Below are 55,925 nucleotides of genomic sequence, written 5' to 3'. Positions count from 1 at the left end.
TGTGCTGTTGGCGTCGAGTCTGGCATGCGCTTTCTGAGCTGCGCAGTCCGGCGTGATGCCGACTTCTATGCAAACACATGTTTCTGTGGATTCATTCCCAGGCACGTGCAGCTCCCGCGCGAGGGCGAATGCGCCGCTCGGGCCGCTCGGGCCGGGCCGACGGGACTACTCTCCCTGGCCGACATCCCAGGAACGCTCCGGCAAGTCCTCGAGCCAGTTCCCGACCGAATCGTCGTTCGCCAGGGAGATGCTGCTCTCAGCGGGACACGCCAGCCCCGGCGGAACCGAGCACGACGCCTCGGAGATCAAATCCCGGCCGTCGACATCCTTCGGCGGTTGTGCACCCGCGTTCCCAAACATCGAACCCCCTCAGTCGGCTTTTCCGGTGCGGTCGCCGGGGTCCGGGGCAACAGTTTGAAGCTACGCTCGCGGAGGATTCGCCGTCAAGCACTTCGAGAAACGGATGCTGCCGCGATTCTGCCGCCGCCCCGTTCCGCCGTCTCCGCGCTGGCGCTGACCCGCGCCCCGGGAACCCGCCCGGAGGCCAACGGAGACCGCAGCCGGGCCAGGGCCCGCAGCTCGATCTGCCGCACCCGGTCGTAGGACACACCGAAGTGCGCTCCGATCTCCCGCCGGGGCTTCGGGATGTCGCCGCCGAGGCCGTACCGCATGCTCAGGACGCTGGCTTCGCGGTCGGGCAGGAGGGAGAGGTGGCAGGCGAGGCGCTCCAGCAGGAGGGTGCGGCCGGCGGCGTCGCACGGGTCGAGCGCCGCGACATCCGCAATGGTGTCGCCGAAGGGCACGTTCTCGAGGCCGCTGCCGAGGTCGGCCCAGACCGGGGCGTCGATCGACCGCGGCTGGCCGGTGCGGTTCCGCAGCGTCAGGATCTGTTGCGTGGTGAGCCCGCTGGCCTGGCCGAGTTCCGCGATGGTGCCGTCGCGGCCGAACTGCTGCCGCAGCCGGTGCTGCACCTGGTTGAGGGCAGTGAGCGCCTCGACCTGGTAGGCCGGGAGACGGTGGTTCGGGCCTGGTCGGCCAGCGCGCGTTGAATGCTCTGGCGGATCCACCAGGTGGCATAGGTCGAGAACTTGAAACCGCGGGTGTGGTCGAAACGCGGGGCCGCCCGGATCAGGCCGAGATTGCCTTCCTGGATCAGGTCGAGGAGGTCGAGCCCGCGGCCGGTAAAGTGCCGGGCCACGGACACCACCAGCCGGAGATTCGCGCAGATCAGGTGATTCATGGCCCGCCCGCCGTCGGCCGCGAGCCAGCGGAGCTCCTCCCCGAGGTCGGCGGCCCCCTCGCCGGAAGCACCCGGCCAAAGCCGTGAGAGTCTCTCCGCTGCGAGCAGCCCGACCTCGATGCGCTGGGCGAGCTCGATCTCATCCGTCTTGGTCAGGAGCGGCACACGGCCGATCTCGTGCAGGTAGGCGCCCACGGAATCGGCGGAGAAGCGGTGACGGGAATGGGAACGGCTCGCGGCGATGGTCATGCCGGTACCGTAGGCGCGGGCCGGGGTCGGGACCTCGGGGCCGACACAGCGTGTGCAGAATCACCGCACGGGTCCGGCTGTGCAGGAACCCCGTGCGCCGACCGACCTCGAACGGGGAGTTTCGCTCGGGGCCCGGATCGACGATGATGAGCGGGCAGAGCCGTATCGAGTGGAGGGACGCGACTATGAGTGATGCAGAGTCAAACGATTCCGGCGAGAACTTTCTGCCCGGCCGTGACGGCGACAGCGGCGGCGGCAGCGGTGACGACAGCGGTGATAGCGGCGGCGACAGCGGTGATAGCGGCGGCGACAGCGGCGGTGACAGCGGCGACAGCGGCGGCGTCAGCGAGAGCGAGGTCGACGGCTACGAGGTCTACCACCCGCCGGCGGACCGCTTCCTCACCGCCCAGATGTGGTGGATCGCGAGCGAACTGGTGCGGCGGCATCCGCATCTCCGCATCTCCGGGGTGGAGGTCGACGAGGCCGACCGCCTCCTGATCGTGCATGACGAGCAGGACGGCATGAGCGTGCAGTGGGACCTCGAGGGCGGCTGCAAATTCCTGGTCGACGGGGTGGTGCAGAAAATCAGCTGGATCCAGATGCTGGCCGCGCTCAACCCGCACACGATCGTCAAGCGTATCGAGGTGGCGAGCGGACTCGGCATCCCGAAGACCACACCGGCCACGTCCGCCCGGGCGCTGACCTACCGGGTGATCGCCAGCGCGCTGGCCACCGCGACCAACGACCGGTACGAGTGGTACGCGGTTCCGGCGCCCATGCTGCACGACGAAGATCCGGAAAACCCCGGATGCGAGTTCTTCCGCGACTTCCCCTCCACCGTTCGGGCGCGGGCCGAGTATGTCGCGATGACCCTCGATGAGTTCGAGGCGGGCGGTCGCAGCGTGTACTTCTACCAGCCGTTCTGGGCGCTGCTGCGCGACCTCGAGCCGATCGCGATCTTCGACTCTGCCGGGGTGGTGCACACGACTTCGGGCGCCACGGCACTGATGCCCCTGTATGAGCGGCTCGACCGCAAGCTCGCGCTCGTGACCGCGCGCGTGCTCGCCGACTACTTCCCCTGAATCGGGCGCGGGCACTCGGGCAGGCGAGCCGGCCCCCCGCTGCGGAGAGGGCGAGCGGGCCGGTTAGCGGATGCTGCCGAGCTGGGTCAACTTCGCGTGCAGAGTCGAATCGCTGGGCTCCACCACGTGGGTGCCGTCCGGGAACAGGATCACCGGGATCTGGGTGCGACCGCTGATCGCGTGGGCACGGTCGGCGCCGTCCCCCACGAGCAGGAGGTCGACGTAGTCGTAGTCGACGTTCAGCGTATCGAGCAGTTTCTTCGAGCGGCGGCAGTCGCCGCACCACTCCGCCCCGAACACGGTCAGGCGCTGGGCGTCGGAAACAGGGGGAGCGGCGAGGTCGGTCATGAACTCATCCTAGGTCGGCACCCTGAGTGCCCCGCGGGTCGGCGTGCGTGCGCCTCGTTTTGGGGCAGAGGGCCATCGTCGATGCCCTCGAGAACCGGGTTTTTGAGGCAGGCCGACTGCTAGGTTCAGTCTGAGCACGAACAGTTGGGGGACTGAACATGCATTCAGACCAGGATGCCGCACAAGACTCAGGGGGACAACCGGCCATCGACCTGCCACGACCAGCAGCGCCTCACGCAGCGCCGGCGCCAGAACAGGCGCCAGAACCAGCGCCAGAACCAGCGCCAGAACCAGCGCCAGAACCAGCGCCAGAATCCTCGATCGACGACCTCCTCGCCGACTGCGAGCGATCGAGCGCGAGCGGGAGCCATCTCGACGGTGTCGGGCAGGCCGAGGCGGTGCTGGCCCGGGCCGGCGCGACGCTGCTGCAGCAGGCGCAGGCCCGTGAACTGCTGGCGCTGCATCGGCTGCGACTGGGCGACTATGAGGCATCCGTTCAGCAGGGACTGTTGGCGCTGGAGTTCCTGGACGGCACCGGCGATCTGCTGCGGCAGTCCAAGGTGCACTGCACCCTGGTGCTGGCCTACAGCGACACGGGGCTCTACGAACCGGCGCTGCGCCACGTGCTCGCGGCAGTGGAGACGGCCCGCGGCAGTGGCAGCGCCCTGGCCGAATTCTGGGCGCTCAGCCGTTCGTCGATGGTGCACGAGGGCATGGGCGAGTCCGAAAGGGCGCTCGAACTGGGGCGGCAGGCGCTGGGCCTCACGCGCACGATCGACGACCCCGAGGCGCGGTTCGTGGGTCTCAACAACCTCGGTGACACCTGCCTGATCCAGGCTCAGAGGCAGAGCGCCCAGGGCATGAACGTGGAGATGGGCCTGAAGCAGGCCCTCCTGCTCGTGCGGGAGGCCGTGGCCGTGGCCCACGCCCAACGGCACAACTTCTACGAGAGCATCGCCCGCACCAACCTGGTCAGCATCCTGATCGAACTCGGCGAGCACGAAGAGGCCCGCGAGCAGGCCGGTTGGGCCCGCTGTCTGGCGAAGGCGCACGGGTTCCGCAGTCTCGAGGAGAACAACGACGCGCAGTTGGCCGAGGTGGCCAGGGCTGAGGGTGACCTCGATGGGGCAACCGCGATGATGAACGCCCAGCTGCGGGTCGCCGCCCTCGACGACGATCCGGCTCTGCACATCAAGCTGCAGCAGGCCTTGTTCGAGATGCACAAGGAGTCCGGCCGGTTCGAGCAGGCGCTCGGGCACTTCGAGAAGCTACACGCCCTGATCCTGAAACGCACGACCGAGACGGCCGGCATCCAGTCCCAGATGCTGATCAACACCCTGGGGATCGAGCAGGCCCGCCACGAGGCGGAGCGGTCGCAGCTCGATGCGGCACGGCTGCGCATCCGTGCCGACGATCTGGACCACCAGGCGAACACCGACCCGCTGACCCGACTGCCCAATCGCCGGGCGCTCGACCGCCAGCTGCCGCCCCTGATGGGCCGCTCCCGTGACACCCTGCAACCGATCTGCGTGGCCATGATCGACATGGACCACTTCAAGCGGGTCAACGACGAGCACGGGCACGCCACCGGCGACCAGGTGCTGAACGCCATGGCCACCCTGTTGCGCGCCGTCACCCGGGACAGTGATATGGCCGTGCGCGTGGGCGGCGAGGAGTTCTTGCTCGTTTTCGCGGACACCACCCTGGAGTGTGCCGAGCAGGCGTGCGAGCGTCTGCTGGCCTCCGTTCGCGGCTACCACTGGGGTGCCCTGGCGCCCGATCTGGCCTGCACTGTGAGCGTCGGCCTGGCCGAACTCTCCCCGGGCGAGACCGTGGCGGACTGGCTCGCGCGCGCCGACGCGGCCCTCTACCAGGCCAAGGATTCCGGCCGGGACCAGATGGTTACCGCCGTGGTGCTGTCGGCGGCGTAAAACCCGAGGAGCCCCCCATCCAGAGCGCCGTGCCCGGCCTTGAACCAATTCGACGGAGATTTTGCCGAAAGGGTCGGTTTGAGGCCGAAAACAGGGTTTATGGGCAAAATCTCCGTCGAATTCGTTAGGGGCGGAGGTGCTGCAGGGCCGTGGGCGGGGAAACGAACGACCCCCGATTCACGGCCGGCACTGACCCTCGAATGCGGCGGCGACGGATGCGGCGTTTCGCCCGTAGGCTCGACGTGGGGGTTTGTGCCTCGGGGGGCCCGGAAAACGGGCCAGCCGGAGCCCGACTTCATTGACTGCACGATCGCACGATTGCACGGGGGAAACGCTTGAAACTGACGTCCGCACAACTGGACCGCGCCGCCGGCGTTCTGCTGGGCATGGCCTGTGGCGACGCCCTCGGCGCCGGCTACGAGTTCGGCCCGCCGCTAGCGAGCGACGCCGTGGTCACGATGAGGGGCGGCGGCGGGTTCGACTGGGCTCCCGGAGAGTGGACCGACGACACCTCCATGGCCGTGCCGATCGTCAACGCGATCGCGGCCGGTCACGATCTCCGCGACGAGGCCGTGCTCGACGAGATCGTGGCGGCCTGGGTCGAGTGGGCCCGCACGGCACCGGACGTGGGCAACCAGCTGCGCGCGGTGCTCTCCCGAACCGAGCCCACGGCATCCGCGGTGCGCGTCGTCGCCCGTGCCCATCACGACCGGCACGGCCGCAGCGGCGGCAACGGTTCGCTCATGCGCACGGCGCCCGTGGCGCTCGCCTACCTCGACGACCCGGTGGCGCTCGCCGGCGTCGCCCGCACGATCAGCACGCTCACCCATTATGAAACGGATGCCGGCGACGCCTGCGTGCTCTGGTGCCTGGCCATTCGGCACGCGGTGCTCGAGGGCACCCTCGACGTTCGGGTGGGCCTTGACGCCCTGCCCGCCGAACGCCGCGCGCTCTGGGAGGCGCGCTTCGTCGTGGCCGAGGCCGGCGTTCCCTCCGACTTCAGCCGGAACGGCTGGGTCGTGGAGGCGCTGCAGGCGGCCTGGTCGGCGATCATTCAGCCACGGAGCGCGCCGGGTGGCGCTTCCGGCGCGGGAACCGTCTCCGCCACCCCCGCCGGGCACCTGCAGGACGCCCTCGAGATCGCCGTGCGCGGCGGCCGCGACACCGACACGGTCGCCGCGATCGCCGGCGGGCTGCTCGGGGCGCGCTATGGCGCATCCGCGGTGCCGGCCGCCTGGCGCCGCATCGTGCACGGCTGGCCGGGCGGATTGCGCGCCGACGAACTGGTGCGCCGCGGTGTGCTGGCCGCCCGCGCGAACGGTGGGCGATCCCGATGGTCGAGCGTGTCGGGGTCCCCGGTGCTGGCCGAGCGCCGAGACCGGGCCAGCACCGACCGGAACGAGCCTGGTGCAGCCAAGCGCCGCGACGTGGCCGTACTCGACCGTCGGTCCCGCAAAGACCGTGCCGCCACCACCTGGCCTACCGCCGATCACCTGCCCTACTCCACCTCCGGCGACATTTCCACCTTCGTGCGGCACCCGCACGACGATGGTGTCTGGCTCGGTGCGATCGGCATCCTGGGTGACCTGCCGGTGGAAATCGACGCCGTCGTGTCGCTCTGCCGGGTCGGCCGCACACAGGTTCCCGACCGCATCCGTGCGGAGAACAAGGTTGCGGTCTGGCTGATCGACGAGCCAGCAGAGAAGGCCAACCCCAACCTCGACTTCGTGCTCACGGACACCGTCGATGTCATCGCGGCCCTGCGCGCCGAGGGACGCACCGTGCTCGTGCACTGCGTGCAAGCGGTCAGTCGCACGCCCGCGGTTGGTGCGCTCTACGCTGCGAGACACCGGGGGATCCCGATCGAGCAGGCGCTGCGCGAGGTGACGGATGTCCTGCCGCACGCGCATCCGAACACCGCGTTCCTGCAGGCGCTCAAGTCCGAGGCGTGAGCGATCGGCCTGCAAAAACAAGCCGGTCTCAGGGCCGATGGCCATCCGGGTCGAGGGGAGACGCGGCATCCGGTTGCAGGCCCAGGTCGATGCTCTCTGCGGTCGCATTCGTGAACGGGACCGCGCCCAGCGCCTCCGAGGAGGTGCGCACCGGCCCGACGGTGCGCTGGCGCAACGGGTCACGACGCAGATCCACATAGAGCGACACGCACAGCCCGATGATGATCAGAACGAACGGGGTCGCCGCCAGGATGGTGAACGTCTGCAGGGCACCCAGCCCGCCCACGAACAGCAGAACCGCAGCGACGGCGCCGGTGAGGATCGCCCAGAGGATCACCAGCGGCTTCCAGGGCTCCTTACGACCGCGACTTGACAGCGTCCCGAGCACGAGAGCGCCCGCATCCGCCCCGCTGACGAAGAACACGGCGGTGAGCACCATCACTACGAGAGCCGAGCCGATGAAGAACGGATACTGCTGCAACGCCGCGAAGAAGCCGGCCGCCGCACTGCCGGTGCCGGCGATGTCGACACCGTTCAGCTGCAGGTTCAATCCCATGCCGCCGAAGACGACGAACCACAGGATGCTGACCCCCGTCGGCACCAGAAGCACGCCGAGAATGAACTCACGTATGGTGCGGCCGCGGGAGATCCGGGCGATGAAGGTGCCCACGAACGGGGTCCAGGAGATCCACCACGCCCAGTAGAAGATCGTCCAGCTCGCCAGCCACTCCTCGCCGCCGAACACCGCCGAGTGGAAGCTCATCGGTACGAGATCGGCCAGATAGACGCCGATCGACGACGGCAACAGGTTCAGGATGAAGACAGTCGGGCCGACCACAAAGACGAACACGACGAGTAGGGCCGACAGCACCATGTTGGTGTTACTCAACCACTTGATGCCTTTCGCCACCCCGCTCGCCGCGGAGAACACGACCCCCACGGTCAGCACGCAGATAATGATGATCGGCACGACCGTTCCGGGTTCCTCCTCGAATTGCCCGGAACGAAGCAGTGAGACACCGGCCGCAATCTGCAGTGCGCCCAGCCCGAGCGACGTCGCCGAACCGAACTGGGTGCAGATGATCGCCAGGATGTCGATCGGCTTGCCCCAGCCCTTGCCCTCGATCCGTTCCTTGCCGAACAGGGCCTGGAACGGAGCGCTCATCAGGTTGCCGCGGCCCATCCGGTAGGTGGAGTAGGCCAGGGCCAAGCCGACCACCGAATAGATCGCCCACGGATGCAGACCCCAGTGGAAGAAGGTGTACGCCATGGCCGCGTTGGCAGCCTCCGGGCTGTTCGCCGGTGCGTCGACGAACGGCGGCGGCGTCGCCAGGTGGGTGACCGGCTCGTACACGCCGAAGAACATCAGCCCGATCCCCATGCCTGCACTGAACATCATGGAAACCCAGGAGACTGTCGAGAACTCGGTGCTCTGCCCGTCGCGGGAGAGCGGAATGCTGCCGTACCTACCGAAGGCCAGCACCAACGAGAAGATGACGAAGCCCGACGCCCCGAGAATGAACAACCAGCCGAGGTTGCCGGTTACCCAGCCGAGAACGGATGCCGAAACGTCGCCCACGGTCTCGGTGAACATCACCCCGACCAGACAGATCACCACGATGATGCCGGCGGAAACGCCGAAAACCGTTTTGTCGATGGTGCCCAGGCCCTCTCGGTGCGGTTCACTGACCGCGTCCCCGAGTTCCGACTCGATGCCATCTGCTGAATCCTTGGACATATCGCTCCTCGGTGATCGAACACCCGTCGATCGGACAGTTCCCGTCACGTCACTGCCGCGGGAGGTGCGAGAAGAAAACTGCTTGCGGCTCGCCTAAACGCTACGCGGATGGCGCGGCGATTACTATAGTGTCCGCTATGGCTGACCTCGGAGAATTCGCACCGGCCCAACCGGCCCTCTACACCGGCAAGGGCGATTCCGGCCGCACCACCTTCGGCCGGCACGGCGACGTGGCCAAGACCGACGTGCGTGTCGCCGCCTACGAAGCCTGCGACGAGGCCAACGCGGCCGTCAGCTTGGCCATGGCTGCCGGTGGCCTGCCCATCGAGGTGACCAGTACGCTCGCCAGCGTGCAGAACGACCTGTTCGATTTGGTGGCCGACCTGTCCGTGCCCCTCGACGACCCCGAGCCGGCGCCGGCACGCATCCGCGAGTCGCACCTTGTCCGGCTCGAGCGTGCTGTCGATCACTTTGCGCAGCAGGCCGCCGACCTGAGCGGCTTCGTGCTCCCCGGCGGAACGGTCGCAGCCGCACTGCTCTACCAGGCGCGTGGCGTCGTGCGCCGTGCCGAGCGAGCGGTGTGGGTTGCCATCGACCTGCACCCGACCTCCGTCGACCCGCTCACCGCGCGGTACTTGAACCGGCTGTCGTCCCTGATGTTCGTGCTGGCCCGGGGAGCCAACGCCGAGCACGGCGACGTGATGTGGGTGCCCGAGGCTTCGGCTCGGGCGATGGCGCAGGAAGAGGTCGGCGACGACCGTCCGGAGACGGGTGCCGGCGGCGCCTGACGGTGCTGCTCTCCGAGATCGGCGACGCGGCCTCCCGCGTAACCTCCGACCTGGCCGCAGGCGAGCCGCAAGCGGCAGCACGATGAGCACGAGTACCAGCACCAGCACCAGCACCACCAGTACCAGTACCAGCACCAGTACCAGCAGCAGCAGTACCAGTACCAGTACCAGTACCAGTACCAGTACCAGTACCAGTACCAGTACCAGCGCCAGCGCCATGAATCCCCCGGCGGATGCGTCCGCGGTCGACGGTCAGCGGTGGACGGTCAGCGGTGGACGCTCAGCGGGTGACGGTCAGGAAGACATCGCCGGACTCGAGTTGGGCGCCGGCCGTGACGGCATCCGCCAGCGTGATGTTCTCCGCCTTCTGTTCGAGGATGATCACGGGCACGATCGGGTTGCGCCCGGTGGCCTCGATGGCCGACACGTCCCAGGTGACGATGATGTCGCCGGCAGAGACGTGGTCGCCCTGCTGTGCGCGCAGGGTGAAGCCCTCGCCGTGCAGTTCGACGGTGTCGATACCCAAATGCACAAGCACACCCAGACCGTCGGGGGAGACGATCACGTAGGCGTGCGGGAATACCTTGAGCAGCGTGCCGCTGATCGGGGCGATGGCGTCGACCACGCCGCGGGGCGGGTCGATCGCGGCGCCCGGGCCCACGATGGCCTGGGCGAAGGTGGGGTCGGGCACCTCGGCGAGCGCCACAGCGCGGCCGGGCACAGGGGAAAGGACGATGACGGGGGCGACCACGGAGGCGCTCACGGGTGCGGCCGGGCTCATAGCAGGTCCTCGATGTCCTCGGCCAGGTTGTCGGCTTCGGGGCCCACGACGACCTGCACAATGGTGCCGGAACGGAAGACACCGTGCGCTCCGGCGGCCTTGAGCGCCGCCTCGTTCACGGCCGCGGGGTCGGTCACCTCGGTGCGCAGGCGAGTGATGCACGCCTCGATTTCGACGATGTTGGTTTTTCCGCCGAGGGCGGCCAGGATCTGCGCGGCTTTGCTAGTCATCTTCTGTTCCTTCTGTGGTGGGCACTGCGACGGGCTCATCGACTTTGATTCGATCGAAGGCCCGGGCCGCACTCGGTGTTGACAAGTGGGGTGCCCTGCCTTCATGATCTAACTATTGGATCGTACCAGTACGGACCACGCAGCGGAAGTGGTACTACACCACTCGGGCTCGACGCCGACCGAACCGATCAACAAGTGAAAGGCAACGCCATGAGCCAGACCCAGGAGGAGAGTTCAATGCTCGCAGCCGGGCCGGTGTCCAAGCAAACGCAGCTGCGCTCGATCCTGCAGGATCTGGTCGAGGAGACCCTGGCTCCACACGCCGCGATTCCGCCCGAGCGCAAGCTGATGGCGAAATACGGCGTCAGCCGGTCGACCGTGCGGGAGGCCATCCGTCAGCTGGTCGAGGAGGGTCTGCTCTACCGCATCCAGGGCAAAGGCACCTTCGTGGCGGGCGAGCGCGTGCAGAGCGATCTGCACCTGGCCTCCTTCACCGAGGACATGCGCCGCCGCGGCCTTGTTCCGGCAACACTCCTGCTGGCCACCGCGCTGATCGAGGCACCGCTCGATGTGCGGGCGGCACTCGGTCTGGGCGCGGGCGCCCGGGTGCAGGTCGTCGAACGGCTCCGGCTGGCCGGCGGCACCCCGATGGCCCTCGAACGCGGCTACTATCCGGCGGAGCTGCTGCCGAATCTTGGCGAGCAAGACCTCACCCGCTCCCTGTACGCGACGTTCGCGACCGAATACGGCCTGCGCATCGACAACGCCGAGCAGGCGGTCTGGGCGGATGCTGCCGGTCCCCAACTCGCGGAGACGCTGGGCGTCACCGCGGGGGCGCCGCTCATCGTCTTCCGGCGCACCTCGTCGGCGGGGTCAGCCGCCATCGAGTACGTCACGTCCTGGTACCGCGGTGATCGCTACCAGATTCACATGACCCTGAATCTCCGGCACCAGCTCTGATCTCCGGCCCGGCATGAGACCGGGCCCCACACACCACACCCATCACAGGAGGAATTCATGTCCAGCATCACCGAAGACGCCGGGACGCGACGAAAAATACCGGGCCTGGGCCAGGCTCAGCGAGTCGGCCGCAGCCTTATGTTGCCCATCGCGGCGTTGCCTGCCGCCGGGCTGCTTCTCCGCATCGGTCAGCCTGACCTGCTCGGCGCCATTCCGGGCTTCGAAACGGGCGGAGCCGTCATCGCCTCGGCGGGCGGGGCGCTGTTCGGGGCCCTCCCGTTGCTCTTCGCGGTCGGCGTCGCGATCGGCTTCGCGAAGAAGTCCGACGGCTCGACCGCCCTCGCGGCCGTGGTCGGCTATCTCGTCTTCTCCAAGGTCGGTGAGGCGATGTCGCCTCTCGTACTGGGGCTGCCGGCCAAGGGTGACCCCCAGGTTCTCGTCGATTACAGCGTGCTCGGCGGCATCCTGATGGGTATCGTCTCTGCGGTGCTCTGGCAGAAATATCACCGCATCTCCTTGCCCAGCTACCTCGCCTTTTTCGGTGGTCGACGCTTCGTCCCGATCATCACCGCCGTGGTGGCGCTCGCACTCGGTGTTCTGCTCAGCTTCGTCTACCCGGCCTTCGCCGGCGGATTGACTGCCTTCGGCGATGTCGTCACCTCCAACGACATCTGGGGCGGCTTCCTGTACGGCACCACCAACCGGCTGCTCATCCCCGTGGGGCTGCACCACATCCTCAACTCCGTGGTGTGGTTTGTGATCGGCGACTACAACGGCGCCAGCGGCGATATCGCGCGGTTCTTCGCCGGCGACCCCACCGCCGGAACCTTCATGACCGGGTTCTTCCCGATCATGATGTTCGCCCTGCCCGCTGGAGCCCTGGCCATCTGGCATGAGGCGAAGCCGACCCAAAAGAAAATCGTCGGTGGCATCATGCTCTCCGGTGCCCTCACCGCCATGCTCACCGGCGTCACCGAGCCCCTGGAGTTCTCGTTCATGTTCGTGGCGTTCCCCCTCTTCGTCATCCACGCCTTCCTCACCGGAACGTCGATGGCCCTGGTGAACGCACTGGGTATCCGCGACGGTTTCAGCTTCAGCGCGGGTCTGTTCGATTACGTGCTCAACTTCGGCCTCGCCGAGAAGCCGCTTCTGCTCATCCCGATCGGATTGGCGTATGGCGCGATCTACTACTTTTTGTTCCGCTTCGTGATCCGCAAGTGGAATCTGAAGACCCCCGGCCGCGGCGACGACGAGGTGCCCGACGCCAGTGCGCCGGACTCCGCCTCCTCGACGTCGGTCTAGTCCACACAATCCAGAATCTGGAGTACGAAAAATGGCTGAAGTAGTTTTTGTTGACAGTAAGGCCGCGGCGGGAACGCTCGCGGCGGCATCCATTCGCGCACTGATCACCCAGAAGCCCGACGCGGTGTTGGGCCTGGCCACCGGCTCGACCCCGCTCTCGGTCTATGCGGCGCTCGCCGCCTCCCTGGCGGAGAACCCGATGGACGTCTCCCGGGTGCGCGGCTTCGCACTGGACGAATACGTCGGCCTGCCCGCCGACCACCCGGAAAGCTACCGCTCCGTGATCACCCGCGACGCCGTCGTGCCGATCGGCCTCACCCCCGAGAACATCCAGGTGCCGAACGGCGATCTGGCCACGATCGAGACCGCGGGCGTCGACTACGAGGCAGCCATTCGCGCCGCCGGCGGCATCGACGTGCAGATTCTCGGCATCGGCCGCACCGGGCACGTCGGGTTCAACGAGCCTGGGTCGTCGTTCGCGTCGATCACGCGAATCAAGACCCTCGCCGAGAAGACCCGCGTCGACAACGCGCGGTTCTTCGCATCCCCCGACGACGTGCCGATCCACTGCATGACGCAGGGTCTGGGCACCATTCTGCGGGCTCGGCACCTCATTCTGCTGGCCTTCGGCGAGGAGAAAGCGGATGCCATCGCCGCCGCCGTCGAGGGACCGATCACGTCGAGCAAGCCGGGATCCGTCATCCAGCTGCACCCGCATGTGACGGTCATCGTCGACGAGGCCGCCGCCTCCCGGCTCGAGAACCTCGCCTACTACAAGTACGCCTGGGCCAACAAGCACGCCTGGCAGGGGATCTGACGCAGCACTCCCTGACTCGACCCTGACCCCCGTTCCCTGCAACTCGCTGACTCCTGGAGACACCCTCATGACCCCGCCCGCACCCATCCAGGTCGACTCGATGCTCCTCGCTGCCCGGGCCGTGATCGCACCCGATGCGGTGCACACGCCGGGGTGGGTAGACATCCGTGCGGGGCTGATCGTGGCCTGCGGCGCGGGGGAGCCGCCCCGCCCTCCCGACCAGGTCTTCGAGCAGAGCACCCTGGCGCCCGGCTACGTCGACATCCACACGCACGGCGGCGGCGGCAGCAGCTTCAACGACGCCGACACCGACGCAGCCGTGGCGCGGATCACCGCGACCCACCGGGCCCACGGCACGACCACGATGATGGCCAGTCTCGTCACCGGTCCCCTCGACGAAGTCGAGCGCACCGTGGCAGCCCTGGCCGGGCTGGTCGAACGGGGAGTGCTGGCCGGCATTCACCTGGAGGGCCCGTGGCTGAGTCCGGCTCACCGCGGGGCCCACGACGAGAGCTTGTTGCGCGAGCCTGATACTGAGACCGTCGACCGGTTGATGCGGGCGGGGCGAGGCACCGTGCGCATGGTCACCATCGCGCCTGAACTTAAGGGTGGGCTAGCGGCCGTGACGCAGATCGCGGGCCACGGGGCCGTGGCCGCGATCGGGCACACCGACGCGAACTACGACCTGACGCGGCAGGCGATCGCGGCGGGGGCCACGGCCGGCACGCACGTATTCAACGCGATGCGGCAGATTCACCAGCGTGAGCCCGGCCCGGCTCTCGCCCTTCTTGAAGACCCGAACGTCTTCGCCGAGCTCATCGCCGACGGCGTGCACCTGCACCCGGCCGTCGTGCGGTTCATCATCGAAAGCCCGTCGCGGCCCGTCTTCGTCACGGATGCCATGGCCGCCGCCGGCGCGGACGACGGCGCCTACAAGCTCGGTGGCCTCGACGTGAGCGTCGCTGACGGCGTGGCGCGCCTGGCCGACGGCACGATCGCCGGCAGCGTGCTCACCCTGAGCGAAGCCGTGCGCTACGCCGTGCACACCGCCGGAGTGCCGCTGGCCGTCGCGGTGCGGGCGGCCACCCAGAACCCGGCCGACATGATCGGCCTCCTCGACCGCGGTCGGCTCGCCGCCGGCCTTCGCGCCGACCTGATCGTGCTCGACGCGGGCCTATGCGTCACGGCGACGATGCAGGCCGGGGTGTGGTGCGCGGAGTAGCACCCGCTCCCCTCCAGTGCCCCGCCCGCTCCCGCCCGCCCTCCCCCGTCCGGGTCCCACCCGCTCCCGTCCTCGTCCGGGTCCCGTCCGCTCCCGTCCGCTCCCGTCCGCTCCCGTCCGCTCCCGTCCGCTCCCGTCCGCTCCCGTCCGCTCCCGCTGCCGTTCCTTCGCCAAGCCCCGAACGAATTCGACGGAGATTCTCATGAAAAAGTGCCTGGGAGGCCCATTTTCGTTCGTTTCAGGCAAAATCTCCGTCGAATTGGTTCGCGCAGGCTGAACAGAGGGTTCCTGAGCGGAGGGCTCCTGAACAAAGGTTCACTGAGCGCGGATGTCCCGCGCCACCACATCCCACTTCGGCTGACTTCGCCCGCGCGGTGGCGCTCGGCCTCGGTTGGGGGCTGCTGCCCGAGCAACAATGCCTCACCGAGCTCGGCGACGGCCAGCTCGTGGAACTGGCACCCGGGCACCCGATCGACGTGGTGCTCTACGGGCAGCGCTGGCACATTGTCTTCCGGCTGCTGGGCGAGGTGACGGATGCCGTGGGCAGGGTCGCAGCGGCCAGTCTGCACCCGTCGGGTCCCGCGCGGACCCGGGCAGTATTGAGCATGTGCGGCGGTCAAACCTGGGGGAGGTGGGAAGCTCGCGGTCAGTCTCTCGCCCACACCTCGACTTCGCTGATTGAGGTGTCTGCCGCCCGGTCGCCGCCCACGCCGCCCACCGCGATGGCGATCGTGAGCACGATCTCTGTGGTGCTGCCCTTCGGGATTGCCAGGCTTTGATACGCGGCATAGTCGGCGACCGGCTTCTGACGAAGCATGGAGGGTTGGATGCCCTGGTCGGTCTTCACGGTGAACTGCCTCACCCGGGCATTGCGGAGGAACAAGGCCTCCGACTTCGCATAGCCATTGATCACGCAGACGAGCTGCACATCGGGTGTGCCAGGCAGAGTCAGAGTTAGCGTCTCGTTCTTGCCTAGACCGTCAACGCCCTCCACCCACGACGTGCCGAGATCCCCATCGATCGCCAAAGCGGCTGGATGCTCGACAATAATGGGGTCGGATTCCGTCAGGGCACTGGAACTCTCGGCGCCGACCCCTGACACCAGGTGCAGCCCGCGGGGATCATCGCAGTCGGCCTCGGCGAGCGCGCTCTTGAAGAGCGGAGTGAGCGCAAGGAGCAGCAGGGACGTGGCGACAGCCGTAAGGATGCCGATTAGCAGCCCACCCACAACGCCCGGCCAGCGGCTTTGCGGCGGTTGCACGACGCCGACCCACATCCTCGGTTCGTTGGCGTTTCCGCGAGAAGCCATCTCCGCTCCAGTTCACTTCGTGTGACACCGGTATTGACGATTCCAGGAAGTCCAGAACACGCGGGATCGCATGTGTCAGGACGAATGCAATGCTTTGGCCGGAGCCTACGCGCAGGAGCATCGCTTCGGTCGGAAGCCTCGAGGGGTGTCGCCAAGCCGCTTCTGGTCGGCAAACGGATTGCCGAATGGCCACCACGGCTGCCCCTCGGCCCTCACCGCACACCCCCGACTACTCCTCCACAAAACCACTTTGACCAGCTCATTCACACTCCTGTGCCACGGCCGTCGAATGTCAGTGGCACCCCGTAACGTGACTGCTATGACCACCTCAGTCAGCACCTCGCAGGCCCAGCTCGGCTCGCGTTTCGACGCGATAGCCGCCGTCGACCGCAGCCTCGCGCGGGGCTTCGCGCAGCGGGCCGACCTGATCGATGACGCCCGCAGGTTCAGCGAAGCCACGGCCGCGAGCGCTCCCCGCAACACGAGCTCCCGGTGGGACCCCGACGAGATCGCCCGGCGCGAATTCTCGAGCGAACTGGCCTGCACCTTGCGCATCCCCGCACCCACCGCCGAGGGTCTGATCGCCGAGTCCCGGGCCCTGGCCGAAGACCTCCCCGGCACCCGGGCGGCGCTGCAAGCCGGCGAGATCAGCTACCGGCACGCCCAGGTGATCATCGGGCAGGCCCTCTCGGTGCCCGCCGCGGCCCTGTCCGATTTCGAGGAGGCGCTGCTGCCGGCCGCGCGCGCTCTGACGGCGGCCAAGCTCAAGCACAAGGCCCGCGTGCTCCGCGAGCGCCTGCACCCGGAGTCCATCACCGCCCGGCGGGAGAAGTCCTTCGCGGAACGCACCTCCTGGGTGCAGGCGGAGCCCGACGGAATGGCGACGCTGAGCCTGACCACGAGCGCCGACGTCGTGCACGCCATCTTCGCCCGGGCGAACGATGCCGCGCGCAGCCTGCAGGGGCCGGGGGAGCCGCGTTCCCCCACCCAGATGCGCACCGACGTGATGACCGACCTGCTGATCGACGGGGTGACTCCGTCGGGAATCGGCACGGGCATCCGTGCCACGGTCCAGATCACGGTCCCGGTGATGACCCTCCTCGGCCACAGCGAAGAACCCGGCTACCTCGAGGGCTACGGGCCGATTGACCCCGACACGGCCCGCGACCTGGCCTCGCGAGCACCGAGCTTCACGCGCATCCTGGTTCATCCCGAAACCGGGGTCGTGCTCTCGGTCGGCCGCACACGCTACAAGGTGACGAAAGAGCTCCGGCGGTTTCTCCGCCTGCGCGACGAAACCTGCCGCTTCGCCGGTTGCAACCAGCCCGCGCGCGGCGCCGATCTCGACCATACCCATGAATGGCAAGACCTTGGCCACACCGCCCACGACAACCTTGCCCATCTCTGTCCGGGCTGCCATGCGTTGAAAACGGAGACCGGGTGGACGGTGAAACAAGAGCAAGGCGGCATCCTCACCTGGCACTCACCGACCGGACGCCCATTCGTGACGGAACCGGCCACCCCGATCGCCACTCCGGGTGCACCCGCGGGTGCGTTTCGGGCCGGCGCCGGGCCGCCGAGACCCGCCCGGCCACCGCTGCCCGATGAGGCCCCGTTCTGACCGGCATCGTTTTGATGCAAACGGATGCCCGACCGCCGCTACCAGGTGTCTGGACTACCGCTACCATCAAGCGCTACTCGCCACAGGGCTTGCCCGGGATTGACGAAGGCGCGTCGTGGCAACTCGATGGTTTGCGCGCGACCGTGGGAGAGCGCGTACGTTTCCGGCAGTGACCGTCTGCGTCGTTTTAGCCGTATCGAACCTGGTCGACCAGCCGCTTCAGCGAAACCTGCAACGGCGCGAACCCCTCCGGCTTGCGAGTCACCGTGGCCTCGTCCAGGTAGACGTCCCGGCGAATCTCGAGCATCACCGAACTCACCCGCGCATCGCTGCGGTAGTGCTTGAGCGGCACGTACGAGCCCGCGAACGGCGCATTGGCCTGCGCGTCGAGGTCAGGGAAGCATCCGCCAACCGTGGCCAGAAGGTCGACGGATGCGTGGAACGGCTCCGACCCGACGCAGAGCGGTGCCCGGTAGCCGCCGCCGTGCAGCTCATCCGACAGCTCATCCGACAGCTCGGCCTCCGGGTAGGAATGAACGTCGAAGATCACGGCTCGCCCGTGCACGGCCAGTGTCGCGTCCACGAGTTGGGTGAACCGGGCCGAGTAGGTGGTGAAGTAGTCCATCGGGAGCTTCTCGTCGGCGGCGGACACCCGCCGGATCTCCTCGCGCCGTGGGTGTAGAGCACGCCCATGCCGACCGCGTTCATCTCTTCGGTGTCGCCAGGGAACCGCTCGACGTCGACCGCGAACCGGGAGAGCCCGTTGATGACCGCGCTCGCACCCGTGATGGCCCCGACGAGTTCGTCGGTGAAGTGGTCGGTCATGACGTCTTTCTCGGCCTCCGACTCGGCCGGAGAGATGACGTAGGAGTGCAGGTGCTCCGCCGGGATCGCACGCCCGCCGTGCGGTGCGTGCAGGATCACGGGTGACGTCGCCGAGTTGTCGATCAGGCGGAACAGCGCGGTTTCGGTGTGGGTGGTCATCGGGTGCCTCCAGGCCGTGGCGCTCCCGGTCGGAAGGAGTTCAGGGTCTCAGGGGCCACCGTCATTTGGTCACTGATGCTCCGTGGCCCCTGCTCTTGGGTGAAAGGAATGCATCACAGGAGACGTTCCGAGCAGAGACAAACTCCTGTTCTGGGCCTACCTTGGCGCGCAAGCGGGGTCATCTCGGGCTGCGACTGGAGCAACAAACAGAACGAGGGGGCCGCATGACTCGTGCGAAATGGCAACTGGAACTAGCCGATGAGTTCCGGAACGGACCCCAGGCCAAGGTGGTCGACTTCTGGCGTTTCGGGATGGGAGATGCGCGAACGAACAATCTGCGCGGCTACCTGGCCGAGTACGTGGTTGGCCTCGCCGTAGACGCAATTCCCGCGAGTCGAGTCGAGTTGGACGCGTACGACGTGCTGGCGCTCAGCGGCACCCGCATCGAGGTCAAGACCTCAGGCCTTGTTCAGGCCTTGAATAAGTCTGATCCGCGTTCTCAAACAAAACTGCGTTGGAAAGTGCGAAAGGGAAACGCCCACACTGACATTGGTGGGAAGCCGAAGCGACTTCACGCCGATGTGTACGTCTTTGCCTTGGTTACGTCGACCTGTTTGGCCGATTACGACCCGCTCGACCTCGATAAGTGGGAGTTCCGGGTGGAGAGCCGCTGGCAGATCGACGAGTTTGATCGGTCCACATTCACGCCGAGCAATTTGACCGTCGATGGAATTCAACCGGTTCGTTGGGCCGGACTCAAGGATGCCATAGCCGCGGCTGGGCCCCAGTCCGTGACCGACGAGATGTCGCTATTCGTTGCCATCAAGTTGGCCACGGAGCGCTTCGGAGAGCGTAGCCAGGCTGGAATTGGGTCTTAGCACATGGAATCAAAGCATTTCTGGCAACCGCGCGCGCTTCTGAAGGAGTTGGAATCAGCAGGAGATTGGCCGCGTCTTGCGACAGTTTTCCTGACGCTCGAGTAGTCATCGATTCTGTAAGGGCGGCCCTCCCGTTCTGGGGCTGTAGTCAGCGTTCCCCGCCCGCTAGATTCGGCCCAGGGAATCGGGGGATCCATGAGTATTGAGGCGCCATCGATGAGGCAGCCTTCCACGCTCACCCGATTAAACAGTGACGTAAAGGCGCCGTGGCATTCAGGACGACGGGTTGTTGAGACCGCTCTCGTTTTGTGCCTGATCCTCCCTCTTTCGGCGTGCTCAGGTTCGCGTCCGAATATACGAGAGGAGGCAATGTTTGAGGCCAGGATTACCATAGAGAAGGTCTCCGCCCTGGCCATCGAAAGCGCCATTGGGCACAACCTCGACAGCTACTTGGATGCGGTGTCCACAGGAGACGTCTGGCCCAAGCCGGCGTTCGCCACAATCCGCGAAGACACAGATGAACAGACACCCGGTTGGGCTCGCGGAGCGGCGTTCGGCGCGGTAGTCGATCGATCAATGTCCTACCCGAAGGTGCTGGTTAGCTACGCCGCATCGGGGCAAAGCTCCACCGGAAGTGGATTCAATTCGAGGGTTGCCAACGTGTTGGTCTGCGTCAGCATCGAGGTCGAGTTCGTGGGCGACCGGGTTGATGTCTATATGCCCCCTTCTATCGCTGCCGTGGAATGTCCCGCCGACGTACAAAAATACTTCGGCGGGAACGAATTGGTCACGCTTGACGAGGTGTTCGCCGCATCTCCATGACGTTAGCGGCGGCCCAAAGTCACCGACTTTCGATAGCGCCAACCGCCACGGTGGCTGAAGACGGCTGTGAGGGGTCGCAAATCGACCTTCCTGAGTCGATTGAAGGTCGATTTGTGACCCCTCACGGCTTCGGCAGGGCGAATCAGGAGCCTCCGAATCGGTGTGGAGTCTGTTCCAGACCTGCCGCAGGCATCCATATTCACTGCCGCGACACCCCCACTGGGGACAAAAAAGCAGGCCAAAGCCCTCTTTCGCGGTGCGCCCCCACCTAGGCTTGAACTTTGCAGTAAAGCCAATCAGTTGGGGGACTGAAGCGTGAGTTCGGATAATGTGTTGCTCGCAACGGGGGCGCTGGTCGTGGCGCACTGCGGGATCCTGATGGGCACGGTGTGTCTGCCGTTCGCGGCGTCGTTCCTCCTGGACGGAATCGTGCAGCTTCTGCGAGGCGACGGCCCGAAGCTGTTCCTGGGCAGCCTGGGCCTGGTGGTTCTGCTTGCCGGTGCCGGATACGCCCTGTGGCAGTTCGGAGCCGGCTACCCCTGAGTGGAAATGGAGAGGCCGGCCCTCATGGTCACGGTTTCCCTCTACCTGGTCGCGGTCTCCACTGTGCTGGCGCTGATCGGGTTCGTGCTGCGAACGGTGAGACTCCTCCGGGACGCCCGGCGGGAGGCGGACAGGCTGCAGTACATGCAGTTGTCTCCCCTGTGACGCCGGCTGAGCACCGCGCTGCCTCGGACTGACCGGCTCGTCTCGACCCTCAGTCGCGGAAGATGAGCGCCAAAGCCCGATCGGCCTCGACACTCGCCCGGTGAAGTTCTTGATTAGCGGCCATTTCGGGGCGACGGCGGATGATGAGCCAGGCGATGCCGAGCCCGATGAACCACACCGGCGTCACGACCAACGCCTGCAGCGTATCCGTCTTCTGGGTGAGCGCCCAGATCAGGAACACGAAGAACGCGAGCAGGACATAACTCATGTACACGCCGCCGGGCATTTTGAACTTGGATGCTGCGTGCAGCGCCGGGCGGCGCTTGCGATACACGATGTAGCTCACCACGATGATGGTCCACACGAAGATGAACAGCACCGACGCCATTGTTGTCACCACGGTGAACACGGCCATGATCGATGAACTCGAATACAGCAGCACAGCCGATATGAGCAGGAACATGCACGAGAACAGCAGGGCGTTGGCCGGCACCTTGTGGCGGGTCAGACGTTGGAACCGCCCCGATGCCGTGCCCTCGACCGACAGCCCGAAAAGCATTCTGGATGTTGAATACAGACCGGAGTTCGCTGAGGATGTCGCGCTCGTGAGCACGACGAAGTTGATCACGGCCGCGGCCCCGCCGAGCCCTGCGAGGGCGAACATCGCCACGAACGGGCTCACATCGGCGCGGACCTCACGCCACGGCGTGACCGTCATGATCATGATCAAGGCGAGAACGTAGAACAGCATGATGCGAATGGGAATGGAGTTGATTGCCTTGGGAAGGTTCTTCTCCGGGTGCTGCGCTTCGGCGGCCGTGGTGCCCACGAGCTCGACCCCGAGGAACGCGAACACGGAGAGCTGGAAACCGGCGATGAACCCCATCGGGCCGGTCGGGAACATCCCGCCGTCGTTCCACAGGTTGGTGAAACTCGCCGGGGTGCCGTTGGGGGACTGGAACTGAGTGAACACCATCACGAGGCCCACGACGATAAGCGTGACAATTGCCACGATTTTGATCAGCGCGAACCAGAACTCGGTCTCGCCGAACGCCTTGACGCTCGTGAGGTTGAAGCCGAGCAGAATCGTTACCGCCACGAGCGCCGGAATCCATAGCGGCAGATCGGGCCACCAGAAGCTCGTATACAGCGCGATCGCGATCAGCTCGGCGATGGCGGTGACGATCCAGCACACCCAGTACGTCCAGCTCGTGAAGAAGGCGGCCCACGGCCCGAGCAGGTCACCGGCGAAGTCGCTGAACGACTTGTATTCGAGGTTGGAGAGCAGCAACTCGCCCATGGCCCGCATGACGAAGAACAACATGAAGCCGATGATCATATAGACGAAGATCACGGACGGCCCCGCGAGGGAGATCGTCTTCCCCGAGCCCATGAACAGGCCCGTTCCGATCGCACCGCCGATGGCGATGAGCTGGATATGACGGTTCGAGAGCGATCGTGCCAGGTGTGGTTGCGCGTTCGGCGCTGGATGCGTGCTGGTTTTCACTTGCGACATCGGAGATACTTCCTTGTAGTCCAGGCAATGGGCACAGTGTCGGGGTCACCGATCTCTGCAGAAATTGTGGGTCGCGGATGCCGGGGCCGACCGATCAGGCCGTACCCGGCATCCGCGACCAGTGCTGCTAGACCAGCGCGAGCTCGACCTCTGAGACGAGGTCGGTCCAATCCGTGAGCGGTAGGTCGAGGGCGACGCTGACCGAGCGGTTCGCGACCCTTCCGGCGGCGATGTTCAGGCCACCGGCAAGGGCGGCGTCCCGCTCGAATGCTGCACGCACGCCACGGTCGGCAATCGACAAAGCGTAGGGCAGAGTCACGTTCGTCAGCGCGAGGGTCGACGTCTGCGGGACGGCGCCGGGCATGTTGGCGACGCAGTAGAAGATCGAACCGTGCACGGGGAAGGTGGGGTTCTCGTGCGTTGTGGCGTGTGTGCCCTCGAAGCAGCCGCCTTGGTCGACCGCGATGTCCACGAGCACGGAGCCCCGCTTCATGCGCGACACGAGCTCGTTGGTGACGAGCTTGGGGGCCTTGGCGCCGGGGATCAGCACGGAGCCGATCACGAGGTCGGCCTCGGTGACGGAACGGTTGATCTCGTAGGCGTTCGAGGCGATGGTCTTCAGACGTCCGGCGTACTGGGCGTCGAGTTCGCGCAGGCGGTCGATGTTGATGTCCAGGATGGTGACGTCAGCGCCCATCCCGATGGCCATGGCGGCGGCGTTGGAGCCAGCGACGCCGGCACCGATCACAGTCACCTTGGCGGCCCGCACCCCGGGCACCCCGCCCATCAGCATGCCCGGGCCACCACCCGGTCGGGTCATCGACGCGGCGCCGACCTGAACGGCGAGGCGTCCGGCAACCTCGCTCATCGGGGCAAGCAGCGGCAGTGAACGGTCAGCCTTCTGCACGGTCTCGTAAGCGATCGCGGTCACGCCGGACTCGAGCAGGGCGCTGGCGAGGGCGGGCTCGGCGGCGAGGTGCAGGTAGGTGAAGAGGATCAAGCCCTCACGAAAGTACGAGTACTCGGCCGCGATCGGCTCTTTCACCTTGAGGATCATGTCGGCGCTGGCCCACACCTCGAAGGCGGTCTTGACGATGGTTGCACCGGCGGCTTCGTAGTCGGTGTCAGCGAAGCCGGAGGCGATTCCCGCGCCGGCCTGTACCAGCACGGTGTGGCCGTGAATCTTGGCTTCGTGCACTCCGGCGGCGGTGATAGCCACGCGGAACTCGTTGTTCTTGACTTCGGTTGGAACGCCAATGATCATGGGGAACTCCTGCTTCTTGTAGACGCCTGCTGATCGACTTTGGTCAGCTTTAAAATGATAAACCCGGATTTAAAGGCCGCCCCGGCTCCGCCATGGGGACAACGGAGGCCGAGGGCAACTCCGTCGCGCGGTGCACAAGGCAGAAAATTTCCGTTTACACAGGTATTTGTCTTTCCCGAGGCCGGTGGTCAGGGGCGGATTCATCGTGCAGACACCCCGCAGTCGGCTCGACATCTGTAGCGCCCAGGTGCGTCGATCGTCTCCTGACGTCCACGCTGCTCCGTTAGATTGAATCTATGAAAACGGCCGATATTGACCAAGCAGTGGTCAACATCGCCGCGCGAATTGACCGGGCTCTCTCGCTTGAAGACCTCGACGGCGGGCTGCTCGCGTATAGCGCGCATCAACCCACGGCCGACCGAGTGCGCACGAACTTTCTGCTGAGCAAGGTTGTTCCGCCCGATGTCAGCGCCTGGCAGCTCAGCCACGGTATCGCCTCGGCAGTGAAGCCGGTTCCCGTGCCGGCCAACGCCGACCTCGGAATGTTGGGCCGCGTGTGCGTGCCGCTGCTGGCACGTGGATTCCGGGTGGGGTATCTGTGGGTCCTCCAGCTCGACGACGAGCAAACGCCCGAGGTGATTCTGCGTGAGCTGCGGCTCATCCGCCCGGAGATGGACGCCCTCGCAGAGATGCTGCTCAACCGTTCCAGCGCCGATTCTAAAGCGCGGCGCACCGACGAGGCCCAATTCCTCGCCGCGTGCTTGGGGGACCGCAATGCCGGCGTGGCGGTGGACGGTTGGCCTGGTGTGCACGGGCGCGGACCCTGGCGGCTCGCCGCGCTGCTCGAGCGCGGTGACAACGCGCAGCGCGACCCCGCCAAGAGCGGCCTGCTGCACCGTCTCGCCGCACTGTATGCCACGCTTGGCATCAATACCGTGCTGTTCTCGGCCGGCACCGAAACGCATGCCGTTCTGCTGCTCCACGACGAGATTGACGGCTTCGACCTGTCCGAGGTTCGAATGCGCTTTGAGTTCGAGGTGTCCCGCCGCGGTGGGCAGGTGGCTGCACCCGCCCTGATCGGGCTGAGCGAGCCCTTCACCGACCTGCGACGGCTGCCCGGTGCCTACTCCGAGGCGCGGAGCGCCGTGCAAGCGGCCAGGGTTGATACCCAGCTCGGCACGCTCGTATCGTTTCGCGCTACCGGGGTCTACCAATTCCTGGCCGTCGCAAGTCGAGACGTGTTGCCGTCCGAGTCAGCGCTCTTCTCCGAACTCCGGGCACTCGACCGAAACGGGGAACTGCTGCCCGTGCTCGAGATGCTCTACGACAAGAACGGGTCCGTTGCCGAGGTCGCAGAGCACCTGCATTTGCACCGAACCAGTATCTACAACCGGCTGGCACGCATCCGTTCCGCATTGGGCGTCGACCCGCTCGGCGGGCAGGCGCGCCTTGAGCTGCACCTGGCCCTAAAGGCCGACCGCTGGGCTGGCCGTCCGCGCCTCTGACGGGCCTGCCCGGATTGGTCTCAGACGTTTCGGTAGACGCGGGGAACGCGGGGACTGATGCGGGTGACCACTTCGTAATTGATGGTGCTGGCGGCCGCCGCCCACTCGTCAACGGATGCGTCGTCGTCGCCGGGGCCGAACAGCACCGCTTCGGCACCGATCACCGACGAGCCGGAGGCCACGAGTGCGGCCTCACCGAGGTCGATGACCATCTGGTCCATGGCGATGCGCCCGACCACGGGATAGGTCACGCCGTTGACTCGCACCGGGCCTCCCGTGGCGATGCGCGGAATGCCGTCGGCGTAGCCCAATGGAATCAGGGCGAGCGTCGTCGGGGCCGTGGTGCGGTAGTTGAGCCCGTAGGAGACGCCCTGTCCGGCGGGAACGTCTTTGCACACCGATACGAGCGTGCGCAAGGTCATCGCCGGGCGCAATCCGAGGTCGTTCGAGGTCTGGTTGGCGAACGGCGACAGGCCGTAGATGGCCAGCCCCGCCCGCACCAGATCGAAGTGCGTGTCGGGGCGGGACAGCGTGCCGGCGCTGTTGGCGAGGTGCCGCACCATCGGGCTCAGCCCCGCCTCCTGCGCCACAGCAACGGCCGTCGTGAATGCCGCAACCTGTTCGTCGGTCTCGACGCGGTCGGGTTCATCGGCCACCGCGAGGTGCGAGAAGATGCCCACGACGGTCACAGATCCGCTGGCTTCCGCCTGTCGGGCGCGGGCCACGAGCTCGGCCCACTCCGTGGGGGTGCTGCCGTTGCGGCCCAGACCGGTGTCAATCTTCAGGTGAATGCGTGCGGTTTTTTGCTGCTGCTGCGCGGCCAGGGCGATGAGCGGCAACTCCCAGCCGGAGCATCCGAGATCAATGTCCGCGGCGATTGCCGCGGCGAAGTCGCTGTCTGTGGTGTTCAGCCAGGCCAGTACCGGCACCGGGATGGCCGCAGCGCGCAGTGCCAGTGCCTCCGATATGTGTGCCACGCCGAGCCACTCCGCTCCCGCCTCGAGCGCCGCGCGAGCGACGGGGAGAACCCCGTGACCGTAGGCGTCCGCTTTGACGACCGCCATCAGCCGGGCTGGGGCGGCGAGCGCAACGAGGTGGCGAACGTTGTGTCTGATCGCGTCGAGGTCGATCACGGCTGCGCGCTCCGGCAGCCGTTCGGTGGCGGTGGGCACGGCTGCTGATTTCACACGTTGCAGCCTAACCCTCGGGTGCGAAGGCCAACTCTTGGCGGAGTGGCACGACCCAACGGATGCCGCTGGCCGATCATGCACCTTATGCGCCCCCTACGAAGCCAGGTCGCGCAGCAGAAGCTCAACCAGCAAGCGCTGACTCCGTTGTGACGGCAGTGCGTGGACATACTCGCTGATCCGAGCCTCGGCTTCGACCTCACCCGGCACCAGGGGGAGCAGCTCACCCCGTGCGGCCGCCCGAAGCTCAGGCCCGGTCATTGGAGCGGGCAGGTCAACCTTGAGCGCCGGGAGGGGTTTGAGCCCGGCGTGCCGCATCGCTTCGCGATAGACCTCGCGCACCCCCTCTAGAGCGATGGACTTCTCCGGCTCGCGCAGGATGAAAGCCCGGTTGCTGGTGTGGCGGGTGTTCCAGGTTTTCAACCCACGGGCATCCGCGTAGTCGCCGAATCGCATCTTCTTCATGAACTGGTTCACGCTCCGGTGAGCGTCTCCGCCATGGGCAACGATGGAGCGGATGTTGGGGTGCAGATCAAGAACTCGCTTGAGCACATCGAGCCCGTCGTCAATCAGATTGTTCGGCAGGCCGTTCGGGTGTGTTTCGTGCACGTGCCACGGGTACGCGTTCCAGGGCACGATCTGGGCGTCGGTGAGGCCAACGGTCTCGTAGATGTCGCCCATCCGAGCGGCCGAGCCGTCATTGTTCTCTCGGGACAGCATGCAGGAGCCCTTGGCTCCGCCGGCCTGCGGCCCAGGGTTCGAGGAGAGGGCAAGGATGACGGCGGTTGAAGCACCGTAATGGGGCGCGATGTACGGAACAGAGAAGCCGGGCAGCTCCATCATCAATTGATCGCAGAGTGCGTTGATCGCGGCCACCTGCGGCTCGCGGATTCGGTTCAGCTGGTCGTCGCGAAATTCTGGGTCGGCCATTCGTCGGGTCATGCCTGAAGCCTAGAGGCGTCTGTCTCACCTCCAATTCGCGGCGCCCCCAACTGGGGTCAGCAGGGCAGATCACAGGCGTTCTTGGTGATGTCGGCGCACCTAGGCTGGCACTGGAAGTGATCGGCAAACAGTTGGGGGACTGAACAATGAGCCCGGATTCTTTTGGAGCCTTGTTAGCGGCATACGGCGGGATCATCGTGCTGACGGTGTTTCTGCCGTTCATAGCCTCCTATATTTTGGATGGCGTTGTTCAGGTACTGCGGAGCAATGGTTTGAAGTTCTTCCTTGCCGCTCTCGGCCTGACCGGGGTCTTCGCGCTCGCCGGCTACCTTCTTTGGCAGTACGGGATCAACAACCCGCCTCTGCCGTCGTCGACCCTGGAGAGCATGGGGACCATGGCTCAGATGCTGCTGACATTTTCGACAGTCCTCGCGCTGGCCGCATTCGTGAGTCGCACGGTGAAGCTGCTCTGGAAGACTCGGCGAGCGGCATAGTTATGGTCTGTTCCGCCCAGTGCAGTCGCCCGTGACCATCCCCAACCGAGCCCAGACCTGGCACCCGTCGGCCCTCGGCAAGCGCGTCACGAAATCCCGGGACTGGCGACTGACCCTGACCGGCCCCGAACTCACGATCACCCTCGACGGTGAGCCCGTCGCCCGCGACATCGGCTCCTTCGGCGGGCTGACCGTGACCCCCGGCCGCCTCTGGTCACACCTCGAGCTGGAGCATCCGGACCGGCGCTTTCGGTTCCGCGGCATCCCGAACCGGCGCGCGGCATCCTTCGCGACGGCCTTCACAGCGGCACAGGCCGAGGCCGTGCGCGTGCTCAGGCTGCTGCAACTCGTCGACGAATTCGATCAGGCCGCCAAACAGGTGCGGCTCTTCACCGAAGCGCTCGGCACCGCCGTCGCCGTGCAGCTCAAGACGAAGGGCTGGCTCACCACAGAGTTCTCCGCCTACTGAGCCGCGCGCAAAGCCGCCGTCGGCTTCGGCCAGCTGCTCGACGACCCCGATCTCCGGCCACACATCAAGGAACTCTCCGCGGTGTCCCGGGAGACGGTTAATATCTGGCGCGACCACCTGCCCGAGTTCGTCGCCGCCCAGAACGAGCGGCACCTCGCCGCCGAGCTCGACGACTGCCAGGACTTCTTCGACACGGTCGAGAAGTCACCGCTCACACCCGAGCAGGCGCGCGCGGTCGTCTGCTTCGACAACCGGATGCTGGTCGTCGCCGCAGCCGGATCCGGCAAGACCTCGACGATGGTCGCCAAAGCCGGCTACGTGCTGCACCGCAACCTGATTCCGGCCGACAAGATCCTGATGCTTGCCTTCAACAGTGCCGCGGCGAAGGAACTGGGCGCGCGCACCCAGGAACGCCTGGCACCCCTGAGCCTCGACGCCGACAAGGTCGTCTCGAAGACGTTCCATGCGTTCGGCCTCGAGATCATCGGGAAGGCCACCGGTCGCAAGCCGTCGCTGGCGCCCTGGCTCGAGGGCGGGGGAGACATCAAACAGTTGGGGCGGATCGTCGACGGGTTGCGCGAGACCAACTCGCCGTTCCGCCTGCACTGGGACTTCTTTCGGGCGGTGCTCGCCCGCGACTATCCAGACCCTGAAGCCGAGCCGGCCGACACCACCAAACAGACCAGCTACCGCACTGCCAAGGGCGAGCAGGTCCGAAGCCCCGGCGAACGCATGATCGCCGACTGGCTCTACTTCAACAGCGTCGAGTACGTGTACGAACGCTCCTACGAGGTCGACACGGCCGATTCCGAGCACCGGCAGTATCACCCGGACTTCTACTACCCGCAGATTGACGCGTACCACGAGCATTGGGCGGTCGACGAGAACGGGCAGGCACCGGAGGAATTCGTCGGCTACCTCGAGGGCATGCAATGGAAGCGCGAGACTCACCGCCGCCACGGCACCACGCTTCTGGAGACGACGAGGGCGCAGCTCTGGAGCGGCGAGGGCCTCCGCCACCTGGAAAAAGAACTGACTGCGCGCGGCATTCGTTTACAGGCAAATCCCGAGCGACTGCTAGCCGAGCAGGCACCCACTGACTATGGGCGCCTGCTGCAGACTTTCCGCTCGTTTCTCACCCACGCGAAGAGCAACCGGCTCAGCGACGACCAGCTCCGAGATCGCCTCGAGGAACTCACCGAAGGTGAGGTGCGCTTCCGCGACGCCGCGTTCCTGCGCCTGTTCGCCCCGATCCGGCGCGAATGGGACAAGAAGCTGGCCGCGGAGGGCTGCATCGACTTCGAGGACATGCTCAACCTCTCGGCCGAGCACCTGGAGGCCGGCGACTGGGAGAGCCCCTACGAGCTGGTCATGGTCGACGAGTTCCAGGACGCCAGCCACGCTCGGGCCAGGCTCGCCCGCGGCCTAGTCGCCCAGCCCGGCCGTCACCTGTTCGCCGTCGGTGACGACTGGCAGAGCATCAACCGGTTCGCCGGCGCCGACCTGTCGGTGATGACCGACTTCGAGCACCTGTTCGGGCCCAGCGAGGTGCTGCGGCTGGAGCGCACGTTCCGGTTTCCGCAATCGATAGCGGATGTCTCCAGCCGGTTCGTGCTGCAGAACCCCACCCAGCTGGTCAAACGGGTCGTGTCCTCGACCGCGGAATACCCGCCGACGATCGGGGCCGTCTCTGTCGACACCGATAAGGCCGTGAAGGCGGCCATCCACCACCGGCTCAAGGCGCTGCACACCCAGATCGCCCGGGGCCGAATCCCTCAGCCCGTGGGCGTCAAGGTCACCGTTTTCGTCCTGGGGCGGTACCGCCACCAGAGCGACTGCCTGCCGGACTGCCGCGACCTCGCTGACCTTCTGGACGTGGAGTTCATGACCATCCACGCCTCGAAAGGCGCCGAGGCGGACTACATCGTGATCCCGGGTATGGTCTCGGGCAAGTGGGGCTTTCCAAGCACCATCCCGAACGACCCGGTGCTTCGCATGGCCATGCCCGCCGCCGAAGACTTCAAGCGGGCAGAGGAGCGGCGGCTGTTCTATGTGGCCATGACCCGCGCCCGGCGGGGCGTGCTGCTGTTCACCGTCAGGAACCGGGAGTCGCCCTTTCTGATGGAACTGATTCGGGACCACGGGATCGTGCGCACCAACGCCATCGGCGAGACTCTCGATTCCACCGTCTGCCCCCGGTGCGGGCGTGCATTCATGGTCGAGCGCTCCGGAAAGCGCGGGCCGTTCCTGGGCTGCCGGCGGTATCCGCGGTGCAAGGGCACGCTCGCGGTGAAGTGATGACGGCCGCGAGGGGCACACCGCCGCTAGCTAAGCTGGCTCTACGGATCGACGGCCAAGTAATGGAGACACGCTTGAAGAAGAGAATCGAAGTCGTTGGCGCGGTCCTCACCAGAGGCGAAACAATCCTGGCGGCACAACGGAGCTCGACGATGTCGCTGCCCGGGATGTGGGAATTCCCCGGAGGCAAGATCGAGTCAAACGAGTCGCCGCAGCAGGCCTTGCTCCGCGAACTCGAGGAAGAGTTACTCTGCTCGGCAGAAATTGGCGAGCATATCGCAACCACCGAGCACGAGTACGACTTCGGTATCGTCATCCTCACCACCTACTACTGCTCACTGATCGGCAAGGAACCTCGCCTGACTGAGCACTCGGAGATTCGCTGGGTCCAAGCTGCCGAGCTTGACCAGTTGGAGTGGGCCCCCGCCGACATCCCAGCAGTAGAGCGCGTGATGAAGGACTTTCTGGTTTGAGTGAGACTCGCAGTCAACTAACGCGCGACAATGCTTTTGGGTTCTTAGATTCACACGTCAAGGCTGACCAAGTCTTTCATCCCACTCTCGTTTCGAATTCCAATGGCCAGACGATGCTTAAAACGATCCTCGATGAGCTCAAGCGATCGCGCAACTTCGTGTTTTCGGTCGCATTCATCACTCCGAGCGCGATCGCCCTGCTCAAACAGGCGCTCCTCGACTACCGAGGAAAAGGCACGATCATCACCTCTACCTATCTCGGGTTCAACTCGCCTGCCGCGTTCCGTGAACTCCTCAACCTCGAGGGCGTCAATGTCTACGTATACCCAGACTCCCCTGTTGGGTTCCACGCGAAAGGGTACATATTCGAGCAGGAGTCGAGCACCACGGCGATCGTCGGCAGTTCCAATTTAACCGCGTCGGCGCTGCTGAGGAACCAGGAATGGAATCTGCGCTTTTCCGCTCTGCCCGATGGGGACATCGTGCAGCAACTGACTTGCGCCGTGCAGGCACATATGGATGCTTCGGCTGCTTTGACGCGGAAATGGATCGATGAGTACGCGCTGACTTGGACCCCTCAGCCCCACAACCCTTTTCGAGGAATCACAGCGGTCGAACCGCTCGGTGATGCGCTCCCCATGGGAATGATCTTCCCAAATTCAATGCAGGTTGAAGCACTCGCCGAGATCCAGGCTCTGCGGGACGCGGGGGAGAGCCGTGCCGTCGTAATTTCGGCGACAGGGACAGGAAAGACAATCCTCTCCGCGCTCGACGTGCGGGCATACGCGCCCAAACGTATGTTGTTCGTCGTCCACCGCGAGCAGATTTTGGACCGGGCGATTGATGAGTTCAAGCGCGTGCTGAACGCCCCGGACAGCGACTTCGGCAAGTTCGTCGGTTCGAAGAAAGAGCTCGATCGCCGCTATGTATTCGCATCGATTCAGTCGCTTTCTCGGCCCGAGAATCTTCGCGCGATTAAGCCTGACGCCTTTGACTACGTACTGATCGACGAGGTCCACCGCGCTGGCGCCGCGAGCTACCGCACGCTGATTGATCACCTTGAGCCGGCCTTCCTTCTCGGGATGACAGCAACTCCGGAGCGCACGGATGAGTTCAACGTGTTTGAGCTGTTCGATTTCAACGTGCCCTACGAAATCCGTTTGCAGAAGGCTCTCGAGGCAGACATGCTGGCGCCGTTCCATTACTACGGCGTCACGGATTACATAAAGTCCAACGGCGAAGTCATCGATCAGGTAGCGGACCTCAGCCGGTTGGTCGCGTCTGAGCGCGTCGACCATCTCGTGTCGACCATCGAAAAGTATGGCCATGCCGGTGTGCCGGTCAAAGGGTTGATCTTTTGCAGCAAGAATGCCGAAGCAGCTGAGCTCTGTGAGATTCTCAACCAGCGGGATGTCCACGGGCAACGACTTCGAACACGCGCACTGAGCGGAAAACACTCGGTCGAGGAGCGCGAGCAGGCGGTGCAGATGCTGGAGCGCGGTGAACTCGACTACATCGCGACTGTCGATATATTCAACGAAGGCATCGACATACCCTCGGTCAATCAAGTGGTTATGCTCCGACAGACGTTATCGAGCATCGTCTTCACGCAGCAGTTGGGGCGTGGACTGCGAAAAGCTGCGGGCAAAGACCACCTGGTGGTGATCGACTTCATAGGAAACTACGACAACAACTACCTGATCCCAATTGCGCTTTTCGGTGACAGCACCCTCAACAAGGATTCGATCCGCAAGAAGATCATCGATGCGCAAGAAGCTGGGGCGATAGCTGGTCTTTCAAGCGTCAATTTTGACGCGATTTCGCGAGAGAAGATCTTCGCTTCCCTCGCGACTACAACTCTCGACAGCATGTCAAACCTCAAGAGGGCCTTCGTCGACCTGAAGAACCGCCTCGGTCGATCACCCCTACTCATGGACTTCGCCCGCTTCGATACCGTCGACCCGACGGTCATCGCGACCAAGCAGAAGAACTACTGGAGATTCCTAAACAAGGTCGGGGCAACGGATGCCTCGGCCGGAGAGTTCGAAGACGCTGTCCTGACGTTCCTCTCCGGAGAACTACTTAACGGAAAGCGGCCCCACGAGCTGCTCCTTCTCGACAAGCTACTAACGCATCCTGGTGAACTGACGGTCGAGGACTATCAAACTGCGCTTGAGGTGAGCGAGCTGGCTGGCGATCAGGCGACGCTCAATTCCGTCCTTGCCGTCCTGAGCCTGACTTTCTTTACCGAAGCCGAAGCAGCCAAGTACGGTGCCGCTCCGATAGTTTCTCTTAACGGAGGGACCTACCGGCTCAGCGAGAAATTCGCGGCTGCATGGGGCACGGAGCCGCTCTTCCGAATGCACGTTCGGGATGTCGTTGATGCGGGTTTGTACCTCGCGCGCCACCGGTACAAGTGGACTGGGCAGCTTCAAGTGGGTCAACGGTACTCTCGCAAAGACGTCTGTCGTTTGCTCAATTGGCAGTCAAACCAGCAGAGCACCATCTATGGGTACAAAGTCGACTACTTCTCTAACAGTTGCCCGATTTTTGTGACGTACCACAAGGGGTCAGACGTGTCCGAGAGCACGAAGTATGAAGATGAGTTCCTCAATTCATCAACCCTGACGTGGTACACCCGTAGCAGACGAACACTCGCCAGTGGAGAGGTGAAGGCCATTGTTGAGAATCAGCTCCCGCTGCACGTGTTCGCAAAGAAGGACGATGCAGAAGGCACTGAGTTCTACTATCTCGGCAGAGCCAAGTCTCAGGATGCTCGCCAGACGAGAATGTCCGGAGAGAGCGGGCATGACGTTGTCTCCATAACCCTTGGCCTGGCCAGCCCAATCGAGTCGAGTCTCTACGAGTACTTTGCGGCGTCGGTGGCGTCGGTGGCGTCGGTGGCGTCGGTGGCGTCGGTGTCAGCGGTTTAGGGGACGGTTCCCAGGAGCAAGACGTCAGGTCGGGAAACTTATTAATGCTGTTCGCGTTACCCCTGACATGAAGTCCATTGTGTACAGCCAGACCGGTGACCCGTCCGTGCTCCAGCTCGTCGATCGACCGGTGACCGAACCCGGAGCCGGCGAGGTGCGGGTTCGGATCGTGGTCAGCGGCGTGAACCCCACCGACTGGAAATCACGGCGCGGCTCGGCACCGGGCCAAGAGCTGGCGTTCGAGGACGTCGTGCCCGGGCAGGATGGCGCCGGCATCGTGGAAGCGGTCGGCGCCGACGTGCAGCACGTCGGCGTGGGCGACCGGGTGTGGCTAGTGCTCGCCGCGTACCAGCGCTCGAACAGCGGCACGGCCCAGGAGTACGCCGTGCTTCCCGCAGAGCGCGTCTTCCTGCTGCCGGCGAATGCCAGCTTCGACCAGGGCGCGAGTCTCGGAGTGCCGGCGATCACGGCGTACCGCGCGCTGACGGTAGCCGAAGACGGGCCGCGGCGGCTGCACCCGGGCGCCCTAGCCGGCAAGGTGGTGCTCGTGGCCGGCGGAGCAGGTGCGGTCGGGCACGCGGCGATCCAGCTGGCCCGATGGGCGGGGGCATCCGTTGTCACGACCGTGAGCGGACCGGCGAAAGCGGCGCTCGCCACAGCCGCCGGCGCGCAGCACGTGCTCACCTACACCGACCCGGACGTCATGGCCCAGATCCGGGCGATCGCACCGGAGGGGGTGGACCTGATCGTGGAGGTCGCACCGGCCCAGAACGCGAGGCTGGACCTGGCCGTCATCCGTAATCGGGGGTCGATCGCGGTCTATGCCAACAACGGCGGCGACCAGGTGACGCTCGACGTGCGCCAGCACTTCAGCCTCAACGTGCGCTACCAGTTCGTGCTGCTCTACACGGTGGGCGCCGACGTGATTCGGGCGGCGGCCGAGGACATCACCGCGGCCCTCGTCGACGGCGCACTGAGCGTGGGGGAGGAGGCAGGGTTGCCTTTGCACCGCACGGACCTCGCGCACACGGCGGATGCCCATGCCCTGGTCGAGAACGGGGTTGTCGGGAAGGTACTGATCGACGTCTCGGCCGGCCGGTAAGAACATGCGCGCCGGGCTCACACAAGATGGAATGTGCGCGCCCAGCCGAAGGTCAGTAGCCCCCGGCGCCTTCGGCCGAAGACGCGCCGGAGAGCAGCGCCGCGCTGCCCGAGACACCAAGCCGGGTCGCGCCGGCGTCGATCATGGCCAGGGCGTCGTCAAAGGTTCGCACCCCGCCCGAGGCCTTGACTTCCGCCCGGTCGCCCACGGTCTGCTTCATCAGGCGAACGGCGTGCACGGTCGCCCCACCGGCGGGGTGGAAACCAGTGGAGGTCTTGACGAAGTCGGCTCCCGCGGCGACGGATGCCTGGCACGCGCCGACGATCTCGGCATCGGTCAGCGCAGCGGATTCGATGATCACCTTGAGTACCTTCGGTGCCGGAACGCTCGCGCGCACGGCCGCGATGTCAGCCTGCACGTCTTCAAAACGGCCGGCCTTGACGGCACCGATGTCGATGACCATGTCGATCTCGTCGGCTCCTTGCTCGATGGCGAGGGCGGCCTCGGCGGCCTTGATGGCGGAGTGGTGCTTGCCGCTGGGGAAACCGCAGACGACCGCGACCTTGAGGTCGGTGCCGGCGGGGATGCTGAGCGGCAGCATCGACGGGGACACACAGATCGAGTAGGTGCCGAGCCTGACGGCCTCCGCGATGAGTGCGGTCACGTCTGCTGCCGTGGCCTCGGGCTTCAGGAGGGTGTGATCGATGTGCTGGGCGACCATGGCGGCGCTGAGGGGGACGGTGGGGGTCGAAATCATGGTGTGTCCTTAGTTGGTGACGGGTGCGGGTTCGGGTTCGCCTCGGCGCTCCAGGACCACGACGAAGACGCGGTAGAGCACCAGGCCGAGGGCGGCGACCGCCGCGAGAATCAGTAACACCGTTCCGTAAGAGGCCGCCGAGTCGGTGCCGGCGATGCCCCCGAGCAGGTTGGGCTTCAGGTCCATCAGGGTTGCGGTGTAGGCGATGCCGATCGGCACTGCCATGTTGATGGTGAGGTTGTAGAAGCCGATGGCGATACCGGATTTCTCGACCGGCACCCGCCCAATGGCGGTCGATACGAGGGGGCCGTACATCAACGCGAAGCCCATGCCGAACAAGACCATCGAGATCACGAAGATCCCGATCCACTTGTCCACCACCAGAGCCGGGATCAGCATCGAGGCGGTGATCACGATCAACGCCGTGGTGATGGCCTGCTTGGATGTGAGGAACCGGGCGATTTTGCCGGTGGCCGAGCCGACGATCACAGCGGCGATGTAGCCGGGGATCAGCAGCAGGGAGACCTCACCCAGGTTGTAGCCGTAGATGTCGGATACCAGGAAAGGGAAGAGGAAGGTGTAGCCGAGCTGGACCGAGTAGATGACGAATACCACGATGATCATCAGCGAGTATTGAGCGTTGGCGAAGAACGCGATGGTGATCACGGCGTTGTCGTTGGTTCGGATGTGCCAGATGAACAGGATCAGCCCCGCGACGACTGGCACCAGGTACCAGGGGTTGAAGTTCTGCATGAACAGGATGATGCCGGTGGCGAACACCGCGATCAGGAAAAGCCCGAGCACGTCCACGTGGCTGTCGTTCGTTTCCTCCGCAGCAACCGTGCGGAGCACGAGCGGGATGGTCAGCAGGGAAAGCAACGTGACCAGGAAGAAGGCCGCCCAGCCGATGTAGGTGGCGATGAAGCCGCTGCCGACGGTGCCGATCAGTAGCGACAGTTGGAAGGCTGCGGTGCTGAAGCCCAGGTACTTCTTCTGCTCGTCGCCCCTGAAGTGCTTGGTGACGTAGATCACGTAAAGGGTCTCGGCGGCCGCCAGACCGGCGGTCTGGATCAGCCGGCCGATTAGGACCAGCCAGAAGTTGGCCTGGAAGATGAAGCCGACGATCGACCCGATCGTCATCACGAGGATCGCGAAAATGATGAGTTTCCGGATACTGATCGAGTCGGCCAGCGCGGCGTACACCACGGCACCGATACCGATCAGGATGCCGGTCAGCGTGGCTTGCAGGCTGACAGTGTTGACGGGCAGGTTGAGATCCAGCGCCAGCGCCGGCGACATGAACTTGAAGCCATTGTCCAGCACCAGCGAAAACACGAAGAGGAACAGCAGGATGGGGACGGCCCGGGTCGGGTTGAAGACCGGAGTTGGACGCTTGGCGTGAGTCGCGTTGCTCATCAGATCAGTCCCAGCGCGATCTCGATCATTCCTGTGAAGGCGGTCTGCCGTTCCTCGGGGGTGGTCTTGGCGTTGGTGACGAGCTGGTCGCTAACAGTGAAGATGCCAAGCGCATCGACGCCCCCGGCCGCGGCGTTGGCGAACAGACCTGCCGACTCCATCTCGGCGGCCAAGATGCCCATCTTCATCCACTTCCCCATGGCGTCTGGATCGGCGCCGTAGAACAGGTCGGACGAGAGCACATTGCCCACGTGGGTGCGTTGACCGCGCTCGTCGGCGATCCGTTTGGCGTGCTCGAGCAGCCTGTACGACGACAGCGGCGCCCATGAACCGGGCAGGTTGAACTGGTGCAGGTAGTTGGAGTCGGTCGACGCGCCCTGGGCGATAACTACGTCGTAGAGCTCCATGTTCTTCTGCATGGCGCCGCAGGTGCCCACCCGGATCAGGTTCTTGACCCCGAAAAAGTGGATCAGCTCATAGCTATAGAGCGAGATGGAGGGGATGCCCATACCCGTGCCCATTACGGACACGGGACGCCCCCGGTAAGTGCCCGTAAAACCCAACATGTTACGAACCTCGTTGAAGCATCGGATGTCGTCGAAGTAGGTCTCGGCGATGAATTTCGCTCGCAGCGGGTCCCCCGGAAGGAGGATCGTCTCGGCGATGTCCACCCCTTTCGGATCAATGTGCGGCGTGCTGTTCGTGGGGGGATGCAGACCCTTCATCGTTGACGGTGATCCGACCCTCGTGGTGGTTGAACTCATGTTGACCCCTTCGTCTGAATAGTATGAAGTTATACCTCTCAGGTAGCATATCAAATGTGATACGTTCGGGGTGACAAGGAGGTCTCGTGACGACCCGTTTGGAACCGCACCCGTTCTTTCACCAGCAGCTCTACCTCACCGTCGGCCAGCCGATTCGAGTCGCCGTCTACACGCGGCTCGCAGATGGAATCCGCTCTGGTGTGTTCCGGCTCGGCGAAATGCTGCCGAGGGAAACAGAGCTCTCGGCAATGCTCGGCGTCAGCCGCACACCCGTACGCGAGGCGCTGATGCTCCTCGAAGAAGACGGGTTACTGGTCACCCGTCGCGGAGTTGGACGATTCGTAACGGACTTCATCCCGCACGGAGGACTGGAGCAGCTGCGGCCATTTGAGGTCGCCTTAGCCGACCCGAACATGACGTTGACTGTCCAGCCGGTGCGCTTCGAGTTGGAAGGGGTTACAGACTTCGTGTCCCACCGGCTCTCGCTCGACCCGGCTGCCAACGCCTGGATCCGCGAGAGCGTCTTGCTGCAGGATGGCGTTCCCGTTGCCACTGTTCAAGAGCATCTCCCCGCTGGGCGCTACCTCAGTGATGTGAGCGCGCGAATCGCATCCGAACTCTCGGAGATCGCCGCCGAACCACGGACACTCCTCGCATCCATGCAGGCAAACGGCCACGTCTTCACAAACAGCGTGTGCCAGATCGTCGCAACCGACGCTGGCCCCACGCGAGCGAAACTGCTGAACATAGGGCCGTCAGCGGCGGTCCTCATCCTCACCCAGACAGCGGAGCACGGCGGAGTTCCGATCTACGCCGCAAAATGTGTCGTCGCGCCCGGCCACGGGTCACTGTCGGTGAGGCAACACAACCCGAACTAGGGGTGCTTTTCGGCGGGGGGTCAGGCTGAATGTGGGCGACCCTGTCGGCGGCCACGTCGGCCCGTTGTCGAGCGCATGCAGTGCGAACGCGCGCGGAATGATGCGACGGTTCTAGGCGAGCAGACCTGTCCGCCCAATCGAGTTCGGCGAGGCCGGCACGGACGCCTATTAGGTGCCGGTCGGGACGGCGTGCGTGCTGCCGCTGAGCGGTGCGGCGCTGCCGGAGACGCCGAGGCGACTCGCGCCCGCAGCGATCATGGCGCGGGCATCATCGAAGCTGCGCACGCTGATGACCTTGAGCACCTTCGGTGCGGGGGTGCTCGCACGCACGGCCGCGATGTCGGCCTGCACGTCGTCGACGCGGCCGGCCTCGGCTGCACCGATATCGATGACCATGTCGATCTCGTCGGAGCCCTGCTCGATGGCGAGCGCGGCCTCGGCGGCCTTGACGGAGCTGTGGTGCTTGCCGCTGGGGAAGCCGCAGACGACCGCGACCTTGAGGTCGGCGCCGGCGGGGATCAAGAGCGGCAGCATCGACGGTGATACGCAGACGGAGTAGGTGCTGAGCTCGATCGCGTCGGCGATGAGGGCCGTCAACTCTGCGGCGGTGGCCTCGGGCGTGAGCAGGGTGTGGTCGATCTGGCGGGCGACGCTTGTGGCGTCGGGGCGAGAGTGATCATGAGGTGCGTTCTTCGTTGGTGAGGGGTTTGGAGGTGCCTTGCGGCGTGCCGGGGTGCGCGCCGAGGGTGGCGTGCGCGGCGGCGATGACCGCGTCGAGGTGGATGCCGCGGCGGCGGAGAACCTGAGGGCCGCTGCCCGACTCGCCGAACTCCTCGATCGACACCACGCACCCGTCGAGGCCCACCCAGCGGTACCAGGCATCGCCGCGGCCAGCCTCGACGGCGACCCGGGCACGCAGTGCCACCGGCAGCACGACCTCGCGGTAGTCGGTACTTTGCTCCGCGAACCACTCGACACAGGGCATGGACACGACCCGGGCGCAGATGCCGTCCTCAGCCAAGCGTGCGGCGGCTTTGATCGCGAGGTGGACTTCACTGCCGGTGGCGAGGATGGCCAGGTCGTTCCCATCGCCGTGCTGCCAGCGCACGTAACCGCCGGCCGTGACCCCCGCGGGGGTGGTGTCGTGACTCTCGAGCACGGGCAGGTCCTGCCGGCTGAGGACGAGGGCGACCGGCCGGTCGGGGGAGGCGAGGATGCGACGCCAGGCGGCGACGACCTCAATGGAGTCGGCGGGGCGCACCACGTCGAGGCTCGGAACGGTGCGGAGCGACGCGATCTGCTCGACGGGCTGGTGGGTGGGGCCGTCTTCGCCGACGGCGACGGAGTCGTGGGTGAAGACGTACACCGCGCCGAGGCCCATCAGGGCGCCGAGACGGATGCTCGGGCGCATGTAGTCGCTGAAGACCAGGTAGGTGGAGGCGAACGGGCGCCACGGGCCCTGCAGGGCGATGCCATTGAGGATGGCCGCCATGGCATGTTCGCGGATGCCGAACCGGATGAACTCGCCGGCCGAGTTGGTTGCGGAGAAACGGTCGCCGTCGACCTCTACGGTGGTGGAGCCGGCGAGATCTGCGGAGCCGCCCCACAGGGGAACTGCGCCCTGCAGGGCGCGGAGCACGGCGCCGTTGGTCTTGCGGGTGGCGATCAGGTCGCCGGGGCTGCCGACCTTGACCGAGTCGAGAGCAGACGTGTCGAACTCGCCGCCGCGGAAGGCAATCCAGCGCGCTGCCCCCTCGGGGTCGAGGGTGCTCCAGGAGGCCAGGTCGGCCTCCCATTCGCGGTGCAGTTCGTCGCCGCGGGTGAGCGCCCCGCGGGTGTGTTCGAGGGTCTCGGGGGCGACGAGGCCCTGCAGGGTGGCATCGGGGGCGAAGCCCAGTGTCGTCTTCACCGCGGCGAGCTCGTCGGCGCCGAAGCCGCCCGCGTGCGCGGCCGACCTGCCGCCGAACTTTGCGGAGGGGGCACCGATGACCGTGCGGAGAGCAACCAGGGTGGGGCGGCCGGTGCGTTCCGCCGCCGCGCGGAGGGTGGCCTCGAGGGCATCAAGGTCGTTGGGGGTGTCGATCTCGAGCACGCGCCATCCGTAGGCCCGGTACCGGGCGCGCACGTCTTCCGTGAAGGTGTCGGCGGTGCTGGAGTCGATGGTGATGCCGTTGTCGTCCCAGATGAGAACCAGGTTGTCGAGACCGAGCGTGCCGGCCAGGCTCGACGCCTCACCGGAGACGCCCTCCTGCAGGCATCCGTCGCCCGCCAGCACCCAGGTGGTGTGGTCGAGCAGGGTGGAGCCGGGGGTGAACACGGCGCTCTCGTGCCGGGCGGCCATGGCCATGCCCACGGCGGAGGCGACGCCCTGGCCGAGCGGTCCGGTGCTCATCTCCACGCCGACGGTGTGGTGCACCTCGGGGTGTCCGGGCGTCTTGGAGCCGAGGGAGCGGCTCTTGGCGAGGTCGTCGAGGGTGAGGCCGTAGCCGGTGAAGAACAGCTGGGTGTAGAGCAGAAGGCTGGCATGACCGGCGGAAAGAACGAAGCGGTCGCGGGCGGGCCAGTCGGGGTGGGCGGGGGAGTGACGCAGAACTCGGGAGAACAAGACGTGGGACAATGGCGCCAATGCCATGGCGGTGCCGCCGTGTCCATGTCCTTTGGCCTGCACGATGTGGGCGGCCAGGGCCTGGGCACTCGCGACAGCGCGGGTGTCGAGCTCGGGCTGCGTCGTCGTTGACGTGGGATTTGTTGATTCGGTAGCCATGGAAGACACTTTGGTATACAAATGTACTTAAGTCAATAACGGATCCGGCGAGTGTGAAGTGCACCCGCGGATGCGTCGGAGGGGTAAGGATTCGATGGCTCACACTTTATCTACGGGCTCGGGCGTGGTGCTCGGTCTGATCCGGTCCGGCCTCGCCACCACCCGCAGCGGCCTCATCGACCAGCTCGGCTGGTCGCGGATCACCCTGGCGCGGCGCCTGGACGAACTGCTGCTCGCGTCGATCGTGGTGAGTGTGGGGCAACTCGATTCCCGCGGCGGCCGCCCGCCCGAGGAGTTCGCGGTCAATCCGCACGCCGGCCTGCTGTTCGCCGTGGACATTGGTGGATCGCACACCCGGCTGGCCATCACCGACCTGGTCTCCACCATCCTCAGCGAGGATGAAGCCGACATCGGGCTGAGCGAGGGGCCGGCCGAGATCTTCGAATGGGCCGGCCAGGTCTTCGACCACATGCTCGATCGGCTCGGCAAGACCCGCGCCGACGTGGTGGGGATCGGCGTGGGCGTGCCCGGCCCGGTCGATTTTGTGACCGGGCGGCTCGCCACCGGGCAGGTGGACGCGCAGTGGGACGGCGTTTTGGTGAAGGACTACTTCGCCGGCCGCTTTGACAATGCCGTATTCGCCGTGGACCGGGACGTGAACATCATGGCGCTCGCCGAGGCGCGGCGAGGCTGGAGCGAATACCGAGACGTGGCGGTTCTCAAAGCCGGCATCGGGGTCGGTTTGGCGTTTGTGCTCGACGGCTCGATCTACCACGGCTCCCGAGGAGGCGCGGGCGATCTCAGCCCGGTGCGCTCCGGCGGAGCCCGCACCGAACGGCTCGAGACGAGCGCCAGCGGTGCGGTGATCCGCCGCGAGCTGCAGCGCCGGGGCTACCGGGTGCGTACCAGCAACGACATCGTCGGCCTCGCCAACCAGGGCGACCCCGAGGTGCGGCGGCTGCTCAGCGAGACCGGCACCGCCATCGGGCAGAGCCTGGCGCACGTGGTGGGTCTGCTCAACCCGCAGGCCGTGGTGGTCGGCGGCAACCTCGCCCAGGCTGGCGAGCCCTTCCTCGGCGCCATCCGCGACGCTATCTTCGCCGGCGCCCGGGACTTCGCCCTGCAGGGGCTGGTGGTGGAGAAATCCCGGCTCGGCCACATCGCCGGCATCACGGGAGCCTCGCTCATCGCCCAGGACGCACTCTTCGAGGCCGACCGCATCAGCCGGTTAACCCGTGGCGCCCTGCCCGGTCTCTCCCCGCTCGTTCCGTCGATCTAACTCGCGCTGGAGCCTCGGCAGTTCCCACACTGGCCGCGCCCGCCATTCGTTGCCCACGACGCTATTTGGCGACGCTAGAGAGTCAATTTCAAAAACTTTAGTACATTTATAGACAAAAGGTCGCTCAAGCTTGTACACTCATCCCAATCGCCCTCGCAATCAGGGGTGGATCGAATCCAAACAACGGAGTTCATTCGTGGCACTCAACCTCGCCGAAGCACTGTCGTCCATCGTGACCCAGGCGGATGCAGCCGACTGGCGTGCCGCGATCCGTCTCGCCGGCGACGGCCTCGTGTTGGGTGGAGCAACCACGGATGCTTACACCGACGAGATGATCGACGCTGTCGAAAAGCACGGCCCCTACATCGTCATCGCCCCGGGCATCGCCCTGGCGCACTCCCGGCCGTCTCCGGCGGTTCTCACCGGCGGACTCAGCTGGGTGAGCCTGGCCACGCCCGTCAAATTCGGCAACAAGGCCAACGACCCCGTCAACCTCGTGATCGGGCTCGCCGCCGTCGACCACGACGCTCACCTCGCCGTGATGCGCGCACTGGCCGGTGTTCTCTCCGACAGCTCGGCCATGGATCGCCTCACTTCGGCCACCAGTCCGGCCGACGTTCGCGCCGTGCTCGGCGGGTTCGCCGCAGTCGCGTAATGCGCGGCACACGCATCCACCCCACTCTTCTACTCTCTGATCTCACCCAATCGAAAGGCACCCCATGAAGATCGTCGCCGTCTGTGGAATGGGCATCGGTACGTCCGTGCTCCTGAAAATGAACGCCGAGAAGGTTCTCGCGAAGCTTGGTATCGATGCGGATGTCGAGGCCGCCGATATGGGCGTGGCTCGCGGTGCCGCTCAGACGGCCGAGATCGTGCTCACCTCGGCGGAGCTGGCCGAAGAACTCGGCGATGTTCCCGCCGAGGTCATCGTCATCAACAACTTCTTCGATCTCGAGGAGATCACTGAGAAGCTCACCGCCGCCGTCGAGTAACCCCTCTCACCTTCCCTTCTCACAGAATATGGAGCTCCCACAATGGAGTGGCTCGTCGTCGTACTGAACTTCATCGGACAGCAGATTCTCAATGTGCCGGCTTATCTGATCGGCATCATCACCGCCATCGGCCTCATGGCGCTCAAGCGCAACTCCGGGCAGGTGATCGGCGGTGCTCTCAAGGCGGCGCTCGGCTTCCTGATCCTCGGTGCCGGCGCCAACGTGGTGGTGGGCTCCCTCGACCCGCTGGGCAGACTGATCCTCGCGGTGACCGGTGCCCAGGGCGTCATCCCCACCAACGAGGTCATCACCGCCATCGCGCAGGAGGAGTTCGGCGCCCAGAGCGCCTACGTGCTCACCCTCGGGTTCCTGGTGATGCTCGCCCTGGCCCGCTTCACGCCCCTCAAGTACGTGTTCCTCACCGGTCACCACATGGTTTTCATGGCCACGATGCTCACCGTGGTGCTCTCCGTCGGTTTCGGTGATGGCGCCAACTGGCTCGTGGTCATTATCGGCGCTCTGCTGCTCGGCGTGATCATGGTGGTCATGCCCGCGTTCGTGCACCCGTGGACCAAGAAGATCACCGGCAACGACACCATCGCGATCGGCCACTTCGGTACCCTGGGCTACATCGCCGCCGGTGCGGCCGGCCAGGCCGTGGGACGTCGCAGCAAGTCGACCGAAGACGTCAATTTCCCGCAGGGCCTTAAGTTCCTGCGCGACTCGATGGTCGCCACCGCGCTGTCGATGGTGCTCATCTACCTGGTCTTCGCCATCTGGGGCCTCATCGCCCTTCCCATGCAGGAGGCACTCGACATCTTCGGCTCCGCCGACGCCGGCGCGTTCATCATGGCGGCCTTTGCACAGGCCCTGCAGTTCGGTGTGGGTGTCGCAGTCATCCTCTACGGTGTGCGCACGGTACTCGGCGAGCTGGTTCCCGCGTTCCAGGGTATCGCCGAGAAGGTTGTGCCCGGTGCGCGTCCCGCGCTGGACATCCCGATCGTGTTCCCGTTCGGCGCCAACGCAGTGCTCATCGGCTTCTTGAGCTCATTCGCCGGTGGCCTCATCGCGCTGGGTGTGCTGGCAATCTGGCTGAACCCGATGTTCGGGCTCGCGCTGATCCTGCCCGGTATGGTGCCGCACTTCTTCACCGGAGGTGGAGCTGGTGTTTACGGCAACGCCACCGGCGGTCGCCTCGGCGCGATGATCGGTGGATTCGTCAACGGCGTGATCATCACCATCCTGCCCGCCATCCTGCTACTGGTTCTCGGCGACTTCGGCTTCGCCAACAGCACCTTCGGTGACGCTGATTTCGGCTGGTTCGGCACCCTCGTGGGTGTCAGCGTCGGCGTAGGTGGCGGACTCGGGGTCATCCTCGCGATCCTCATCGCCGTGGTGCTGGTCAGCGTCGCGATCGTCTACCAGATCCGTGTTGTCGACAAGGGCTGGGTGCCCGGGGCCAAGCGCGACGTCTGGATCGCGGAGGAGAAGGCGGCCGAGAAGGCCGTTCTCGACGCCGAGAAGGCTCGTCGCAAGGCGGAGAAGGAAGCGGCGGCCGAGGCCGTTTAGTTTCACCGGCTCTACGTTTCGCCAGAGGGCGGCCCCGCGGTGCGGGGTCGCCCTCATCGTGTGTGGGGGCTGCTTCGCGGCTGACGCCCCAGTCATCAGCAGTGAGATTCGCTCGTTGGCCCGGCATGGTGAGCAATTGCAGGAGGGTCTAGACCGTGGGGCCGTCTGGGGCGCAGAGAGGAACTTTCCACCCCCGTCAGCGTTACCTCCGACCTGAAGCGAATTGTGTACAGCAAGAGCGGTGAACAGTCCGTTCTTCAGTTTGTCGATCTGCTGCTGACCGACCCCGGAGCAAGGATCGTGGAGGCGGCCGGCGACGGCGCGCAGCACGTGCGGGTGGGCGAACTGGTGTGGTTGGCGGTCGCCGCGTACCAGCGGGCACAGCGGTACGGCCCAGGAGTGCTCGATGCTTCCCGCCGAGCGCGTCTTCCCACTGCCGGCGAAGGCCAGCTTCGACCAGGGCGAGCCTCGGCGTGCGCATTGGATAGGAATGCAAAGCGTTGTCGGGTCTATTGGGCTTGAGGCTGAGGCTGAGGCTGGACGCAATTTCAGGACGGATGTATCATTTTGTAAACATGTCTTACTTTGGAAGGTGGCAGCGTGACGATCTCAATCCGTCTCACCCCCGAGGAAGAGGAGCGGCTGGAGGAGCTGTCCAGGCGCACGGGGCGTTCGAAGAGCTTCTACGTTCGAGCTGCCCTCCGCGAGCACTTGACCGATCTGGAGGACGCCTTTGCGGCCGACGAATCGCTGAACGCTTTTGAAGCCGCAGGCCGCCGCTCCCGGCCGCTCTCGGCGCTGAAAGCCGAGTCTGAGCTGTGATCGCCCGGTGGCGCGTTGAGACCACCGAGCAGTTCGATTGCCAATTCAGGAAGCTGGACCGCGCTGTGCAGCGACGAGTCCTGTCATACCTCGAGGACGTCGAACGTCTCGACGATCCTCGCCAACGCGGGAAGGGTTTGACCGCAAACCACTCCGGCGTGTGGCGATACCGAGTAGGGGACTACCGCGTCCTCGTTCAGATCATGGACGAGACTCTGGTCTTCCTGGCCGTAAACGTCGACCACCGCAAAAACGCATACTGAACCAACCGTGGGTGGGGTTCGGGATCGCATCAAATTTGTCTGCGGTGATTCAAAAAAGCGTGGGGCGTGGTTGCGATCAACTCGTTCGCACGGCCTCCAGCTTTAGTCTCGGCATGAGTGCGTCCACCCGGATTCTTGAGGCTCGGTTACGGGCCAATCTCTCGCAGAGCCAGCTGGCCCTTCGTGCCAGAGTTCCGCAGCCCAACCGCTCCGCCTACGAGGTTGGTCGGGTGCAGCCGCGGCCGGAAACTCTCGCTCGCATCCTGGCTGCCGCCGTTGAGCGGCCGTCTCTCGTGCTGGCGCGCGAGCGGCGCCGTGTGCTCGAACTGGCCGGCCACCGCGGTGCCGGCGCCGTGCGAGTCTTCGGCAGCATCGCCCAGGGCACGGATGCCGCCGGCAGCGACATCGACCTTCTCGTCACCTTCGCCCCCGACGCTTCCCTTCTCGATGCGGCCGGGCTCGTACTCGGTTATCGGGTGCGGGTGGGTGACTACCGGATCATCTACATCATTCGCAACGACATCCTCGTGGTGGTCGTGGTCACCGTCGGCCATCGTCGGGACGTGTATGAGTAACGCGTGATCACTTTCCGCTGCCGGTGCAGCTGGGGATTGGGTAGGTCACGCAGACGATCCCTGCGCCGCGATGCAGCCGACCCACACTTCGTCGCGAGCTCGGGTGATGCCCACGAACAGTTTGCGGCGGTCGCGCTCGTCGCGTTCGATCTGCGAATCGGTCCACCCCGCTCCAGTGACGCCCGGGAACATCAGGCGTTCGGTGATCCAGGGCAGCAGCACCTGCTTGAACTCGGGGTGCATGATGCCAACAACAACACTGAGGCGAAGACCGCCCGTGTCTCAGTGTGCCGGGCCACGTTCAGATGAGCGCTACCTGAGTCCCAGGTGTATGTTGCGTGCAACGATTCGGATGGGAGCTGTGATGATGCCGAGAGTGGGCGCAAGCGAATCGAGCAACACCGCCCTCTACGTCACGGGCGGTGTGCTCACTGTTGTCCTGGCCGCTCTGACGGTTCTGATCACAGTGCTTGCTCAGCAGCCTGTGGGTGTACCGGCCGAGATCGCGCTCACCGTCTGGATCCTCCTCGGACTATCAGCGCTCCTCGTCCTGCTCACGCTGGTGGCCTGGATTTCCCGAGTTATGGATGGCACGGCAAACCGTGGTGCGCTCAATCTTCCGAACGGCAGCATCAGCGCGGTGATTGCGCTCTTGCTTCTGCTCCTCTTCGCGTTTTCGTCGATCTACCTGTTCAGTCAGCTCAGCTTGCGCGAATCGCGGGGCGCGAAATCCACCGGAGTTTCGGAAAGCACACTCGCGGGCTTTCCGTCTGAACGCGTCATCAGCTTCAATGTTGCCGAGGCTGGCGCCGCCGACGGGACCGGGCGCACCTACGATGTGGTGCTGGCGCCGGCTTCTGGCGCAAGCACTGACTTCGCCGAGACGATCTTCGCCACACTGTCGACGGTCGTCATCGCAATCGTCGGCTTCTACTTCGGGCAGCGGGCCGCTACCTCGGGGGTTCAAGCCGTACAAGACCTACAGACAAACGCCGAGCTGACTCGTTCAAAGATTGAGCTAGAGCGGGAAATGCAGACGACACGGGTGCCGATTGCCGGAGCGGGAGCCGGCGTCGTAAAACCGGGTTCCGGACCCGTTTCGGACGGCCTGGCCACAGAGCGAACACCGGCGCCGCCGGAGAAACCAGGAGCTTGAATCGCATCTGACTGGAGTGGGATCGACATGACACATGACAGCATCCGCTTACCATCGGCCAGGGGGCCGCACGCCTCAGCCCGGACGTTCTTGGCGCTCGTACTTGCTGGCTTTCTCCTCACGGGCGCCAGTTGCGCTCGGAGTGGCACGAGCAGCCTGGATGATCTGGGGCGCATTCTCGGCCGATCTGCAAACGAGACCGAACTCATCGTAGGAGGCGGTTCTGCTGCCGCGGAGAAGAATGCCGCCCGTTGGCTCGAGCAGATCGAGGCCTATGGTGACAGCGATGTGCGAGCCGCCTGCAACCTTGCCCTGGCGATGTCTGGTTCCGGAACACCGAAGACTCAGGCCGATCTCAAGCAGCTATTGCAACTTACCTCCGCCATCACGAATCCCACGGCTGAAGTGACAAACCTGCGGGATACTACGGCGTCTGCATTGATCGAGGATTACCAATCGGCCTCCCTGGCCGCGGCAATAGTGGCGTTCGACGAGACCCTCTGCTGACCAGACGTGCTTGGTCGACTGAACGTCGACCAGGGTGGTCAGGGCCGGAATCCCAACGTTCGTTCCTGGAATGACGGGTCCATGCGCTTCATCTGCGGATTGAGGGTGGAGGCATGCTGCCAGTCCTGGTCATTCTTTGCGAGCAGGTCCATCGCTCTCGCGAGCAATCGTGGTTCGATCGCGGTCTGAGCCCATCGTGTGCTCTTGCTCTACGTATGGTCGAAGGGCTATCTCGGGGAGGTCGGCCCTGCCGAGGCCGGGGCCGCGTGACGCGTTGGCATTAGTGCGCCTGGGCCTGCTTCGGGGAACGAGCGCCAAGTTAAACCCGGGACATTTCGGCATCAGCTGCGTGCGCAAGACGTCAACTGCGGCATCGCTTCCAACGGCGTCAGTACAGCCAGTTAACGCAAGGCGAACTTTCGTTCAGGTGGCCTGGGGCTGGATTTTCTGCGACTTAGTGTGAATGAACCGTTGCTAAAACTTGATTCGGTCGGTGAGTGGCCATCTGCCCTCTCGCGGCCCAGAAAAGGACTCACAATTGAACAAGCGCATTCTCACAGCGGCCACTCTTGCGGCCGTGCTTCTGGGCACCGTCGCGTTGGCGTCATGCAGCAGCACGGCAGGCGGGGCGTCGTCGGGGGAATCTTCCGGAACCCTCATCGTCTACACGAACAGCAATTCGGATGGGCGTGGGGAATGGGTGACCGCCAAGGCCGCCGAGGCCGGGATGAAGATCGAGATCGTGGGGCTGGGCGGGGCCGACCTCGCCAACCGCATCGTCGCCGAGAAGAATAACCCGGTGGGCGACGTCGTCTTCGGCCTGAACAATATGTTCTTCGAAACGCTGAAGGCAGAGGATGCCGTCACCGCCTACACGCCGGAGTGGTCGGGGGATGTCGACAAGAAAGCCGGTGACGCCAAGGACGGGGCGTTCTGGCCCCTCGTGGAACAGGCCATCGTCACCGTCTACGACACCAACACCGTGACGAGCGCAGACGCCCCGAAACAGGTCAGCGACCTGTGGGACGGCGCCGAATACCACGGCCGATACGAAGTGAACACCAGCCTCGGCCAGGCCACCCCGCAACTGGTTCTCGCCGGCATGCTCGCGCCCTATGCCGACGAGAAGGGCGACCTGGGCATCTCGGATGCCGGCTGGAAGCAGGTGCAGGACTACTACAAGCACGGTTCACCAGCGATCGAGGGCACCGACCTGTATGCGCGCCTGACCCGCGACGAGGTCGACTACGGCGTGCTCCCGAGCAGCGGAATCACCAGCCGCGACGCCGAATACGCCACCAAGACCGGCGTGATCAGCCCGGAAGACGGTGTCCCCTACGTCACCGAGCAGATCGCGGTCATCAACGGCACGCCGCGCCAGGACCAGGCCGAGAAGTTCATCGACTGGTTCGGCGGAGCCGAGGTGCAGGGCGAGTTCGCCGCCGAATTCGCGTCCTACCCGGTGAATGAGAAGGCTCGCGCCGAGGCGCTTCCGGAGGTCGTCGAACTGATCGAGTCCCTCCCCAAGCAGGACATCGACTGGTCGCTGACCCGCGAACGCATCTCCGAGTGGGTCGAGAAGACCGAGCTCGAGTACCTGCCCTAAGTCTCGGCCCGGGCACGAACAGTCATGATCAGATTCGAGAACGTCGAAGTGAGCTTCGGCGAGAAAATCGCCATCCCGGACCTGACCCTCGAGATCGAGCAGGGTGAGTTCTTCACCCTGCTCGGGCCCTCCGGGTGCGGCAAGACGACGGCCCTGCGCACGCTCGCCGGGTTCATCGAACCGTCCCGGGGTGAGATCTACATCGACGGGAAGGTGGCCACCCGGCTGCCGAGCGAAAAACGCAGCGTGGGCATGGTCTTCCAGAACTACGCGCTGTTCCCCAGCATGAGCGTGTGGGAGAACATCGCGTTCGGCCTGCGGGTGCGAAAGACCAGAAAGGCCGAGACGGCGCTGCTCGTCGACGAGATCGCCGCTCAGGTCGAGCTCAGCGAGGAGCAGCTCGCGAAGAACGTGTCCGAACTCTCCGGTGGCCAGCAGCAGCGGGTCGCCATCGCCCGGGCCCTCGTGCTCAAGCCGCGCATCCTGCTGCTCGACGAGCCCCTCTCCAATCTCGACGCCAAGCTGCGCGTGCAGCTGCGCGAACAGCTGAAGAACCTGCAGCGGGAACTCGGCATCACCACGGTGTACGTCACGCACGACCAGGAAGAGGCGCTCACCATGAGCGACCGGATTGCCGTGTTCAACCACGGTGTGGTCGAGCAGGTAGGCACCCCGGAGGAGATCTACAACCGCTCCGGCACCGAGTTCGTCTGTACCTTCGTCGGTGCGATGAACAAGCTCTCGGGCGACGTCGTGCACCAGCTGCGCCAGCGCGGTGGCACCGGTCTCGCACCAGCAAAAACGTCGTACCTGCGCCTGGAGAAGGTGTCGTTGCAGGCGCCCCCAGGCAACACGGATGCGATCCGGCTCGATGGCGTTGTCGCCGGCCGTTCCTACCACGGCTCGCACAGCACCTACACAATCGACAGTCATGGCAGCAGCATTCGTGCTCTGGTGCCCGAGGGCGGCGGATCTGCGCTCGAACCGGGTTCTGCGGCGCGACTGTATATCGACCCGTCGTCGATCCTGCAGTACTAAAGGAGAACATCCGTGCGCACTTCGTCGTGGGCTTCAATGTTCCGATCCCCGTTCGTCGTCATCATCACCCTGGTGACGCTGTGGTTCGTGGCGACGTTTTTGGTCTTCCCGAACGCCAACCTGCTTATCAGAACCTTCTTCCCGGAGGGTCAGTTCAGCTTTCGGGCCGTCGAGAAACTGGTCAGCTCCGAACGTGCGATGAACAGCCTCTGGCACAGCTTCGCGTTGGCCGCCACGCTGGCCGTCACGGTGAATGCCGTCGGCATCTTCATCGTTCTCGTCACCGACTATTTCAAGATCCGGGGCGCACGGATGCTGTGGCTCGGCTACGCCACCACCCTTATCTACGGGGGCATCGTGCTCGCCGCCGGCTACAACTTCATCTACGGCCGCTACGGATTCGTCACCAACGCCGTGCGCAACTGGTTTCCCGAGATCGACCCGAACTGGTTCTCCGGTTACTTCGCGGTCGTCGTCGTGATGACGCTGGCCACGACGACGAACCATATGCTTTTCCTGGGATCGTCGCTGGCGAAGATCGACTACCAGACCATCGAGGCGGCGCGCAATATGGGCGCGTCGACCATGGGCATCCTCTGGCGAATCGTCTTGCCCGCCCTGCGCCCGATGATCTTCGCCGTGACAATTCTCACCTTCCTGACCGGTCTCGGCGCACTGACAGCGCCGCTCGTGTTGGGCGGCACCGATTTCCAAACGATCGCCCCGATGATCCTCACCTTCTCCAAGAGCACCGGGTCGCGTGACCTCGCCGCGCTGCTCGCCGTGATCCTCGGCCTGGCGACCATCGTGCTTCTGGCAATGATGAACCGGGTCGAAAAGTCGGGGGTGTACTTCTCGGTGGCGAAGGTGGCGACCCCGCTGCAAAAACAGAGAATCCCGAACCCAGTGGCGAACGCTGCCGTGCACGTGGCCGCCTACGCTCTCTTTGTCGTCTACGCGACGCCGGTGCTGCTGATCGTGCTGTTTTCCTTCGTGCACTCGAGTGCCATTGTCACGGGGAGCATCAGCTGGAATTCGTTCACGCTCGACAACTACGCCACGGTCTTCGGCACGCCCGCGGTGCTCCGGCCGTTCGTGGTCAGCGTCGTCTACAGCGCGCTGGCGTCGGTGATCGTGGTCGGCGGGATGCTGTTCGTCTCACGGTTGCTGCAGAAGCACCGCAACCCGTTGACCGTCACGCTGGAGTACCTGCTGCACATCCCCTGGATCCTGCCGACGATTCTCATCGCCCTCGCCCTCGTCATGACGTTCGACCGCCCCAACGCGATGGTCGGCGGCCAGGTGCTCACAGGCACGACGAGTCTCCTGCTGATCGCCTACGTGATCGTGAAGATCCCGTTCACCCTGCGATTGCTCAAAGCGGCTTTCGCGTCGGTGCCGGAGTCGCTCGAGGATGCCGCCCGCATCCTCGGTGCCGGGTCGATGTTCACCCTTCGCACGGTGCTGGTTCCGCTGGTTCTCCCGACCGCGGCTGCGATCACGGCGCTCAACTTCAACAGCCTGCTCGACGACTATGACGCCGCGGTGTTCCTGTATCACCCGCTCTACCAACCCCTCGGTGTCGCGATCAAGGCCAGCACGGAGGGGGAGAACAACCTCGACTCCATGTCGATCACGTTCGTCTACACCGTGCTTCTCATGATCATCATGGGGTTCACCATGTACCTGGTCTACGGGCGAGGAGGCTCGTCGACGAAGCGCCATACGCGCCGCGCGCGCACTGTCGCGGCGAAGTAGTCGGGGCGGAGTCCTCCCTGCGGCTGAACATCAGCCCGAGCGGTCAGGCTCCACGTGCGGCAGGCCAAGCGCCTTGCCCGCGTGACCGAAGGTCGATCTGCGACCCGGAGTCAGACTGCCGACTCCACGGCATGCGTCACCGCGTCGAGCACGGCCCGCACGGCCGCCGGGTCGCCGAGGATGCGGAAGTGCCCACCGACCCGGAGCTGGATGTTGCGGGCGCCGACGAGTTCACTGCCCTCGGGGACATGCGGGTCGAACACCCCGTAGATAGACGTGATGCGGTTGTTGCCCCGGTGGTCCAGGCCGAGGTCGTGCAGGGCCATGTTGGTGGGAGCGAAGGCACGGATGCTCGGCACGACCCAATAGCGCGCATAGCGGGAACCGCCGAAGGGTGAACTGATCGCGGTCATTCCGCTCACCCGGCGGCCCGGGTCATCCGTCGTCATGAGCAGTTTGCCGATCAGGCCGCCCTTGCTGTGCGCCACGATGACGACGCCGTTCAGGTTCTCCCGCTCGAGGTAGGCGGCCACGGTCGCGGCGGCATCCGCCAGAGAACGCCGGTTGCGGCCGAGCTTCGCCACCACGTGCACCGGATGCCCGTGGCCGTGCAGTATCTCAATCAACGGTCGCATGAACTGCCAGGATTCATACACCCCGGGGATGATCACGATCGGGGCTTTGGTACCGGAGCGGAAGTCCGTGGGCCGGGCGCGGGAGAGGAACGCACGGGTCTGGCCGGTCGCCGCATAGACATAGTCGAGCAGCCACCACCAGGCCTCGCGCAGATGGCGACTCAGCAGACGGGGGTTCAGGAGACGGCGAATCATTGTGCCGGGTGCGCGACCGACGGAAGCCGCAGGGCGTGCCCCTCGATGATGGCGGCGGTTTGCACGGCGGCACTGTGGTGCACCAGGTGGCGGTGCCCCGCGACCTCGAACACATGCCCGTCCGGCGCGGCGGCGGCCAGCGATGCACACCAGGTGCTGCCCGAGACGGGGTCGTTGGTGCCTCGGATCACGAGGATGGGGGAGTGCACCTCGCCAAGGGCCAGGTCGGTGCGGTAGCCGAGCATGGGGACGAGCTCGGTGGAGAACCAGCGCGGGCCGCACTCGAGGTAGTCACGGAACACGATCAGATTGCCCGACGGCGACTCCTTGGCCACATCCCGGGTCAGGCCCAGCGCCTGTTGCACGGCTGTCGACCGGCGGGGATCGGTGACAGGGCCGATCAGAACCAGGTGGGAGACGGCATCGGGGCGTTGCCGGGCCACCTCGGTGACGAATTGGGCGCCCATCGAATGGCCGACCAGGACCGCCCGCGGCACCTCGAGTCGATCAAGTAGCCGGCCGAGCAGGGCGCCGTATTCTTCGACAGCGAGCGGCCGAACGGGCCGGCGGGTGCCGCCGAATCCGGGCAGATCGAGCGAATGGGTATGCCCGATGGCGGCCAGGCTCCTCTGCACCCGGCGGTAGTAGCGGTGCGACGCCCCGATGCCGTGGACCAGCAGGTAGGTCGGCGCGTCCGGCGAAGGCGAGGTGCTCTTCAGGGAGTGCACGGTGAATTGATGCCCATCAACCTCGATGCTGCGGCTACGGGCAGGAACAGCGGCTGCGCGCCATCGTTCGACACGCGCTCGGTCGGTGCTCGTCACGGGATTTCCTTCGGGTTCAGGTGCAAAAATCCTAGCCTCCGGCAGTGTCGGGTGGCCTGGGCGCTCACGGGGGCTGAGACATCCGTCACTGATAAGACGGATGCGGGCCGAATTCGTCACGCCCGCGGCGCCGATGGGTCGGGCGCGCCCTGCCTGGCGGCCTGCCCGGCGCCCTGCCCGGCGCCCTGCAGCCCCGAGAGTCGCCGATTCTGCCGAGAATCGCCGCTGGAACGGCGACGCTCGGCGCAAACGGCGACTCTCGGCGGCTCTCGGCGACCCGCGCCATCCCGCAGGATAGAAGGCATGGCCCACCGTCAACGAAAACCCGCCGATTCTGACCCCGCCCGTGACCGGGCGGACAAGACGTGTGCCTCGTGTGGGCGGCGCATCGAGTGGCGCATGAAGTGGGCCGACAACTGGGAGTCGGTGAAGTACTGCTCGACCACTTGCCGCGCACATGGGGTCACGGCGACCGACCTCAAGCTGGAAGAGGCTATCGCGACACTGCTCAGTGCGCGGGCGACGAATGCCACGATCTGCCCGTCCGAGGCGGCGAAAGTGGTCGGCGGTGACGGCTGGAACGACCTGATGGAGCCGGCCCGACGCGCCGCACGCCGCATGGTCGCCCGCGGTGACCTGCAGATCATGCAGGGCGGGGCCGTGGTCGATCCGTCGACGGCGAAGGGTCCGATCCGGTTGCGGCGGGTGCGGACATAGGCGCAGTACCCGCGCTCACCGAGTGCCGTGGCCCGAGACCCTTGCCCGCATTCTGGCGTCCGCCACCGCGCGGCCGTCGGTCGTGCTGCGGCGCGAGCGTGAGCAGGTGCTCAAACTGGCCGGTCGCCGCCGCACGGATTTCCCCCGGCTGCTGGTGCAGTCGGGGATTGCATAGGGCGAGCGGCGGTCGCCGCTCGTCACCTAACGGATTGGTTCACCCCGAGCCGATAATCGGCTCCGTGGTGCTCCTCGGGCAGACGGTCGC

57 protein-coding genes (1 of these 57 only partly in view) are annotated in these 55,925 nt (G+C 65.4%); 35 read left to right on the top strand and 22 right to left on the bottom strand.

Annotated features, from left to right (window positions below; all coding sequences use genetic code 11):
- Positions 1 to 443 precede the first annotated feature (443 nt).
- Both E3T25_RS16785 and E3T25_RS10400 read right to left on the bottom strand, forming a co-directional pair.
- Positions 444 to 971, bottom strand: a complete 528-nt coding sequence (locus E3T25_RS16785) for a sigma factor-like helix-turn-helix DNA-binding protein (protein WP_166785991.1) — start codon at positions 969 to 971, stop codon at positions 444 to 446.
- A complete protein-coding gene (locus E3T25_RS10400) occupies positions 881 to 1,489 on the bottom strand; it encodes a sigma-70 family RNA polymerase sigma factor (protein WP_134374119.1) in 609 nt (202 codons plus the stop codon). Before E3T25_RS10400 ends, E3T25_RS16785 begins: the two co-directional genes overlap by 91 nt.
- A 185-nt stretch (positions 1,490 to 1,674) precedes the next feature.
- Here E3T25_RS10400 and E3T25_RS10390 point away from each other — a divergent pair, with 185 nt between their 5' ends.
- Positions 1,675 to 2,571, top strand: a complete 897-nt coding sequence (locus E3T25_RS10390) for a TY-Chap2 family putative peptide chaperone (RefSeq protein ID WP_166785990.1) — start codon at positions 1,675 to 1,677, stop codon at positions 2,569 to 2,571.
- Positions 2,572 to 2,634: 63 nt separating this feature from the next.
- Here the strand turns inward: E3T25_RS10390 and E3T25_RS10385 are convergent, their stop codons facing one another.
- Entirely contained in the window at positions 2,635 to 2,919 is a 285-nt protein-coding gene (locus E3T25_RS10385; protein ID WP_134374113.1) for a glutaredoxin family protein, read from the bottom strand.
- Positions 2,920 to 3,317: 398 nt separating this feature from the next.
- On the opposite strand from E3T25_RS10385, the gene E3T25_RS10380 reads away from it, so the two are divergent.
- Together E3T25_RS10380 and E3T25_RS17490 are read left to right on the top strand one after the other, a co-directional pair.
- Positions 3,318 to 4,850, top strand: a complete 1,533-nt coding sequence (locus E3T25_RS10380; protein WP_134374111.1) for a tetratricopeptide repeat-containing diguanylate cyclase — start codon at positions 3,318 to 3,320, stop codon at positions 4,848 to 4,850.
- Positions 4,851 to 5,185: 335 nt separating this feature from the next.
- Positions 5,186 to 6,802, top strand: coding sequence for an ADP-ribosylglycohydrolase family protein (locus E3T25_RS17490; protein WP_241980798.1), 1,617 nt, complete (start codon positions 5,186 to 5,188; stop codon positions 6,800 to 6,802).
- A 28-nt stretch (positions 6,803 to 6,830) separates the two neighbouring features.
- Here the strand turns inward: E3T25_RS17490 and E3T25_RS10370 are convergent, their stop codons facing one another.
- Positions 6,831 to 8,540 carry a BCCT family transporter gene (locus E3T25_RS10370; RefSeq protein WP_134374109.1) on the bottom strand — a complete coding sequence of 570 codons (1,710 nt, stop codon included), beginning with the start codon at positions 8,538 to 8,540 and terminating at the stop codon, positions 6,831 to 6,833.
- A gap of 137 nt (positions 8,541 to 8,677) precedes the next feature.
- Here E3T25_RS10370 and E3T25_RS10365 point away from each other — a divergent pair, with 137 nt between their 5' ends.
- Entirely contained in the window at positions 8,678 to 9,328 is a 651-nt protein-coding gene (locus E3T25_RS10365; RefSeq protein WP_134374107.1) for a cob(I)yrinic acid a,c-diamide adenosyltransferase, read from the top strand.
- A 280-nt stretch (positions 9,329 to 9,608) separates the two neighbouring features.
- On the opposite strand, the gene E3T25_RS10360 is transcribed toward E3T25_RS10365, so the two are convergent.
- Together E3T25_RS10360 and E3T25_RS10355 are read right to left on the bottom strand one after the other, a co-directional pair.
- Positions 9,609 to 10,109, bottom strand: coding sequence for a PTS sugar transporter subunit IIA (locus E3T25_RS10360; protein ID WP_104099477.1), 501 nt, complete (start codon positions 10,107 to 10,109; stop codon positions 9,609 to 9,611).
- Positions 10,106 to 10,378, bottom strand: a complete 273-nt coding sequence (locus E3T25_RS10355) for a PTS sugar transporter subunit IIB (protein ID WP_255408595.1) — start codon at positions 10,376 to 10,378, stop codon at positions 10,106 to 10,108. The genes E3T25_RS10360 and E3T25_RS10355 overlap by 4 nt, the downstream gene beginning before the upstream one ends.
- Positions 10,379 to 10,549: 171 nt before the next feature.
- On the opposite strand from E3T25_RS10355, the gene E3T25_RS17760 reads away from it, so the two are divergent.
- The 4 genes from E3T25_RS17760 (at position 10,550) to nagA (ending at position 14,640) form a co-directional block, all read left to right on the top strand.
- Positions 10,550 to 11,299: a GntR family transcriptional regulator gene (locus tag E3T25_RS17760; protein ID WP_134374105.1), complete on the top strand. Its 750-nt coding sequence runs from the start codon at positions 10,550 to 10,552 to the stop codon at positions 11,297 to 11,299.
- Between the two features lie 57 nt (positions 11,300 to 11,356).
- Complete coding sequence (locus E3T25_RS10345) at positions 11,357 to 12,601, top strand: PTS transporter subunit EIIC (protein WP_104099479.1); 1,245 nt, start codon at positions 11,357 to 11,359, stop codon at positions 12,599 to 12,601.
- 31 nt (positions 12,602 to 12,632) lie between these two features.
- Positions 12,633 to 13,418, top strand: a complete 786-nt coding sequence (gene nagB, locus E3T25_RS10340; RefSeq protein ID WP_104099480.1) for a glucosamine-6-phosphate deaminase — start codon at positions 12,633 to 12,635, stop codon at positions 13,416 to 13,418.
- 67 nt (positions 13,419 to 13,485) lie between these two features.
- Positions 13,486 to 14,640: an N-acetylglucosamine-6-phosphate deacetylase gene (gene nagA / locus E3T25_RS10335; RefSeq protein ID WP_241980797.1), complete on the top strand. Its 1,155-nt coding sequence runs from the start codon at positions 13,486 to 13,488 to the stop codon at positions 14,638 to 14,640.
- 646 nt (positions 14,641 to 15,286) lie between these two features.
- Here the strand turns inward: nagA and E3T25_RS10325 are convergent.
- Entirely contained in the window at positions 15,287 to 15,949 is a 663-nt protein-coding gene (locus E3T25_RS10325) for an NADase-type glycan-binding domain-containing protein (protein ID WP_134342784.1), read from the bottom strand.
- A 319-nt stretch (positions 15,950 to 16,268) separates the two neighbouring features.
- On the opposite strand from E3T25_RS10325, the gene E3T25_RS10320 reads away from it, so the two are divergent.
- A complete protein-coding gene (locus E3T25_RS10320) occupies positions 16,269 to 17,570 on the top strand; it encodes an HNH endonuclease (RefSeq protein ID WP_166785989.1) in 1,302 nt (433 codons plus the stop codon).
- Positions 17,571 to 17,757: 187 nt separating this feature from the next.
- Here E3T25_RS10320 and E3T25_RS17475 read toward each other — a convergent pair whose 3' ends face one another.
- Both E3T25_RS17475 and E3T25_RS17470 read right to left on the bottom strand, forming a co-directional pair.
- Complete coding sequence (locus tag E3T25_RS17475) at positions 17,758 to 18,222, bottom strand: N-formylglutamate amidohydrolase (protein WP_241980796.1); 465 nt, start codon at positions 18,220 to 18,222, stop codon at positions 17,758 to 17,760.
- A complete protein-coding gene (locus E3T25_RS17470) occupies positions 18,117 to 18,554 on the bottom strand; it encodes an N-formylglutamate amidohydrolase (RefSeq protein WP_241980795.1) in 438 nt (145 codons plus the stop codon). The genes E3T25_RS17475 and E3T25_RS17470 overlap by 106 nt, the downstream gene beginning before the upstream one ends.
- Positions 18,555 to 18,778: 224 nt before the next feature.
- On the opposite strand from E3T25_RS17470, the gene E3T25_RS10310 reads away from it, so the two are divergent.
- From E3T25_RS10310 to E3T25_RS16780, 4 genes are all read left to right on the top strand, one after another.
- Entirely contained in the window at positions 18,779 to 19,432 is a 654-nt protein-coding gene (locus tag E3T25_RS10310) for a hypothetical protein (RefSeq protein WP_134374097.1), read from the top strand.
- Between the two features lie 369 nt (positions 19,433 to 19,801).
- Positions 19,802 to 20,254, top strand: coding sequence for a hypothetical protein (locus E3T25_RS10305; protein WP_104099486.1), 453 nt, complete (start codon positions 19,802 to 19,804; stop codon positions 20,252 to 20,254).
- 315 nt (positions 20,255 to 20,569) lie between these two features.
- Positions 20,570 to 20,797: a hypothetical protein gene (locus E3T25_RS10300; protein WP_134374095.1), complete on the top strand. Its 228-nt coding sequence runs from the start codon at positions 20,570 to 20,572 to the stop codon at positions 20,795 to 20,797.
- Between the two features lie 6 nt (positions 20,798 to 20,803).
- Entirely contained in the window at positions 20,804 to 20,962 is a 159-nt protein-coding gene (locus E3T25_RS16780) for a hypothetical protein (RefSeq protein ID WP_206750258.1), read from the top strand.
- A gap of 49 nt (positions 20,963 to 21,011) precedes the next feature.
- On the opposite strand, the gene cycA is transcribed toward E3T25_RS16780, so the two are convergent.
- Entirely contained in the window at positions 21,012 to 22,478 is a 1,467-nt protein-coding gene (gene cycA, locus E3T25_RS10295; RefSeq protein ID WP_134374093.1) for a D-serine/D-alanine/glycine transporter, read from the bottom strand.
- Between the two features lie 127 nt (positions 22,479 to 22,605).
- Entirely contained in the window at positions 22,606 to 23,742 is a 1,137-nt protein-coding gene (gene ald, locus E3T25_RS10290) for an alanine dehydrogenase (RefSeq protein WP_104099489.1), read from the bottom strand.
- A gap of 296 nt (positions 23,743 to 24,038) precedes the next feature.
- Here ald and E3T25_RS10285 point away from each other — a divergent pair, with 296 nt between their 5' ends.
- Positions 24,039 to 25,247, top strand: coding sequence for a PucR family transcriptional regulator (locus E3T25_RS10285; protein WP_134374091.1), 1,209 nt, complete (start codon positions 24,039 to 24,041; stop codon positions 25,245 to 25,247).
- 20 nt (positions 25,248 to 25,267) lie between these two features.
- Here E3T25_RS10285 and alr read toward each other — a convergent pair whose 3' ends face one another.
- On the bottom strand, positions 25,268 to 26,434 hold the full coding sequence (alr, locus tag E3T25_RS10280) for an alanine racemase (protein ID WP_241980794.1): 1,167 nt from the start codon (positions 26,432 to 26,434) through the stop codon (positions 25,268 to 25,270).
- A gap of 96 nt (positions 26,435 to 26,530) precedes the next feature.
- The gene (locus E3T25_RS10275; protein WP_134374089.1) at positions 26,531 to 27,376 is read right to left on the bottom strand and encodes a uracil-DNA glycosylase family protein; all 846 of its coding nucleotides are present in this window, start codon (positions 27,374 to 27,376) and stop codon (positions 26,531 to 26,533) included.
- 146 nt (positions 27,377 to 27,522) lie between these two features.
- Between E3T25_RS10275 and E3T25_RS10270 the strand changes: the two genes are divergently transcribed.
- The 6 genes from E3T25_RS10270 to E3T25_RS10245 all read left to right on the top strand — a co-directional run bounded on the left by E3T25_RS10270 (position 27,523) and on the right by E3T25_RS10245 (position 35,145).
- A complete protein-coding gene (locus E3T25_RS10270) occupies positions 27,523 to 27,870 on the top strand; it encodes a hypothetical protein (RefSeq protein WP_134374087.1) in 348 nt (115 codons plus the stop codon).
- A 31-nt stretch (positions 27,871 to 27,901) separates the two neighbouring features.
- The gene (locus E3T25_RS10265) at positions 27,902 to 28,339 is read left to right on the top strand and encodes a hypothetical protein (protein WP_166785987.1); all 438 of its coding nucleotides are present in this window, start codon (positions 27,902 to 27,904) and stop codon (positions 28,337 to 28,339) included.
- Between the two features lie 81 nt (positions 28,340 to 28,420).
- Positions 28,421 to 30,637, top strand: coding sequence for a UvrD-helicase domain-containing protein (locus tag E3T25_RS10260; RefSeq protein ID WP_134374083.1), 2,217 nt, complete (start codon positions 28,421 to 28,423; stop codon positions 30,635 to 30,637).
- A gap of 74 nt (positions 30,638 to 30,711) precedes the next feature.
- The gene (locus tag E3T25_RS10255; RefSeq protein ID WP_134374081.1) at positions 30,712 to 31,110 is read left to right on the top strand and encodes a (deoxy)nucleoside triphosphate pyrophosphohydrolase; all 399 of its coding nucleotides are present in this window, start codon (positions 30,712 to 30,714) and stop codon (positions 31,108 to 31,110) included.
- A gap of 113 nt (positions 31,111 to 31,223) precedes the next feature.
- Positions 31,224 to 34,043, top strand: coding sequence for a DUF3427 domain-containing protein (locus E3T25_RS10250; protein WP_198415654.1), 2,820 nt, complete (start codon positions 31,224 to 31,226; stop codon positions 34,041 to 34,043).
- Positions 34,044 to 34,110: 67 nt separating this feature from the next.
- Complete coding sequence (locus tag E3T25_RS10245; RefSeq protein ID WP_134374077.1) at positions 34,111 to 35,145, top strand: NADPH:quinone reductase; 1,035 nt, start codon at positions 34,111 to 34,113, stop codon at positions 35,143 to 35,145.
- A gap of 52 nt (positions 35,146 to 35,197) precedes the next feature.
- On the opposite strand, the gene deoC is transcribed toward E3T25_RS10245, so the two are convergent.
- Genes deoC through deoD form a run of 3 tightly spaced genes read right to left on the bottom strand, consistent with a single transcriptional unit; the run spans position 35,198 to position 38,082 of the window.
- Positions 35,198 to 35,902, bottom strand: a complete 705-nt coding sequence (gene deoC / locus E3T25_RS10240) for a deoxyribose-phosphate aldolase (RefSeq protein WP_134374075.1) — start codon at positions 35,900 to 35,902, stop codon at positions 35,198 to 35,200.
- Between the two features lie 9 nt (positions 35,903 to 35,911).
- Positions 35,912 to 37,318 (bottom strand): MFS transporter, encoded by a 1,407-nt coding sequence (locus tag E3T25_RS10235; protein ID WP_134374073.1) that lies wholly within the window; start codon positions 37,316 to 37,318, stop codon positions 35,912 to 35,914.
- Entirely contained in the window at positions 37,318 to 38,082 is a 765-nt protein-coding gene (deoD, locus tag E3T25_RS10230; protein WP_255573007.1) for a purine-nucleoside phosphorylase, read from the bottom strand. Before deoD ends, E3T25_RS10235 begins: the two co-directional genes overlap by 1 nt.
- An 86-nt stretch (positions 38,083 to 38,168) precedes the next feature.
- On the opposite strand from deoD, the gene E3T25_RS10225 reads away from it, so the two are divergent.
- The gene (locus E3T25_RS10225; protein ID WP_104099167.1) at positions 38,169 to 38,960 is read left to right on the top strand and encodes a GntR family transcriptional regulator; all 792 of its coding nucleotides are present in this window, start codon (positions 38,169 to 38,171) and stop codon (positions 38,958 to 38,960) included.
- Positions 38,961 to 39,128: 168 nt separating this feature from the next.
- On the opposite strand, the gene E3T25_RS10220 is transcribed toward E3T25_RS10225, so the two are convergent.
- The gene (locus E3T25_RS10220; RefSeq protein ID WP_134374133.1) at positions 39,129 to 39,599 is read right to left on the bottom strand and encodes a hypothetical protein; all 471 of its coding nucleotides are present in this window, start codon (positions 39,597 to 39,599) and stop codon (positions 39,129 to 39,131) included.
- A gap of 37 nt (positions 39,600 to 39,636) precedes the next feature.
- Entirely contained in the window at positions 39,637 to 41,724 is a 2,088-nt protein-coding gene (locus tag E3T25_RS10215) for a transketolase family protein (RefSeq protein WP_134374071.1), read from the bottom strand.
- Positions 41,725 to 41,818: 94 nt separating this feature from the next.
- On the opposite strand from E3T25_RS10215, the gene E3T25_RS10210 reads away from it, so the two are divergent.
- The 7 genes from E3T25_RS10210 to E3T25_RS10180 all read left to right on the top strand — a co-directional run bounded on the left by E3T25_RS10210 (position 41,819) and on the right by E3T25_RS10180 (position 47,224).
- Positions 41,819 to 43,003: an ROK family protein gene (locus E3T25_RS10210; protein ID WP_134374069.1), complete on the top strand. Its 1,185-nt coding sequence runs from the start codon at positions 41,819 to 41,821 to the stop codon at positions 43,001 to 43,003.
- Positions 43,004 to 43,199: 196 nt separating this feature from the next.
- A complete protein-coding gene (locus tag E3T25_RS10205; RefSeq protein WP_134374067.1) occupies positions 43,200 to 43,658 on the top strand; it encodes a PTS sugar transporter subunit IIA in 459 nt (152 codons plus the stop codon).
- 64 nt (positions 43,659 to 43,722) lie between these two features.
- On the top strand, positions 43,723 to 43,995 hold the full coding sequence (locus E3T25_RS10200; protein ID WP_134342816.1) for a PTS sugar transporter subunit IIB: 273 nt from the start codon (positions 43,723 to 43,725) through the stop codon (positions 43,993 to 43,995).
- Positions 43,996 to 44,037: 42 nt separating this feature from the next.
- Positions 44,038 to 45,564 (top strand): PTS ascorbate transporter subunit IIC, encoded by a 1,527-nt coding sequence (locus tag E3T25_RS10195; RefSeq protein ID WP_134374065.1) that lies wholly within the window; start codon positions 44,038 to 44,040, stop codon positions 45,562 to 45,564.
- A gap of 600 nt (positions 45,565 to 46,164) precedes the next feature.
- Positions 46,165 to 46,386 (top strand): type II toxin-antitoxin system RelB family antitoxin, encoded by a 222-nt coding sequence (gene relB, locus E3T25_RS10190; RefSeq protein ID WP_104171445.1) that lies wholly within the window; start codon positions 46,165 to 46,167, stop codon positions 46,384 to 46,386.
- Positions 46,383 to 46,649: a type II toxin-antitoxin system RelE family toxin gene (locus E3T25_RS10185; protein WP_255453040.1), complete on the top strand. Its 267-nt coding sequence runs from the start codon at positions 46,383 to 46,385 to the stop codon at positions 46,647 to 46,649. The genes relB and E3T25_RS10185 overlap by 4 nt, the downstream gene beginning before the upstream one ends.
- A 113-nt stretch (positions 46,650 to 46,762) precedes the next feature.
- Complete coding sequence (locus E3T25_RS10180) at positions 46,763 to 47,224, top strand: nucleotidyltransferase domain-containing protein (protein WP_134374063.1); 462 nt, start codon at positions 46,763 to 46,765, stop codon at positions 47,222 to 47,224.
- A gap of 45 nt (positions 47,225 to 47,269) precedes the next feature.
- Here E3T25_RS10180 and E3T25_RS10175 read toward each other — a convergent pair whose 3' ends face one another.
- Complete coding sequence (locus E3T25_RS10175) at positions 47,270 to 47,467, bottom strand: P-loop NTPase family protein (protein WP_134374061.1); 198 nt, start codon at positions 47,465 to 47,467, stop codon at positions 47,270 to 47,272.
- 133 nt (positions 47,468 to 47,600) lie between these two features.
- On the opposite strand from E3T25_RS10175, the gene E3T25_RS10170 reads away from it, so the two are divergent.
- The 5 genes from E3T25_RS10170 to E3T25_RS10145 all read left to right on the top strand — a co-directional run bounded on the left by E3T25_RS10170 (position 47,601) and on the right by E3T25_RS10145 (position 53,289).
- Complete coding sequence (locus tag E3T25_RS10170) at positions 47,601 to 48,380, top strand: hypothetical protein (RefSeq protein ID WP_134374059.1); 780 nt, start codon at positions 47,601 to 47,603, stop codon at positions 48,378 to 48,380.
- 27 nt (positions 48,381 to 48,407) lie between these two features.
- A complete protein-coding gene (locus tag E3T25_RS10165; RefSeq protein ID WP_134342821.1) occupies positions 48,408 to 48,887 on the top strand; it encodes a hypothetical protein in 480 nt (159 codons plus the stop codon).
- 538 nt (positions 48,888 to 49,425) lie between these two features.
- On the top strand, positions 49,426 to 50,493 hold the full coding sequence (locus E3T25_RS10155) for an extracellular solute-binding protein (RefSeq protein WP_134374057.1): 1,068 nt from the start codon (positions 49,426 to 49,428) through the stop codon (positions 50,491 to 50,493).
- A 24-nt stretch (positions 50,494 to 50,517) separates the two neighbouring features.
- Positions 50,518 to 51,531 carry an ABC transporter ATP-binding protein gene (locus E3T25_RS10150; RefSeq protein ID WP_134374055.1) on the top strand — a complete coding sequence of 338 codons (1,014 nt, stop codon included), beginning with the start codon at positions 50,518 to 50,520 and terminating at the stop codon, positions 51,529 to 51,531.
- Between the two features lie 36 nt (positions 51,532 to 51,567).
- Positions 51,568 to 53,289, top strand: a complete 1,722-nt coding sequence (locus E3T25_RS10145) for an ABC transporter permease (RefSeq protein WP_134374131.1) — start codon at positions 51,568 to 51,570, stop codon at positions 53,287 to 53,289.
- A 110-nt stretch (positions 53,290 to 53,399) separates the two neighbouring features.
- Here the strand turns inward: E3T25_RS10145 and E3T25_RS10140 are convergent, their stop codons facing one another.
- The gene (locus E3T25_RS10140) at positions 53,400 to 54,119 is read right to left on the bottom strand and encodes an esterase/lipase family protein (RefSeq protein ID WP_174843000.1); all 720 of its coding nucleotides are present in this window, start codon (positions 54,117 to 54,119) and stop codon (positions 53,400 to 53,402) included.
- Entirely contained in the window at positions 54,116 to 54,943 is an 828-nt protein-coding gene (locus E3T25_RS16775; RefSeq protein WP_166784784.1) for an alpha/beta fold hydrolase, read from the bottom strand. The genes E3T25_RS10140 and E3T25_RS16775 overlap by 4 nt, the downstream gene beginning before the upstream one ends.
- Before the next feature lie 303 nt (positions 54,944 to 55,246).
- Here E3T25_RS16775 and E3T25_RS10130 point away from each other — a divergent pair, with 303 nt between their 5' ends.
- A complete protein-coding gene (locus E3T25_RS10130; protein WP_134374051.1) occupies positions 55,247 to 55,660 on the top strand; it encodes a DUF2256 and DUF3253 domain-containing protein in 414 nt (137 codons plus the stop codon).
- A gap of 22 nt (positions 55,661 to 55,682) precedes the next feature.
- Positions 55,683 to 55,835 (top strand): hypothetical protein, encoded by a 153-nt coding sequence (locus tag E3T25_RS16770; RefSeq protein ID WP_166785986.1) that lies wholly within the window; start codon positions 55,683 to 55,685, stop codon positions 55,833 to 55,835.
- A gap of 22 nt (positions 55,836 to 55,857) precedes the next feature.
- Here E3T25_RS16770 and E3T25_RS10125 read toward each other — a convergent pair whose 3' ends face one another.
- Positions 55,858 to 55,925 carry the final stretch of an LLM class flavin-dependent oxidoreductase gene (locus E3T25_RS10125; RefSeq protein ID WP_104099292.1) on the bottom strand. 1,318 nt of this gene lie beyond the right edge of the window, so only the last 68 of its 1,386 coding nucleotides appear in the window; its start codon lies off the right edge, out of view; its stop codon occupies positions 55,858 to 55,860.

Source organism: Cryobacterium sandaracinum (assembly GCF_004403415.1).
Lineage (GTDB): Bacteria > Actinomycetota > Actinomycetes > Actinomycetales > Microbacteriaceae > Cryobacterium > Cryobacterium sandaracinum.
The sequence above is the reverse complement of the archived record's forward strand: the minus strand, read 5'-3'. Positions and strand labels throughout refer to the sequence as shown.

Excerpts from the sequence above, each read along its gene's own strand:
- E3T25_RS10400 (WP_134374119.1), bottom strand. The coding sequence starts at position 1,489 with ATGACCATCGCCGCGAGCCGTTCCCATTCCCGTCACCGCTTCTCCGCC.
- E3T25_RS10390 (WP_166785990.1), top strand. The coding sequence starts at position 1,675 with ATGAGTGATGCAGAGTCAAACGATTCCGGCGAGAACTTTCTGCCCGGC.
- E3T25_RS10385 (WP_134374113.1), bottom strand. The coding sequence starts at position 2,919 with ATGACCGACCTCGCCGCTCCCCCTGTTTCCGACGCCCAGCGCCTGACC.
- E3T25_RS10370 (WP_134374109.1), bottom strand. The coding sequence starts at position 8,540 with ATGTCCAAGGATTCAGCAGATGGCATCGAGTCGGAACTCGGGGACGCG.
- E3T25_RS10365 (WP_134374107.1), top strand. The coding sequence starts at position 8,678 with ATGGCTGACCTCGGAGAATTCGCACCGGCCCAACCGGCCCTCTACACC.
- E3T25_RS10360 (WP_104099477.1), bottom strand. The coding sequence starts at position 10,109 with ATGAGCCCGGCCGCACCCGTGAGCGCCTCCGTGGTCGCCCCCGTCATC.
- E3T25_RS10355 (WP_255408595.1), bottom strand. The coding sequence starts at position 10,378 with ATGAGCCCGTCGCAGTGCCCACCACAGAAGGAACAGAAGATGACTAGC.
- E3T25_RS17760 (WP_134374105.1), top strand. The coding sequence starts at position 10,550 with ATGAGCCAGACCCAGGAGGAGAGTTCAATGCTCGCAGCCGGGCCGGTG.
- E3T25_RS10345 (WP_104099479.1), top strand. The coding sequence starts at position 11,357 with ATGTCCAGCATCACCGAAGACGCCGGGACGCGACGAAAAATACCGGGC.
- nagB (WP_104099480.1), top strand. The coding sequence starts at position 12,633 with ATGGCTGAAGTAGTTTTTGTTGACAGTAAGGCCGCGGCGGGAACGCTC.
- nagA (WP_241980797.1), top strand. The coding sequence starts at position 13,486 with ATGACCCCGCCCGCACCCATCCAGGTCGACTCGATGCTCCTCGCTGCC.
- E3T25_RS10325 (WP_134342784.1), bottom strand. The coding sequence starts at position 15,949 with ATGGCTTCTCGCGGAAACGCCAACGAACCGAGGATGTGGGTCGGCGTC.
- E3T25_RS10320 (WP_166785989.1), top strand. The coding sequence starts at position 16,269 with ATGACCACCTCAGTCAGCACCTCGCAGGCCCAGCTCGGCTCGCGTTTC.
- E3T25_RS17470 (WP_241980795.1), bottom strand. The coding sequence starts at position 18,554 with ATGACCACCCACACCGAAACCGCGCTGTTCCGCCTGATCGACAACTCG.
- E3T25_RS10310 (WP_134374097.1), top strand. The coding sequence starts at position 18,779 with ATGACTCGTGCGAAATGGCAACTGGAACTAGCCGATGAGTTCCGGAAC.
- E3T25_RS10305 (WP_104099486.1), top strand. The coding sequence starts at position 19,802 with ATGTTTGAGGCCAGGATTACCATAGAGAAGGTCTCCGCCCTGGCCATC.
- E3T25_RS16780 (WP_206750258.1), top strand. The coding sequence starts at position 20,804 with ATGGAGAGGCCGGCCCTCATGGTCACGGTTTCCCTCTACCTGGTCGCG.
- cycA (WP_134374093.1), bottom strand. The coding sequence starts at position 22,478 with ATGTCGCAAGTGAAAACCAGCACGCATCCAGCGCCGAACGCGCAACCA.
- ald (WP_104099489.1), bottom strand. The coding sequence starts at position 23,742 with ATGATCATTGGCGTTCCAACCGAAGTCAAGAACAACGAGTTCCGCGTG.
- E3T25_RS10285 (WP_134374091.1), top strand. The coding sequence starts at position 24,039 with ATGAAAACGGCCGATATTGACCAAGCAGTGGTCAACATCGCCGCGCGA.
- E3T25_RS10275 (WP_134374089.1), bottom strand. The coding sequence starts at position 27,376 with ATGACCCGACGAATGGCCGACCCAGAATTTCGCGACGACCAGCTGAAC.
- E3T25_RS10270 (WP_134374087.1), top strand. The coding sequence starts at position 27,523 with ATGAGCCCGGATTCTTTTGGAGCCTTGTTAGCGGCATACGGCGGGATC.
- E3T25_RS10250 (WP_198415654.1), top strand. The coding sequence starts at position 31,224 with ATGCTTAAAACGATCCTCGATGAGCTCAAGCGATCGCGCAACTTCGTG.
- E3T25_RS10245 (WP_134374077.1), top strand. The coding sequence starts at position 34,111 with ATGAAGTCCATTGTGTACAGCCAGACCGGTGACCCGTCCGTGCTCCAG.
- deoC (WP_134374075.1), bottom strand. The coding sequence starts at position 35,902 with ATGATTTCGACCCCCACCGTCCCCCTCAGCGCCGCCATGGTCGCCCAG.
- E3T25_RS10235 (WP_134374073.1), bottom strand. The coding sequence starts at position 37,318 with ATGAGCAACGCGACTCACGCCAAGCGTCCAACTCCGGTCTTCAACCCG.
- deoD (WP_255573007.1), bottom strand. The coding sequence starts at position 38,082 with ATGAGTTCAACCACCACGAGGGTCGGATCACCGTCAACGATGAAGGGT.
- E3T25_RS10215 (WP_134374071.1), bottom strand. The coding sequence starts at position 41,724 with ATGGCTACCGAATCAACAAATCCCACGTCAACGACGACGCAGCCCGAG.
- E3T25_RS10210 (WP_134374069.1), top strand. The coding sequence starts at position 41,819 with ATGGCTCACACTTTATCTACGGGCTCGGGCGTGGTGCTCGGTCTGATC.
- E3T25_RS10200 (WP_134342816.1), top strand. The coding sequence starts at position 43,723 with ATGAAGATCGTCGCCGTCTGTGGAATGGGCATCGGTACGTCCGTGCTC.
- E3T25_RS10195 (WP_134374065.1), top strand. The coding sequence starts at position 44,038 with ATGGAGTGGCTCGTCGTCGTACTGAACTTCATCGGACAGCAGATTCTC.
- E3T25_RS10180 (WP_134374063.1), top strand. The coding sequence starts at position 46,763 with ATGAGTGCGTCCACCCGGATTCTTGAGGCTCGGTTACGGGCCAATCTC.
- E3T25_RS10175 (WP_134374061.1), bottom strand. The coding sequence starts at position 47,467 with ATGCACCCCGAGTTCAAGCAGGTGCTGCTGCCCTGGATCACCGAACGC.
- E3T25_RS10165 (WP_134342821.1), top strand. The coding sequence starts at position 48,408 with ATGACACATGACAGCATCCGCTTACCATCGGCCAGGGGGCCGCACGCC.
- E3T25_RS10150 (WP_134374055.1), top strand. The coding sequence starts at position 50,518 with ATGATCAGATTCGAGAACGTCGAAGTGAGCTTCGGCGAGAAAATCGCC.
- E3T25_RS10145 (WP_134374131.1), top strand. The coding sequence starts at position 51,568 with ATGTTCCGATCCCCGTTCGTCGTCATCATCACCCTGGTGACGCTGTGG.
- E3T25_RS10140 (WP_174843000.1), bottom strand. The coding sequence starts at position 54,119 with ATGATTCGCCGTCTCCTGAACCCCCGTCTGCTGAGTCGCCATCTGCGC.
- E3T25_RS10130 (WP_134374051.1), top strand. The coding sequence starts at position 55,247 with ATGGCCCACCGTCAACGAAAACCCGCCGATTCTGACCCCGCCCGTGAC.